Genomic DNA, 57,671 nt, shown 5'->3' on the forward strand with positions numbered 1-57,671 from the left:
GGCCGGTGGCGCTGGGGGCACGCCCGGCCGCTGCGCTCCCGCGGTGGGTGGAACCGGGGTGCCGGCCACGGGAGGACCGCCGCCGGGCGGTGGCGCAGCCGCCACGCCGACCACGGGCCGGGCCGCGCCGGACCCGCCCGGCGCACCAGGCGCGGAGGGGGTGACGGGCCGTGCCGCCGGTGCCGGGTGGCCGTCGGGCTGCGGTCCCGGCAGCGCCCGTACGGCAGCCCGGGGCCGCCAGACCGGCTCCGCACCGATCAGGCTGCGGAAGTCGAACTGGCACTTCGGGCAGGTGCGCAGCGCGGTCTCGGCACGGCGGTCGCCGCACTTCTGGCAGTAGGTCACCACCGTCTCGTCGGCGTCCATCCCCTGGCAGCGGGGGCAGGCGAACGCGGGGCCCTTGTTGTTGAGCTGCACCAGCCGGCCGGCGAGCACGTAGGGCGTGACGAGGCCACTGATGCTGCTGGCCAGGTCCCGGGTGCGCCGGGTGCGCTCCTGCATGCGTTCCATCTCCGGGTTGGCGACCTTCTCCAACCGGCAGGTGGTGCAGGTACGCAGGGTCCGCACCGGCAGCAGGCCACGCAGCCGCGCCTGCTGGTGCAGGAAGGTCACCGCCGGCACGTCCGCCGGCTCGACGGTGATCCGGTCCGCGCCGCCCGCCGCGAGACGTTCCTCGACCCGGAACACCAGCGACTGCACCTGCCCGACCAGCTTCGGCGGCATGCCGCCCGGCCGGCTGACGATCAGCGTGCCGACCATCAACATGCCGTCGGCCAACTCGGCGGGGACCTCGGCGACGGTGTCGGCCGTCTCGAAGGTGAAGGTCGCACCGCCGGTACGGGTGACCACCGCCTGCCGTTGCGCCGGCACGTCGCCGTCGAGCAGCCGTCCCGCGTGCCGGGAGAAGGCCGCCTGCGCCCGGTTGGCCAGGCCGGCGGCGTGCTGCATCATCGCCACGTCACCCGGGCCCGTCTGCCGCCACCACGGGGTGAACGAGGCCGCGGCGGTCGGGTCGAGCCGGCCGAGCACGGCATCGAACGTGCTCAGCACCGACTCGAAGAGACCGACGTACACCGAGGTCACGCCCCAGTTCCGCCCCAGCCTGCCCGGCCAGCGGTCGACCAGCAGCACGCCCACCCGGACCCCGGGGCCGTCGGCCTCCAGGGTGACCCGCAGCAGCACCGGCACCTGCGTCGGCGAGAGGGTGACCCCACCGAGGCGGGAGCCGCGTACCGCCTCCAGGAGGCTGAGCTGCTCGATCTTCAGCTCGAAGGCGAGGTCGCGGACGCTGCGCAGCAGGTGCTGGCGGGCCACGCTCGGCGGTGCGCCGAGCCGACGGTGGGCCCCCGCCGCCAGCCGGCCGGGCTCCAGCCCGGCCGCGACGGCCGGCGGCACGGCACCGGGTGCACCGGCGTCAGCCCAGCTCATTCCGCCACGTCGTAGGAGGTGCTGGTGTCGAAGCTGGACACACTGGTGTCGTAACCTCCGGCGTCGTACGAGGTGTCGTAGGACGTGCTGGCGTCGTAGGACGTGCTGGCGTCGTAGGAGGTCGTGTCGTAGGAGGTGCTGGTGTCGGCGCCGCTGGCGGCCCAGTCGACCTCGGCGGCGGCGGTCTCCACGTGGTCGGTGACGGCATCGGAGTACTCGTCGGAGACCGTGTAGTTGTTCTCGGCGATGCTCGCGTGGTCGGCCGCCCGCGCCATGGCGCTCTCGGCGACCTCCATGTTGCCGGCCGCCGCGTTCTCCACGGCGTAGTCGGCCCAGTCCTGCGCGGAGTCGGCCCAGTCGTCACCGCTGTCCGCGTGCCAGTTCGACCAGTCCTGGTCGGCGACCGCGCCGCTGATCTCGCTCTCCACGATGGACGCCGACGGTTCCGGCAGCGCCGCCACCGCCTCGGTCAGGGTGGTGTCCGCGGTCGGCGTATCGGTGGTCAGGAAGTCGCTCCAGTCCGAGTCGGCACTCATGCTCTGATTCCCCAGATTCTGCTGGACGTCGCGGTAGGTGTCGGCGGCGGGTGACCCGGCCGGACGACCAGAACTGTCCCACGCCCACGCCAGTCGCCGCGCGGTCGCGGCGGCGGGCCCGCAGGACGTCGGCCGAGGTCAGGGCGGGTGCCGGCCGACGGGGGTGACGGTGGTGTCAACATGCCGACAGACCCGGCCGACGCCGTGCCAGCTCACGGCCGGTGGTCCTCCGGCCCCCGAGTCCGGCTTCAGCCGGCCTCGAGTTCGCTTCGAGCGCCCACCCCTAACCTGTGATCGGCTCATTACCGAGCGTCCCGATTCGAGGAGGGTTCTGCCATGGACACCAAGGACGTCAAGCCCGCTCGGCCGATGAAGAAGATCACCGTTCGCAAGGCCGGGTCGGTCCGGCTGACCGCCAACGCGAACTCCCTGTACGCCCCCTTCTCCTGCTGGCCGTTCTGATCGTGGCGCGTCGCCCGACCGGCGGTCCGGTCGGGCGACGCCCCGCCCGGACCGCCACCACCCACAGGAGGACGCCATGAGCGGCCACACCGGCACCGACCAGGTCACCGTTGCCGCCGGGGAACCGGGGTTCGACCCGGACCGGCAGGTGCAGGTGCCACACCTGTCGTTCCTGCCCGAGGGGGACGGTGTCGTGGTGGGCAACGCCGCCACCGACTCGTACGTGGTGCTGCCCGCCGACGGTGCGGAGCTGCTCCGACGGCTCGCCGAGGGGATGACGCCCCGGGCTGCCGCCGCCTGGTACGCCGACACCTACGGTGAGGAGGTCGACCTGGCCGAGCTCCTCACCGACCTGGCCGAACTGGGCCTGGTCACCCCGCCCGACGCCGCCGGGCCGGCCGACCCGCGGGTCCCCGCCCCGGTACGGTGGCAGCGGCTGGGCCGGGCCCTCTTCTCCCCGGTCGCGCTGCTCGCCTACGCGGCGCTGGTCGTGGCCGCCGTCGTCGTCGCGGTGGCGCAGCCCGACCTGCGCCCGCACTACCGGGCCATCTTCTTCACCGACTACCTGACCGTCGTCACGGTCGTGCTGGCGGTCGGCCAGTGGCCACTGATCGCCCTGCACGAGGCCGCACACGCGCTCGCGGGGCGACGGTTGGGGCTGCGCAGCCGGCTGACCGTCGGATACCGGTTGCAGTACCTGGTCTTCGAGACGGTGATGGACGGTCTGGTCACCGTCCCCCGTCGGCAGCGCTGGGTGCCGATGCTCGCCGGTATCGGCACGGACCTGGTCGTGATGGCGCTGCTGACCCTCGCCGCCGCGACCCTGCGTGCGCCGGACGGCTCGTTGCCGCTGCTGGCCCGGCTCTGCCTCGCGTTGAGCTTCGGCGCGCTGCTCCGGGTCGCCTGGCAGTTCTTCCTCTACCTGCGCACCGACCTGTACTACCTGCTCACGCTGGTGCTCGGCACCGTCGACCTGCACGGCAGCGCCAGCGTCCTGCTGCGGCACAGGTGGCGTCGGCTGACCGGCCGGCCGGGTCTGGAGCGGCAGTGGGCGCAGCTGCACCCCACGGACCGGCGGACCGCACGCTGGTACTCGTGGCTGATGGTCGGCGGGTACGCCGCAACCCTGGCCACCCTGGTCTTCGCCATCGTGCCGGCGGGCATCCACTTCTTCGCCGAGGCGGTGGCCGAACTCGACGGCCGCCACGGCACCGGCAACCTCGTCGACTCCGCCGTGGTGCTCGTCCTCAGCGGCGCCGAGCTGATCTTCGTCGGCGTGCTGGCGCTGCGCACCCGACGCCGGGCCCGGACCGCGCCGGCCTGAGCACCCTGCCACCCCCGGGTACCGACCGCACCCCGGCCCCCAACCCTCCGAGAGGTGAACCGTGCACCAGACCCCCCACCGCTGGATCAGAGCCGCCCGACACCGTGACCGGCAACGGCTGCTGACCGCCGGGGTCGACGTGCCGGTGCTCGCCGAACTCGACGCCCACCGCTTCCTGCGTGGGCCGTACACCGCCGCCGGCACGCTGCTACGCGCCCTGGTGCCGGCGATGCTGGCGGAACGTCCGGATCTCGTCACCCGGCACCAGATCGAGATCCTCTCGGTCGCGCCGGAGTTGCGGGAGTCCGTCCCGGCCACCCGGGAGACGCTCACCTCGCTCGCCGTGCCGGCCGAACGCACCCGGTTCTACTCGCGGATGCGCACCCTGCGGCACGCGCACGGGCTGGTCGACCTGCTCGCCGCCTGGCTGCGGCACCTCGACGACGGGCCCCGCTGCCTGCTCGTGGAGAACCTGCACGAGGCGGACCCGACCGACCGGGAGTTCGTCGGGACGCTGCTGCGCCGGATCGACCCCGGGCTGCTGCACCTGCGGGTGGCGACGGCCACCGACACGGTCGAGGAGCCGCCGGGGGCGGTCGCCGTCCCGATCCGCACCGCCCTGCAGCGGTACGCGGTGCCCGTGGACGGCGATCCGTCGCCGTCGGCGACCGAGCCGCCGGCCGACCCGACGTCGTACGCCCGGGCCTACGTCGACGGGGACTGCGTCGACGACGACCCGGCGGTGCTCGCCGCCTACCGGGAACTGCCGGGGCCGGTGCGGGCCGCCCTGCACGACGACCGGGCCGCCGAACTGCTCGCCACCGGAGAATGGTCGTGCCGCCTCGGTGCCGTCGCCCTGCACCGGGAACGGGGCGGCGCGCCCGGCTCGACCGGGGCCAACGCGCTGCGCGAGGCGCTCGAATACTGCGTCAACCTGGGCTTCTACCACGCCACCCTGGACTTCGGGGCGCGCGGCCGGGCGGTCATCGACTGGTCCGCGCAGGTGGAGCACTGGTGGGCGTTCACCACCAAGATGACCACCTCGTTGATGGCGTTGGAACGGCCGTTGGAGGCGTTGGCCCTCTATGACGAGGCGCGGGCGCAGACCGACAGCGGCATGGTGCACATGCAGGCGGCGTACGCCACCGCCATGATCTACACCCGGCACCTGGAGGCCGGGAAGCGGGACCACCGCAAGGCACGGGCCTGGTGCAACGCGGCGATCGCGTTCGCTCGGCTGGCACCCAACCCGCAGGACAGCGCGGCGAACCTGGTCTTCAACCGCAACGGGCTGGCCCTGGTGGCGATGCACGAGGGCAAACTCAGCGAGGCCCTGGAACTGATCACCACGGGCATCGCCAGCATGGAGGCGGCGCTGGGCGACGACAAGCACCTGCTCCACCGCTCGGTGCTACGCCACAACCGCTCGCAACTGCTTTCCGCGCTGGGCCGGCCGCAGGAGGCGCTGGCCGATCTGGACACGGTCATCGCGATCGACCCCAACTACGCCGAGTACCACCTCGACCGGGGCACGTTGCTGCGCCGGCTGGGCCGTCTCGACGAGGCGTTGGAGAGCTACGAGCAGGCCGCCCGACTCTCCCCGCCCTTCCCCGAGGTGTACTACAACCGGGCCGACGTGCTGCTGGAGCTCGGCGCCCCGGACGAGGCCCTGGCCGGCTTCGACCGGGTGCTCGACCTCGACCCGGAGCACCTGGACGCCCGGATCAACCGGGCCGGGCTGCGTCAGGCGCTCGGCGACACCGAGGGAGCGTGGGACGACGTCCGGACCGGCCTGGCGCGCGACCCGGACAACGGCCACCTGCTCTGCGTACGCGGGCAACTGGAGCTGGAGACGGACCCGGAGCAGGCCCGGCGGACCCTGACCGACGCGGTGGCGGCCGATCCGACGCTCGCCGCCGGTTGGGCCGCCCGGGGGGTGGCCAACTACGAGCTGGGTGACCTGCCGGCGGCCATCGCCGACCTCGGCCACGCGCTGGAACTCGACGATGATCCGGCGGTCCGGTTCAACCGGGCGCTCGCCCTGGCCGACGCCGGCCGGCAGGCCGAGGCGGACGCCGACTTCCAGGCGTGCGTGGCCGCGGACCCGACGCTCGCCGCGGAGGTGGCCGAACACCGCGAGCGGCTGCTGCCCGCCTGAGCACGGCCCGAAGACGCCCGGTCCGCCGGCGGCTCCCGGGGGTGTCCGGCGGTGGTGGCGGTCAGCCCTTGACCGCTCCGGCGGTGAGCCCCTCGGTGAGGAACCGCTGCCCGAAGGCGTACATGATCACCACGGGGATGCTGACCAGCAGGGACGCGGCGGCGAGTTGCCCCTGCGGCACGACGTCTCCGGTGATCATCGACTGCATGCCGACGGGGAGGGTCTTGTACTCGTCCTTGGTGATGAACACGAAGGCGAAGAGGAACTCGTTCCAGGCGTTGGTCAGGGTGAACAGGGCGACCGCCAGCAGTCCCGGCTTGGCCAGCGGCAGCACCACCCGACCGAACGCCTGGAGCCGGGTGCAGCCGTCGACCAGTGCGGCCTCCTCCAACTCGATCGGGATCGACGCGAAGTATCCCGCCAGCAGCCAGGTGGCGAACGGCAGCGTGAAGGTCGGGTACGTCACGACCAGCGACCACAGCGAGTCGGTGAGCCGGGCACCGATGAGCAGTTGGTACAGCGGGATGAACAGCAGCGCGCCGGGCATCACGTAGGTGACCAGGACCGTGACGGTGAACCCCTGTGCCCCGCGGAACCGCAGCCGGGCCAGCGCGTAGCCGGCCAGGGCGGCGCAGACCAGCGCCACCACGGTGGACGCCGTGGACACCAGCACCGTGTTGAGGTACCAGCGGCCGAACGGTTTGGTGGTGAACAGGTCGGTGAACTGTTGCAGGGTCCACGGTGTCGGCCACAGGTCGTGCTCGTGCACGACGATCTGGCCGTCGGACTTGAAGGCCGTGACGACGATCCAGTACAGCGGGGCGAGGACGAAGACGAGCAGGGCGGCCAGGGCGATGCCGGAGGCCAGGCCCGACATCAGGGCGGACGTCCTGCGCCGTCCCCACGACTGCAACGCCGAGAGGACCCGGCCGACGGCCACCGCGACCAGCCCGACCACCCCGAGGACCAGCGCCGCCTTCCAGAGGATGTGCGGTGACGCCCAGGCCAACGCGCCGGTGACCAGCACGGCGGCGGCCCACGGCAGGGCCCGGCGCACCGGCCCGGCGGGTCGGGCCGGTGCGCTGTCGGCGTCCCGCCGCAGCAGCCGGACCAGCACGTACACCAGCACGCCGATGACCGGCAGCATGACGAGCGTGACCGCCGCTCCCGCGCCGTACTGGAGTTGGAGGATCGCCTTGGAGTACGCGACCAGCACGTACGGTGCGGTCGCGTCGCCGGGGCCACCCTGGGTCAGCAACCAGATGAGGTCGAAGTTGTTGAACGTCCAGATCGACGACAGGGTGACGGTCACGGTGATGACGTGGCGCAGTCCGGGCAGCGTCACGTGGGCGAACCGCCGCCACGCCGACGCCCCGTCGACGGTCGCCGCCTCGTACAGGTCGGTGGGGATGGCTTTCAGCCCGGCGAGGAAGGCGACGGTGAAGAACGGCACCCCCTTCCACACGTTGACCATGATCACCGACGGCATGGCCAGGGACGCCTCGGAAAGCCAGCCCGCCGGCCAACTGTCGACCAGGTGCGCGTCGACCAGCAGCGGCCCGATGCCCGACTCGGTGAGCAGCAGGTTGACGCTGCCGAAGATCGGGTCGAGCAGCGAGCGCCAACTGAACGCGGTGACGACCGTCGGCACCACCCACGGCAGCAGGAGCAGGCCGGCCAGCACGGCCCGCCCCCGGCGTCGATGGTGCAGCAGCAGGGCCGCGGCCAGGCCCAGCACCACCTTGAACACCTCGGCGTACGCGGTGAAGACGAACGAGTTCACCACGCCGGTGTGGAACTGCTCGTCGTCGGTCAGGGCGAGGTAGTTGGCCAGACCGACGAACACGCTGTGCTGGCCGTGCCGTTCGGTGGTGCTGGTGACCACCGCCCAACCGATCGGGACGAGCACGAGGACGCCGACGAGCACGGCCGTGGGGGCCAGGAACAGCGCCGCCAGCCGCCAGTCGCGTCCCAGCCGTCGCCGGGTCGCGGGTCGCGCGCCGGGCTTGCGCCGCGGGGATCCTCCTGACGCCGGGGCCGGCGCCGGGCGGACCGACGTCACTGCGGCAGACCCTGCTGGGTGAAGATCTGCACCATCTTGGCGTGCGCGGCCTGCACGGCCCGCGCGGGCGGGGTGCCCTGGATGACCTGCTGCATCATGTCGGTCAGGACGTAGGCGCCGACGGCGGCCTGTTGCCCGGCGCTGGCCTTCTGCGGGAAGTCCAGGCCGTTCTTCGTCGACAGCGGCAGTTTCTGTTGAGTGATCTTGCGCATGATGGGGAACGCCGGGTCGCCGCTGGTGAAGAACGGGTCGGCGTCCCAGACCCGGTCCCAGGCCGGCAGGGCCAGCCCCGGGGCCTCCTTCGCCACGCCGACGAGGGCGGGCGCGCTGACCAGGTACTGCGTCAGGAGCTTGGCGAGTTCGGCGTTCTTGGCGCCCTTGAAGATGACGAAGCCCTGGGACTGGCCCAGCAGCAGGGAGGTGTCGGTGGCCGGGCCGGTGCAGTCGGGGAAGACGTGGGTGCGTTCGTAGACCGGGTTCTTCTTGGTCTTGGAGTCCGCGTAGACGCTGAACTGGTTGCGGGTGTAGCCGAGGATCCCGGCGAGCCAGTTCTCGTTGTTGCTGGAGTCGGTCCAGGCGGCGACCCCCGGCGGCAGCATCGGCTTGTACTTCGGGTTGGTGTAGATGTCGCCGAGGAAGGTCACCGCCTGGACGGTCTCGGGGGAGTCGAAGGTGACCTTCCGGCCGTCGTTGGAGGCGATCGCCCCGCCGTAGGAGTTGATCAGGGCTTCGATCATGCCGTTGGCGTCACCGGACCGGTTCACGGTCATGCCCCAGCCGAACCGCCGTTTGCCGGGGTCGGAGATCGCCAGGCACAGGTCCCGCAGCTCCTCCCAGGTGTAGCTGTCCTTCGGGGTGATGCCCCTGTCCTGCATCCAGTCCTTGCGCAGGAACGACCCGATCCCGATGAAGTGGTACGGGATGGCGAACCACCTGCCGTCGAAGACGCAGAAGTTCTTGGACTCGGCGGTGGGTTCGCCGTACTTCGCCGTCAACGCCTGGACGACGTCCGTCACGTCCTCCAGGTCGCCGAGCGCCTGGAACTGGGCGACGAACCGCGAGTCGGTCATGAACGCGAGGTCGCGCGCGACGCCGCCCTTGACCTCGGCGTCGATCTTGGCGACGACGTCCCCGGCGTCGGCCTGGACCAGGCTGTTTCCGATCTTCGTGCCGGTGGTGTCGGCGAACTTCCTGATCGAGCTGTCGAGGGCCGCGTTCGCCGCCTCCGAGTACAGCTTCTGCGACAGCATCCCCATCGAGGAGCCCTTCAACGCCACCGCGGCGTCGACGAGTTCCTGCGGGACCTCGGCCTGCACCCTGGGCGTCGACGGCCCACTTCCTCCGCAGGCGGCGAGGCCGGCCGCACCGAGCAGCCCCACCCCCATTCCCAGGAAGCCGCGCCGGGTCCGTAACGAGCCGTCCTCCGTGGACATCCGTCTCCTCCGTTCCGCCTCACCGCAACTCACCGAGGCCGGGAAGGGTGGTCCTCCCTTGTGGACGTCGGTACTGTTCGCCATCGAGGACGATCATTCGTCCTGGTGGAATGACCGCAGCATGTCGATCAGGGCGGCGCTGCGCTCACTCTACACATTTCGGAAAGTCGCGACCAGACCCTCCTTCCCACCGGAAGACACTTTCGGCAATTCACTGTGATCAATAGGGATGACGGCTGCCGCGCGGTCGGGCACCCACCCGGCGGCCACCTGCCGGTCGGGACCGGCGGGGTCACCCCCGACGAGGGCACCGCTGCGACACGGCGGTCCGCCGCACGACGGGCACCGGTCGCGGTCGGGCGGCCGCCGTCGACGCGACCACGGACCCGCGCCCGTCCACCCGACGACACGAGCCGCACACGCCCGAGGCACACATGCCCCACGCGCACGGATCCGGCGTCCAGGTCGGCGTGGCACGACACGGCCCGCCAGCCCACCCGGTCACCATCTCGACCCGACACCATCTCGACCCGACACCACCCGGCCGCTCCCGCAGCAGCCCCGCTCCCGCCCCCCGGACAGCCTTCCCGTTGCCGATCGATGTACGTGCATCTATTCTTTGGCAGCCCATCGACTGCCGGAACAGGCAGTCGAAATACTGTCGAAACGCTTCGACAACCGTCGTGCGACGGTTGACTCGAAGACGGGAGATGCTGATGAAATCCACACTGAGGAGGGTTCAGTTCGCCGTGCTTTCCGGCGTACTGGCGCTGGCCGGGTCGACGGTGGTGATGACGAGTTCCGCGTCGGCCGACAGCATGACCCAACTGAACGCCACCCAACTCGTCGCCAACATGGGGGCGGGCTGGAACCTGGGTAACGCCCTGGAAGCCAACGCCAACGGAATCCCCAGCGAGACGGCCTGGGGCAACCCGGTCGTGACGCAGGCATTCATCGACCGGGTACGGGCGGCGGGATTCAAGACGATCCGCATTCCGGTCTCCTATCTGGGAAACATCGGGGCCGCCCCGAACTACACGATCAGCTCCGCCTGGCTGAACCGCATCCAGGAAATCGTCGACTACGCCTACGGTCGCGGACTGTACGTGCTGATCAACATGCACGGTGACGGCTACAAGACCATCAACGGTTCGTGGCTTATCTGCGACTCGTCGAACCAGACGACGATCAAAGACAAGTACCAGAAGGTCTGGCAGCAGATAGCGACCAGGTTCCAGAGTTACGGCGAACGCCTCGTCCTCGAATCCATGAACGAGGAGTCCGACGGGCAGTACGGCAACCCCACCCAGCCGTGCTACTCGAACATCAACGCCTACAACCAGATCTTCGTGGACACGGTCCGGCGGACCGGCGGGAACAACAGCTCGCGCTGGCTGCTCATCCCCGGCTGGAACACCAACATCGACTACACCGTCGGCAACTACGGCTTCGTGCTGCCGACCGACCAGTACCGGTCGTCGTCCGTGCCGGCCAACGAGCAGCGGCTCATGATCTCCGTGCACTACTACGACCCCTGGGACTTCGCCGGTGAGGAGAACGGCACCATCACCCAGTGGGGGCCGGCCGCCACCAACCCGGCACGGAAGTCGACCTGGGGACAGCAGGACTTCATGGACGGGCAACTGAAGAAGGTGCGGGACACTTTCGTCGCGCGCGGATACCCGGTGTTCGTCGGTGAGTACGGCTCGGTCGACAAGACCTCGGCCGACTCGACGAACAACCGGTACCGGGCGGACTACGCGCGCACCCTGGTCGCCACCGCCAAGAAGTACGGGGCGGCCACCGCCTACTGGGACAACGGCTACAACGGCGCGTACGGGTTCGGGCTGTTCAACCGCAGCAGCGGCGCGGTCACCCAGCAGGGCATCATCGACGCCATCATGAGCGCCGTCGGCGGCACCACCCCGACCACGCCGCCGACCACCACGCCGCCGCCGACCACCGCTCCCCCGACCACCACGCCGCCCCCGACCACCGCACCGCCGACGACCCCGCCGCCGGGCGGGCGCTCCTGCTCGGCGTCGTACACGGTGACCGGTCAGTGGCAGGGCGGTTTCCAGGCCGAGGTGCGGGTCACCGCCGGCAACTCGGCGATCAGCGGTTGGACGGTGACCTGGACGTTCGGCAACGGGCAGCAGGTGTCGCAGGCGTGGAGCGCGACGCTGACCACCAGCGGCGCGACGGTGACCGCCCGCAACGTCAGCTACAACGGCGCGCTCGCTGCCGGCGGCAGCACGACCTTCGGTTTCCTGGGCTCGTCGGGCGGCACCAACGCCGTGCCGGCGGTGTCCTGCACGGCGAGCTGAGCGCACGGTGACCGACGCGGGCCGGGGATCACGGAGCCCCGGCCCGCGCGGCTCCCGGCCGACCGGAGCCGGGCCGGCCCAGCGCGCCCAGCAGCAGGTCGTAGGTGTCCTGCACCGACCCCGCCGCGCTGGGCACCAGCACCGCCCCGGGGCGTAGGCGGACCACCCGCATCAGGTCGTCGTACATGGTGCCGAGCACGGCCGATCCGCCGGCGCGCGCGATGAGCCGACGGTGGTGGTGGACCCACTCGTCGTCGGTGTCGCGGCCACGGCGGTGGAACCGCTCGATCGCGGCCTCCCGCCCGTCGACTAGGACGACCTCGTGGAAACTCGCCCCCTGCTCGCGCGCGAGCGCCGCGAGACCGTCGATCTCGTCGACCGTCGCGAGGTACTGCGGCAGGACGACGTCACCTCCGCCGGCCAACCGGACCGTCACCATCGCCCGCACCAGGGACCACACGACCGGCCAGGTGTCGAACTCCTCGTCGCGCCATCCGCCGACGAGGCGGTGCAGCGCGTCGACGTCGAGATTCAGGGTGCCGGGGTGGCGGTCGGCATAGCGCGCCGAGAGGGTGGACTTCCCGATGCCCGGCGGGCCGTTCAGATGGATCAGTCGCGCCACCGCGCACCCCCGGTGTGGCGGTCACCCGCGCCGTCCAGGCCGTCGACCAGCAGCTCCGCCTCGTCCACCGAAATGGCCATCGTGGCACCGAGCAGCTCGACGGCCTGCTCGCGCTGGCCGGCTTCCACGAGCGCCGCGATCCGGAGCCAGGCGAACGCGTCGGCCATCGCGTCGCCGTTCCCGCCCGGCGTCGACGGCCAGCCGGACGGCGGGGAGGTGGGGTCCTGGACCGGCCGGTCCCCCGCCGCACCGTCCGGGGTTGCCGGGCCGGTGGACGTGGCGTCCGCAGCAGGCGTGCCGGCGCTCGACGGGTCGGAAGTGCCGGGGGTGCGGTCGGTGGAGGCGGCTTCGTCGTCGCGGGCGGCGGCGATCCGGGTGGCCGCGTCCCACGCGCGGGTGTCCGCGTCCGGGGACACGGCGGCGGCGACCCGCGCCTCCAGCTCGCGGACCTGGGTGCCCGGCAGGTCCCGGCGGTCACCTCGGCGGCGCAGGACCACCGTGATCGCCGCGATGAGCGAGACCGCGACGACGAGGCCCACCGCCAGTGCCAGCAGGCTCGCGTCGGCGCCGCCGGGGCTCACCGGGTCGGACGGCCCAGGCCGGGCCGGTGCCGGTCGGCGACGGCGCGGAGGGGTACCCGGGCCAGGCGGGATGCGGTCGGTACCCGGCAAGCGGCGGCCGGCGACACCGTCGCCACGCTCGTCGCGGTCCCCCACCCCATGCCTGGCATCGTACCGGCGGGAGGGTCGCCCGCCGGGCTGCGCCCGGTCCGTATGCGGTCCCTTTGTCCCCCGGGGTCCGATACCGTGAGACGGCATGACACGTCCCGATCCCGTCCGCCTCGCCGCACCCCTGCTGCTCGTCCTCACCCTGATCGCCGGACTGCTCACCGCGCCGGCCGGCCCGGCGCACGCCGCACCGGCCAAGACCCCGCCGCTGACCACCCCCTGGACCGCGCAGGCGCTCGACGGCACGCCACTGCCGGAGTACCCGCGACCCCAGATGACCCGACCGGACTGGCTCACCCTCAACGGCGAGTGGCAGTTGCGCCAGTCCGCCACCGACGACGCCCCGGCGTTCGGCACCGACCTGCCCGAGCGGATCAACGTGCCGTTCCCGGTGGAGAGCGCCCTGTCCGGGGTGCAGCGCGCCGCCGGCGACACCCGCAACTACCTGTTCTACCGGCGGGTCGTGACGGTGCCGGGGAGCTGGGGCGGACGCCGGGTGCTGCTGCACTTCGGCGCCGTCGACTGGCAGAGCACCGTCTGGGTCAACGGCGTGGCGGTCGGTGGGCACACCGGCGGCTACGACGCCTTCAGCTTCGACGTCACCGCCCAGTTGCGGGGCGGCGCGAACGAGATCGTGGTGAAGGTGTGGGACCCGACGGACAGCCGGCAGAACGGCAGCCTGCCGCCGATCGGCAAGCAGACCAAGCAGCCCGGCGGGATCTTCTACACCCCCAGCTCGGGCATCTGGCAGACGGTGTGGCTGGAACCGGTGCCGGCCGCCTCGATCAGCAGGGCCGACCTCTCGCCGCGCCTGGCCGACGACACCCTGCGCGTGCGGGTTCTCACCCGGGGCGACGTCAGCGGGCACAGCGTCCTGGCCGAAGCGCTCGACGGCACCACCGTGGTCGGCTCCGCCACCGGCGGTTTCACCGAGTTCACGGTGCCCGTGCCCAACGCCCGCCGCTGGTCGCCCGACACCCCGTTCCTCTACCAGCTGCGTATCACCCTGCGTAATGCCGCAGGCGTCCAGGTGGACCGGACCACCCACTACTTCGGGATGCGCGAGATCAGCACCGGCGTCGTCAACGGCGTTTTGCGGCCCAAGCTCAACGGCCAGTTCGTCTTCCAGGTCGGCACGCTCGACCAGGGGTTCTGGCCGGACGGGCTCTACACCGCGCCCACTGACGCCGCGCTCGCGTTCGACCTGCAGAAGCACAAGGACCTGGGCTTCAACATGGTGCGCAAGCACATCAAGGTCGAACCGCAGCGCTGGTTCTACCACGCCGACCGGCTCGGGCTGCTGGTGTGGCAGGACGTCCCGTCGCTGACCGCGCAGGACGTCGACGCCACCGACGCGCAGCAGGCGCAGTTCGAAGCCGAGGCCCGCGAGATCGTCGACGAGCACCGCAGCTCGCCGGCCGTCGTCACCTGGACCGTCTACAACGAGGGGTGGGGGGAACGGGCGCTGGCCGACACCCGCCGGGTCGCCCAGGCCGTCAAGGCCCAGGACCCGACCCGGCTGGTCAATGCGCACAGCGGCCACAACTGCTGCCAGTCGTCGGGCGACCCCGGCGTCGGCGACATCGACGACTGGCACGTCTACCTGGGACCGGACTCGCCGGTGCCGTCGAGCAGCCGGATCGCCGTGCTCGGCGAGTTCGGCGGCCTCGGCCTGCGCGTACCCGGGCACGAGTGGAGCCCGAACGGCAGCTTCTTCGCCTACGAGTGGCAACCGAACTCCACCGCGCTGACCGACCGCTATATCGGACTCGTACAGGGCACGCAGAACCTCATGCTCGGCAAGGGGCTGAGCGCGTCGGTCTACACCGAGATCACCGACCAGGAGGGTGAGCTGAACGGGTTCCTCACCTACGACCGGCAGGTGGTCAAGATGGACCAGGCCCGGGTGCGGTCCGCCAACCTGGCCCTGATCACCGCGTCGCGGTCGGTCGGCAGCTCGGCGCCGGTGGCGTTGCCGCTGAACAGCCGCCGGTCGCTGCAGGTGACGACCCCCGGGTACACCGACCGGTTCCTGCGGCACCGGGACGGCCTCGCCTACACCGAGGTGGTGAACGCGGACAGCTCGGCGCTGCTCAGGAACGACGCGACGTACACGGTCCGGGCCGGGCTGGCCGATCCGGCGTGCTACTCGTTCGAGTCGGTCAACTTCCCCGGGCAGTTCCTCCGCCACCAGGAGTCGCGGGTACGCAACTCGCCGGACGACGGTTCGGCGCTGCTGCGCGCGGACGCCACCTGGTGTGCCCGGGTCGGGGTGAGCGGGAGCGGGGTGTCGTTGGAGTCGTACAACTTCCGCGGCAGGTACCTGCGGCACTACGCCTCCCAGGTGTGGCTGAGCAACGGCACGGGTGGCGAGGCGTGGAACTCACCCACCCTGTGGGCCGCGGACAGCACCTGGAACGTCACGACCCCCTGGGCGCCCTGAGCGGGCCGGCGATCCCGCCGGGGCAGCGTGGCTGCCCCGGCGGTGGGGGTCAGCCGATGCGGAACTGGTCGCCGTAGACGGCGAACACCAGTGGCGTGTTCAGGTCGAAGTTGCCGTTGTCGAGAAACACCCGCTGGGCGGTGTCGACGCGGGAGGTGTCCGAGTGGGCCTCCTCCTTCCTCATCTCGACGACCCGCTCGTCGAGGAACGCGTTGAGCCAGGTCCGCTCGTTGCCGCCCTGCGCCGGGGGCTTCGCCCGGAGCAGGGCCCGGCTGCGGATCTGGCGCATGCCCTCGTACCCGTGCATGACCGCCGCGTCGTAGTAGGCGAACTGGCCGAGTGCCCGGACCCCGTCGTTCTTCCCGTCCCGCACTGAGGGGGTGAAGTAGACCCGGTCCCGTTCGGACTCCTGCGCGGCCCGGAACACCTGGTCGTTGGCGGCGGTGCGCCAGTCACGGGGGTAGTTGGGGTCGAGGCCGGCGTGCGAGGCGGTGCCGTTGACGGCGCGCAGCGCGGGCAGGTATCCGGCCAGCACGTTGCCGGGCTTGGTGTTCGTGTACGCCTGGACCAGTTCGAGCATGTCGCCGGTGCCGGAGCAGAAACCGATGATGCCTGCGGTGTAGCCCCGGCCGTCGCCGATGTCCTCGATGTAGGAGAACTGGGCGCGCCAGTCGAGCGAGGAGTTCTCGGCCGCCGAGACGAGCTGCATGGCGACGTCCTTCTTCGCCGGGTCGTCGAGGTTGGTGCCGGCCGGGGCGGTGGCGGTCAGGGTGGGCGTGGGGGTGCCGCCGCCGGGCAGGGTCCACTGCTGGTTGGTGGTGCCGCCGCAGGTCCAGATCTGGAGCCGGGCGCCGTTGGCGGTGCTCCGGTCGGTCACGTCGAGGCACTTGCCCGAGGCGGGGTTGACCAGGGCGCCGCCGCCTGCGGTGGTCCACTTCTGGGCGCCGGTGCCGTTGCAGTCGTAAAGTTGGATCTTGGCGCCGTTGGCGGTCGACGCGGCGGTGACGTCGAGGCACTTGCCGAGCGCGCGGATCGAGTTGTCGCTGTTGCCCACCGTCCAGGTCTGGGCGGTGGTGCCGTTGCAGTCGTAGAGCTGCACGGCGGTGCCGTTGGCCGGGTTGGCGCCGGCCACGTCGACGCACTTGCCGGCCAGGCCGGTGATCGGGCCGGCGGTCGCGGCGCTGGCCGACGGCAGGCCGTAGCCGACCGCCGCGATGCCGGCCAGCAGGGTGCCCACGGCGTAGGCGACTGTTCTTCTGCGCAGCATGGCGTTCCTCGGGGACGGGGCGGCGGGCCGCCGGCCGGTCGGTGCCCGGAGGCGACGGGTGGGCACCGCAGTAATCAGTAAGGTCTATTTACTGATAGCAGTACGTCGATCAACTGTCAATCGCGCACCCGGCGATCATGGCAGGTCAGGGCCGAGCCGGCCGCACCGGCCGCGCCGTAACCGGGTACGGCGCGGCCGCGATGCCGGCCGGGCCGGCTCACCCCATGGTCAGGGACAGCGCTCCGGGCGCAGGAAATCCGCCAGCAGGTGCCGGAACTCGCGGGGATGTTCGATCGCCGGCACGTGCCCGCACCTGCCGAACACGTGCAGCCGGACGTCGGCCAGATGGTCGAGCAGGGGCCGGGTGGCCGGGTCGAGCGGGGTGACCCGGTCGTCGGCACCGTGCACGAGCAGCACGGGCGCACGGATCGCGGCCAGCGTCCGCGCCGGGAGGGTGAGGTCGTCGACCCATCGTTGCCGGGGCGGCGGGAACAAGGACGCGTACGCGGCGGCCCCGGCCAGCATCGCGTCCGCGCGGGCGGCGACCGCCGCGTCGGTCACGAGCGCCTGGTCGAGGAAGAGCCGGCTCAGCATGTCCCGGGCCCCGACCGTTCCGGCGGGGGCGGCCCAGAGGGCGTCGAGGTCGGCCGACAGCGGCGCCCCGGGGGCACCCATCGTCGAGACCGCCACGACCCGGGTGACCCGCCGGGGGTGCTCGGCCGCCAGGGCCAGCGCCACGGCCCCGCCCATGGAGTGGCCCACCACGGCGTAGTCCCCGACGCCGAGCGCGTCCATCAGGCCGGCGGCCTGCCGGGTCCACAGGCGCAGGCCGCCCCGGGAGCCCGCCGGGACGGGGGTACGGCCGAACCCGGCGTGGTCGGGGGCCAGCACCCGCCAGGCCGGGCCCAGCGCCTGCGCCGTCGCCGCCCAGGCTCCGGACCCGGTGGTGCCGGGTCCGGAGCCGTGCAGCATCAGCACCGCCGGCCCGGTGCCGCTGTCGAGGACGTGGACGGGAGAGCCGTCGACGGTGACCGTCCGCGGGGTCGTCATCGGCGCGGGCCGGGCGCGCTCAGGCCGAGGGGGTGTCGACGGACTTCGCGAAGAGTTCCATCATGGCCCGGCCGAACTGCGGCATGTCGGGCCAGCCCCGGCAGGAGACGAGGTTGCCGTCGACGACGTCGGGCGCGTCGATGACCGTCGCGCCGGCGTTCTCCATGTCGCCGGTGATGGGCGGGAAACACGCCGTCTTGCGGCCCTTGAGCAGGCCGTACACCGCCGGCACCTGCGCGCCGTGGCAGACCAGGGCGACGGGGAGGTTGCGCGCGAAGAAGTGCTCGGTGATGCGCCTGACGTCGGCGTCGACCCGGATCCACTCGGGGGCGCGTCCCCCGGGGATGATCAGGGCGTCGTAGCGTTCGACGTCGACCTCGGCCCAGGGCACGTCGACAGGCAGTTTGCGGCCGTTCTTCTCCACGTAGGCGTCGGAGTTCGGGTCGAACTCGTGGATGACCAGTTGCACGTCACGCAGCGTGCGGGACGCGACGTCGACCTCCCAGCCGCCCTCCTGGACGCGGTAGTAGGGGTACATCGTGTCGAGTTCCTCGGCGGCGTCGCCGGTCAGGAGCAGCGCTCGGGGCATCTGCTTCTCCTCGCAAATGGTGGTGGCGGTGAGGTGGACGCGATCCAATCCGATCCGATTGAGCTAGCATTCCTCCGCCCCGCTCGCCCGTCAAGACCGCACGGGCATCGGGTGGCCGTCGCTGATCTCGTCGAACAGCCGACGGAAGCGCTCGCCGGAGCGCAGGATGTGCCGACGCATCGCATAGGCGGCGGCGTCGGGGTCCCGGGCGGCGATCGCGGCCACCACGTCCTCGTGCTCGGCCATCGCCAGGTGCGTGACCTGGGTGTCGTGGTGCAGCCGGAACAGGTGCACGTGACTGTGCAGGCGGGCGAGTGTCTCCCGGATGACCTGGTTCTCCGCGCTGTGGGCGACCAGGTCGTGGAAGGCGGCGTCGCGCAGCCCGAAGGCGCCGTAGGCGGTGGGCCCGACGCCCCCCTCCAGCTCCGCCATCTCCTCCAGCATCCGGCGCAGGCCGGCCACCTGCGCCAGGGAGGCCCGTTCGGCTGACCTGCGCGCCGCCGCCGGTTCCAGGAGCAGACGGACCTCCAGCATGTCCTCGAACCGCTGGCGGGTGATCTGGGGTGGGATGCGGTAGCCGGCGTGCGGCACCCGCACGACCAGACCCTCGGCCTCCATCCGGTTGAGCGCGTCCCGGATCGGCGTCTGGGAGACCCCCAGCTCGCGCGCCAGCACGTCGATCGTGACGCGGGAACCGGGTTCGATCCGCAGCGACATCAACTGTCCGAGCAGCGTGTCGTACACCTCGTCGGCGAGCCGGCCGCCGGAGCGCGCGGGCGACGTCCCGCCCGGCGCGGCCCTGCGGCCCCGCGCGCCCATCGCTTCGTCGTCCATCGTGACGTGAGGTCCTTTCTTGCACCTTCGGGAACCTGTTGACATCAGTTACGACGCTGCGACATGCTGACGCCCCCCACCCGATCGTATAGGAAACGTGACGGGCGACCGTCATTCTGCACCGTCGCCGTAACGCCTGCCATCGCTCCACTCGATCAACTGGAGCTCCCATGAGCATGCTCGACGTCCCGCCCGGCCCGTCACCGGGTCACCGACGGGCCGGCGTGCCCGCCGACGGCACGACGACGAACCGGTACGACGACGAACCGGCAGGTCACGGCGCGTCCGTGACACCGGTACACGGGGCGGCCCCCGCGCCGGCCCGGCACCACGCCTGAAACGACCAAGCACCTGCTCGGCGAGGCACATAGCGAGGCTCTCGAAGTCCCCACCACCCCAGAAAGCAGGTACCACGATGCGGCATCCGAAGCGAACCGGTCGAACATCGGTCTCCCGGCGGACGGTACGACTGGCGACGGCCGCCATGCTGCTGGTCGCCACGACCCTGGCGGCGTGCGGCGACGGCGGGGACGACGGCACGAAGGCCGGCGCCCCGAAGGCACCGGCGACGGTCCCCGAGCTCACCAAGGACCCGCTGACCCTCAGCTTCATCTGGTTCGACTGGCCCCCGGCCAAGGCGCTGGAGGACTTCGCGAACGCGGAGTACCGGAAGGAACGGCCGAACGCGACCATCAAGGTCAACACCGTGCCCAACGCGAACTGGCACGACGCGATGTTCACCCAGTTCGCCGCGCGCAAGACCGACTTCGACATCGCGATCCTGGACTCGCAGCACATCGGCGAGGCCGTGACGAATGGCAACATCCTCGACCTGACCGACTTCGTGAAGAAGAACATCGAGGTCGACGCCTACAACCCGTACCTGCTGGCGGCGTACGGCCAGTTCCCGCAGGCCGAGACCGGCAAGCGCGACGAGAACGCCAGCCTGTACGGGCTGCCGCTGCTCGGCGACACCTGGACGATGATCTACCGCAAGGACCTGATCGGCGACAAGCCTCCGCAGACCTGGGACGAGATGATCTCGGTCGCCGCGAAGTGCCAGGCGGACAACCCGGGCGTCAGCGGGCTCGCCTTCCACCAGGCCAACGGCTCCGACGCGGCGGCCGTCACCTACAACACGGTCAACGGCGTCTACGGCGGCAACCTCTGGGACGCCAAGAGCCGCAAGATCGACGGCGTCCTCAACGACACCGCCGGTCACGAGGCGATGGACGTCCTGGTCAACAAGATGAAGCCGCTGACCGCCAAGGGCTCCGGCAACTGGTTCATCGACGAGGTGAACGCCGCGGTCGCCCAGGGCAAGGCGTGCATCGCGTTCAACTGGATCGCCGCGAGCGGCGGCCTGCTCGACCCGAAGCAGTCCACGCTCGGCACCAGCCGGGAGCAGATCCTCGGCAAGCTGGGGTTCGCCACCCTGCCGACCCAGAAGACGAACCTGGTCCCGCTCGGCGGGATGGGGATGCACGTGTCGGCCTACTCCCCCTCGGCGCAGCAGGCCGAGGCGCTGAACTTCATGCGGTGGTTCGAGCAGGCCGACGTGCAGAAGAAGTGGGCCGCGGCCGGTGGTGTGCCGGCACGCACCGACGCCCTCCAGTCGCCCGAGTTCCTCAACGCCGGACCGTTCAACCAGGTGTACGCCGACTCGGTGCCACGGATGCGGGACATGTGGAACGTGCCGGAGTACGCGCGTCTCGTCGACATCGAGAACACGAACGTCAACGCGGCGCTCAACGGCGCCAAGAGCCCGAAGGCCGCGCTCGACGACATCGCCCGGGAGCAGCAGGGCGTACTCGACTCCAGCAACCGCAAGGGCGGCGGCGGGCTGTGAGTGAGCTGACGACCGACCGTCCCGGGCAGGTGGCGTCCGCGACGCCACCTGCACCGGGGCGGCCCCGCCGCCGGCTGGGCGACCGCGGCCTCGCCGTGGCCTTCATCTCCCCCGCGCTGCTGCTGTTGCTCGGCATGTCGGTGTTCCCGCTGCTGTGGGCGTTGTACCTGTCGTTCACCGACTACTCGGCCACCCGAGGGGGGCCCGCCCGGTTCGTCGGGTTCGGCAACTACACCGCCATCCTGACCTCGGCGCAGGTCCACCAGCGGGCGCTGACCACGCTGATCTACGTGGTCGGCGCGGTCACCCTGCAGACGGTGCTCGGCTTCGCCATCGCCTACCTGATCTCCCGGCGCACCCACGGGCGGGGCGTGCTGACCACCCTGTTCCTGGTGCCGATGATGCTGTCGCCGGTCGTGGTGGGGCTGTTCTGGCGGTTCATGCTCGACGCGCAGTTCGGCGTGGTCAACAGCATGCTCGGCTCGCTCGGCCTGGGGCAGGTGGAGTGGCTCACCCGGCAGCGGACCGCGCTGGTCTCCCTGATCGTCGTCGACACCTGGCAGTGGACGCCGTTCATCATGCTCATCGCGCTCGCCGGCCTCACCGCGGTCCCGAAGTACCTGTACGAGGCCGCCTCGATCGACCGGGCGTCCGAGTGGTTCCGGTTCCGCACCATCACCCTGCCGCTGGTGTGGCCGCTGCTGCTCATCGCCGTGCTGTTCCGGGCCATCGAGGCGTTCCGGCTGTTCGACCTCGTCTACATCCTCACCAGCGGAGGTCCCGGGGTCTCCACCGAGACGTTGTCGTTCCACGTCTACAAGGTGGCGTTCCTGGGCTTCAACACCGGCACCGCCTCGGCGTACGGGATCCTCATGGTCCTCGTCGTCATCGTCCTCACGCAGCTCTACCTGCGCTACCTGAACAAACTCAAGGAGGGCTGATGGCCGTCTCCGTCGACGAGGCCGTGTCCGCAGGCCCGGCCCCGGACCACCCGTCCCCCGCGCGCCGCGTGCGCCGTCGGGGCCGCGGCCGGTCGGTGCTGGAGGTCGTGCTGCTGACCGCGCTGGCCGTCGTGATGCTCTTCCCGGTGCTGTGGATGATCGAGACGTCCATCAAGGAGAACCGGGACGTCTACGCCGTGCCGGCCGAGTTCTTCGGCTTCACGGTCACCCTCGACCACTTCCGGGACGTCTTCGTCGGCGCCGACGGCGGCCGCTCGGCCCTGTCCGTGGCGTTCCTCAACTCCGTGGTCGTCGCCGGCGTGTCCACGGTGCTGGCCACCGTGCTGGGGGTGCCGGCGGCGTGGGCGTACTCGCGCTTCACCCTGAAGGCCAAGAAGGACCAGCTCTTCTTCGTCCTGTCCACCCGGTTCATGCCGCCCGTGGTGGTCGTGGTGCCGATCTTCCTCATGTACCGCCAGGCCGGACTCATCGACACCAAGCTCGGCCTGATCCTCATCTACGCCGCGTTCAACGTCCCGTTCACGATCTGGATGATGAAGGGGTTCGTCGACGAGGTGCCCGCCGAGTACGAGGACGCCGCCATGCTCGACGGCTACAGCCGCCTGCAGGCGTTCTGGAAGTTCACCCTCCCCCTGCTCGTGCCCGGCATCGCCGCGACGGCCGTGTTCGCGCTCATCTTCTCGTGGAACGAGTTCGTGTTCGCCATCTTCCTCACCTCCAGCGACGAGGTGCGCACGGCCCCACCGGCCATCGCCGGCCTGATCGGTGGCACCACCGTGGACTGGGGTCTGGTGGCCGCCGCCTCGGTGGTGTTCGCCCTGCCGGTGCTCGTCTTCGCCTACCTGGTACGCCGGCACCTCGTCGCCGGTGTGACGCTCGGGGCGGTGCGACGCTGATGGCGGGCATCGAGGTGAGCGCCCTGCACAAGCGCTACCCGGACGGCACGGTCGCCGTCGAGCACGTCGACCTGTCCATCGGCGACGGCGAACTGTTCGTGATGCTCGGCCCGTCGGGGTGCGGCAAGACGACCACGCTGCGCGCGATCGCCGGCCTGGAGCGGCAGACCAGCGGCGACATCCGCATCGGCGACACGCTGGTCAACGACCTGCCGCCCGCCGAACGCGACATCGCCATGGTGTTCCAGTTCTACGCGCTGTACCCGCACCTGAAGACCCGCGACAACCTGGCGTTCCCGCTGCGGGCCGAGGGACTGCCCAAGCACGAGGTGCGGCAGCGGGTCGAGGAGGCGGCCCGGCTGATGCGGCTCGGTCCGCTGCTGGACCGGCGGCCCCGCCAACTCTCCGGCGGGGAGCAGCAGCGGGTCGCGCTCGCCCGCGCCCTGGTGCGCCGGCCACGTGCCTTCCTGATGGACGAACCCCTCACCAACCTGGACGCGGAGTTGCGGGCGGACATGCGTACCGAGATCAAGCACCTGCAGGGGGAACTGGGGGCGACGATGGTGTACGTCACCCACGACCAGGTCGAGGCGATGTCGCTCGGTCACCGCATCGCCATCCTCAACAAGGGCCGCGTCGAGCAGGTCGGCACCCCGCTTGAGGTGTACGACCGGCCGGCGAGTCTGTTCTGCGCGGCGTTCATCGGCTCCCCGCCGATGAACCTCATCGAGGTCGAGGTGGCCGACGGGGAGCTGCGCGGTCAGGGCGGACTGGTCCTCACGCCACCGCCGGGCCTGCCCCGCGACCGTCCCCTGGTGGCCGGCGTACGGCCGGAGGCGCTGGAGGTCACCGCGCCGGGCGCGGACCGGTCGGTGCCGGCCCGCGTGGTGTCGGCGGAGTGGCTCGGCGACGAGATCATCTACGTGGTCGACCACAGCGGCGGACGCGACGTGCGGGTCCGGATGCCACCGACCGTACGGTTCGCCGCCGACGCGAAGGTCGGGCTGCGGCACACCGGCGGGACCCCGGCGGTCTACGACGTACGCACGGAAGAGCTGGTGGCCTGATGGGAACCGTTGCGGTACAGGGGCTGTGCAAGTCCTTCGGCAAGGTCCGCGCCCTGGACGGGGTGACGCTGGACGTGCCGGACGGCGCGTTCTTCGTCGTGCTCGGGCCGTCCGGTGCGGGCAAGACGACGACCCTGCGGGCGATCGCCGGCCTGGACAAGCTCGACGCCGGGTCGGTGCACCTGGACGGCAGGGACGCGACCGCCGACGCCCCGGCCGTCCGTGACCTGGCCATGGTGTTCCAGAACTACGCCCTCTACCCCCGGCACACCGCGTACGAGAACATCGCCTCGCCGCTGCGGGCGCGCCGCCGCCCGGCGGGCGAGATCGCCGCCGCCGTCGAGCGGATGTCGGGCCTGCTGCACATCGAACGGCTGCTGCACCGTCGTCCCGCACAGTTGTCGGGCGGTGAGATGCAGCGGGTCGCGCTGGCCCGGGCGCTGGTCCGCAGTCCCCGCGCGTTCCTCATGGACGAGCCGTTGACGAACCTCGACCTCAAGCTCCGCGTCGAGATGCGCACCGAGCTGACCCGCATCCACCGCAGCCTCGGGGCGACCTTCGTCTACGTGACCAACGACCAGGTCGAGGCGCTGTCCATGGCCGACCAGGTCGCGGTCCTCAGGGAGGGGACGGTGCAGCAGGTCGGCACCCCGACCGAGGTGTACGAGCGGCCGGCCAACCAGTGGGTCGCCGGGTTCGTCGGGAGCCCACCGATCAGCCTGCTCGCCTGCCACGCCGAGGGGGACCGGCTGGTCGGCGAGGCGGGCTGGACGCTGCCCCGGCCCCGGTGGGCCACCGCAGCCGACGGTCAGGCGCTGCGGCTGGGCCTGCGCGCGGAGGACCTGTCCGTCGAGCAGCGCGGGGACGCGTCGCTGCCCGGTGAGCTGTACGGCCTCGAACCGCTCGGTGACCGGACCGTGGTCGACGTGCGGGTGGGCACGGAGATCCTGAAGGTCAAGGCGCGCCCCACCGTCACCGGTACACCGGGCGAGCGGCTGCGGGTGACGGTCGACCTGGACCGCGCGCACCTGTTCGACGCGGGCACCGGGCTGTCGCTGTCGGCGGCCGGGCGGTAGCCGTACCGGTGCCTGCCTGCCGGCCGGCACCGGTACGGGCAGGTGACCCGTGTGCCGCCGCTCCCCGGACATCACCACCTACCTCACAGGAGGCGACGCAATGAGTGACCCGATGGACGTCCTGGCCCCCGAGCACCGGCGGCTACGGATCGGCGACTCCTGGCGGGACGCCGCGAGCGGCGCCACCTTCGCCGTCGAGGACCCCGCCACCGGCACGACCGTCGCCGAGGTGGCGGACGCCGGAGTCGCCGACGGGCTGGCCGCATTGGACGCGGCGAGCAGGGCGGCGGCGCAGTGGGCGGCGACCCCGCCACGGAAACGGTCGGAGCTGTTGACCGCGACGTACCGGGCCCTGACCGACCGGTCCGAGGAGGTCGCCCGGCTGATCACCCTCGAAATGGGCAAGCCGCTGGCCGAGGCGCGGGCGGAGGTGGCCTACGGCGCCGAGTTCTTCAGGTGGTTCGCCGAGGAGGCGGTACGCGTCGAGGGGCGCTACAGCACCGCGCCCGCCGGGGGGTACCGCATCCTCACCGTGCCGAAGCCGGTCGGACCGTGCGTGTTCGTGACGCCCTGGAACTTTCCGTTGGCGATGGGCGCGCGCAAGATCGCCCCGGCGTTGGCGGCGGGCTGCACGACGGTCACCAAACCGGCGGCCCAGACGCCGCTGACCATGCTGCTGCTGGCCCGCATCATGGAGGAGGTCGGCGTCCCCGCGGGTGTGGTCAACGTGGTGACCACCAGACGTGCCGGTGAGGTGGTCTCGGCGCTGCTGGCCGACACCCGGACGCGGAAGGTGTCGTTCACCGGGTCGACCGAGGTAGGGCGGGTGCTGCTGCGCCAGGCGGCGGACAACGTGCTGCGTACCTCGATGGAGTTGGGCGGCAACGCGGCCCTGATCGTGTGCGCCGACGCCGACCTGGACGTCGCCCTGCGCGGTGCGCTGGTGGCCAAGATGCGCAACATCGGGGAGTCCTGCATCGCGGCCAACCGGATCTACGTCGAGGAGCCGGTGCGCGAGGAGTTCACGAAGCGGTTCACCGAGCGGATGGGCGCGCTGGTGGTGGGCCGCGGCTTCGACGACGGCGTGGACGTCGGGGCGTTGATCGACGGGCCCTCGGTCGCCAAGCTCGACGACCTCGTCGCCGACGCGGTCGGTCGGGGTGCCCGGGTCCTGGTCGGCGGGGTACGCCCGGACGGGCCGGGTCACTTCTACCCACCGACGGTCCTGGTCGACGTGCCCGACGACGCGCGGATGCTGCGGGAGGAGATCTTCGGCCCGGTGGCGCCGATCATCGGGTTCACGTCCGACGACGAGGTGATGGCGAAGGCCAACGACACCGAGCACGGGCTGGTCGGCTACGTCTTCACCCGTGACCTGCAGCGGGCGCTGCGGTTCGCCGAGGGGCTGCAGACCGGGATGATCGGCGTCAACCGGGGCCTGATCTCGGACCCGTCGGCCCCGTTCGGGGGCGTGAAGCAGTCCGGCATCGGCAAGGAGGGGTCACACGAGGGCATCCTCGAGTACCTCGACGTCACCTACGCGGCGATCGACCTGCCGTGAGCGTCCAGCACACCGTCGCCGCCGTTCCGGAGAGGCACCGCCATGCTTGAGACCGTCCGTGGACCACGCCAGCTGATCGTCGGCGAAGGGGTCGCGCAGAACATCCCCCGGGTGGTGGCCGAGAACGGCTCCCGGGTCCTCGTCGTGACCGACCGGACCCTGCTGGGGCAGCCGGGCGTAGCCGGGATCGTGGCCGCGGTGCGGGAGCAGGTCGGGGTCGTCGAGGTGTTCTCCGACGCGACTCCCGACGTGCCCCTCGCCGACGTCGACCGGGCCGTCGCGGCCGCCGCCGCGGTGGACGCCGACGTGATCCTCGCCGTCGGGGGCGGCACGGTGATCGACCTCGCCAAGATCGTCGGCGTCATCCGGTGTCACGGGGGGACGCCGCGCGACTTCTACGGCGAGTCGCGGGTGCCGGGGCCGACGATTCCGCTCGTCGCGGTCCCGACGACGTCGGGCACCGGCTCCGAACTGACCCCCGTCTCGGTGCTGACCGACCCGGACCGGGAGCTGAAGGTGGGGGTGTCCAGCGTCCACATCGTGCCCGACTTCGCCATCGTCGACCCCGAACTCACCTACTCCTGCCCGGCCACCGTCACCGCCCACTCCGGCATCGACGCGTTCTGTCACGCGGTGGAGAGCTACACCGCGCGCCCCCGGCCGCACGGGCCGCGTGACCCGGTGGAGCAGGTGTTCCTCGGCCGCAACCAGGTCACCGACCACTACGCGCTGCTGGCGGCGGAGCGGATCGCCCGTAGCCTGCGTCGGGCCGTGCGGGACGGCGGTGACACCGACGCGCGGGCGGACATGTCCTACGGTTCGGTGCTCGCCGGGCTCGCCTTCTCCCACGCGGGCAACGCGGCCCCGCACGCCCTGCAGTACCCCATCGGCGCGGCCACGCACACGCCGCACGGCCTGGGCGTCGGGCTGCTGCTGCCGTACGCGCTGCGCGCGGCCCGCGACGCCGTCGGTGACCGGTTGGCGACCCTCGCCGGGGTGTGCGGGCTCGACGTGGCCGACGCCTCGCCGGCCGAGGCCGTCGAGGTGTTCCTCGACTGGCTCGACGGGCTCCTCGCCGACATCGGTATCCCGCCCACCCTGGCGGACATCGGGGTGGCCCGCGCCGACCTTCCCCGCTTCGCGGAGCTGGCCGCCGGTGTCACCCGCCTGATCCAGAACCATCCGGGGCCGACCGACACCACCAGCCTGACCGCGATCCTCGAAGCGGCCTGGGCCGGGGACCGGACCTGACGGGCCCGGCCGCCGTGCGCCGGGTTCGGGGTCGGCGCACGGTGGCCGGGTCCGTCGGCTCCTAGTCCTCCGGCTCCCAGGCGATCAGCTGCTCGAAGACGCGCCGGTCGCCGTCGACCCGCAGCGAGTCCATGGTCACGCGGCCATAGCAGAACATGACCAGTTCGTGGGCGGTGCCCCAGGCGGCGGCGTAGGCCAGCTCCGGGTCCTCGACGGCCGCCTGGGCGGGCAGGCGGGCGGCTCGGGCGCCGGCGGCGGAGAACCGGATGCGCCAGGAGCGGCCCTCGGTGGCGTGGTAGTGGATGACCGCGGGGGCGTGCGGCCACGCGGCAGTCGTCGCGACGCAGGTGGTCAGGAACTCGTCGACACCGTCGAGGGCTACCTCGCCCGGCAGCGGCTGTGGGGCGCCCACCGCGACCTGGGCGTCGTAGGTGTGCACGGCGACCTGCTGGAGCTGGTGCCGGGCGACGGCGCCCGTCGTCTGTGGTGCCTGCGACGAGCCCCACCACGTCCAGCAGCCCCGGTCCGGGCCGGCCTGCCGCAGCGCGTCGCGCAACTCCCCCGTCGACGCGGTGAACCACGCCAGCAGGGCCTCGCGGTCGCGGGGCACCTCCGGGGTGGGCGTCGCCGGCGGAGCGTCGACGGGCCCCGCGGCCACGATGGCCGCCCACCTGCGACGTCCCTCGCCCAGATGCTGCACCAGGTCGAACAGTGTCCACTCGGGGCAGGTCGGCACCGGCACGTCGAGGTCGGGCGCGGCGGCGACCGCCGCCCGGAAGGCGTCCGACCGGTCGTCCATCAGTCGCAACAGGTCGGCGAACTCCAGAGTCTCTTCCACCGCCGCTTTGTACTACCCCCGTCCGACGAGCGACAGCGGATTTCCGCGCCCCGGCGGTGGGCGGACGTGAAAACCCGTTGCCGCCGCCGGACGGGGTGACCATGCTGGCGCGCATGGGTCAGTGACCAGTGGCGTACGTGCGCGACGACGACGGGTTGGAGTCACCTCCCCGTCCCGTACCGCCATGCCACCCGAAGCCCGCGCCGGTCACCGGTGCGGGCTTCCTTCACGCGACGTGATCTGCGACGTCGCGCCAGCCGGCCGGCTCCCCGCCGGGACGCCGGCTGCCCGTCACCGGACCCGGGACGCCCCGGCGCGCCGTCGCGCTGCCGGTCGCCTCCCGCCGAGACCCTGGAATCGCCGAAGCCATGAACAGTCCCCGTCATGTCCCCGTGCCGACCGACGGCCGTCCGAACGACATCGACCGTAAAGCGCTCTGGGTGGTCAGCGAGCGCGCCCTGCCCACCATCGTCAGGTCCTGTGTGTCGTGCCGGTCCACCCGGCACCGTCCCACCGGCAGGATCCGGGTCAACGCCAACCACAAGCTGCTCGACGTGTGGCTGCTGATCTGCTGCGAGCTGTGCGGCCGCACCTCGAAGATCCCCGTCCACGAGCGCATCGCCGTGCGGGCGCTGGACAGGGAGCGGCTCGTGATGTTCGAGAACAACGATCCGGCCGTGGTGCGGCAGTTGACCATGGACGCGACGCTCGCCCACCGGGCCGGCCACCAGCTCGACTGGGCCGGCACCTGGCGGCTGGACACCGACCTGCCGTTCTACGACCTCCAGCGCGCGGACGCCCCGCCGCTCGAGGTCATCGTCCGGTTCGAGCTGCCGGCACCCGTCCGGGTCGAGAGGTTGCTGACCGCCGGGTTCGGTCTGGGCCGGCCCGCTCTGCGGGGCATGGTCGATTCCGGCCGCATCCGCCTGCCCCTGCCCGTCACCGCCAGGGCCAGCAGGGACTTCCGCTTCCTGGTCGTCGCTGCACCGCTGCCGGCCGAGCGGGCCTGAGGTGCCGCCCCACGGCACGGGTCAGGTGCCGTGGGGCGGTCCGGGCGGTACTGTCCGCCAGCGGTCGCGGCCGGTGGGGCGTCTGCGCGGGCGGATGACCGGGCACTCCCTAAAGCGTCCTAGGAGACATCGTGCCCCCTCGGCGCCGGGCTGCGGGCCGCCGACCGGCTGCGGTTCCACGGGTGGCGGTTACGGTAGATAATGGAACGATGACCCGTCGTAGCAGGAAGGTCGCCGGGTGGACGGCCGGTGTGGTCTGCTCGCTGGGCCTGGTCGGCCTCGGCGTGGCGTTCGCCCACGTGGGCGTGACGGAGGCCGACAAGTGGGCCAGCACGCTCGGGATCTTCGCCACCGTGCTGGGGCTGGCGCTGACCGCCTACACTGCGGCAGCGACCCGCAGGTCCGCGTCGCACGCCGGTCCGGTCGATCGGGTCGACAACACGATCGAGGGCGGCGAGTTCGCCCAGTCGGTCGTCCAGGCCCGTGACCTGACGGCCGGCGGCCCGCCCTCCCCCGCGTCCCCGCCGGCCGTCGCCGGTCGGGTGACCAACACGATCACGACCGGCAGGTTCCACGGTCCGGTCGTCCAGGCCCGTGACATCGTCCGGCAGCCGCACGACCCGCCGGTCCACGACGACGGGGCCGACCCGTCCCCGGGGCGATGACGTGAAGGGCGACGGGTTCGGACGACGACTCTTCGGCCGGCGGACGGAGGGGACGACCTCGAACACGATCACGGGCGGGGTGTTCCTCAACGCGGTGGTCCAGGGGCACGCCGTCACCGTGACCCTGCCTCCGCAGGTCACCCCCGCCGGGTTACCCCGGGCCACGACGTCCTTCACCGGTCGGGAAACCGAGGTCGAGCTGCTGCTCAAGGAGCTGGCACCCGGCGCGGGCAGCGGAGCGGGACCGGTCTCGGCGGTGGCCGGACTGGCCGGTGTCGGCAAGACCGAACTGGTCGTGCAGGCCGCCACCCGGGCCCAGCGCCGGCCGGGGTGGTTCCCCGGCGGAGTGCTGTTCGTGGACATGTTCGGCTACGACCCGCAACGACGCCTGTCGCCCGGCGCGGCACTGCTCGGCCTGTTGCAGGTACTGGGTCTGCCCGGTGAGTACATCCCGGCGGGCGAGCAGGACCGTGCCGCGCTGTTCCGCAGCGTGCTGGCCGCCTACGCCGCACAGGACCGGCGGCTGCTCCTGGTGATCGACAACGCAGCGACCGTCGCCCAGGTGACGCCGCTGCTGCCGAGCGACGACAGCACCGCCACGCTGATCACCTCCCGACACACCCTGGCGGTCGGGGCCCGGCTGCACGACCTGGACGTGCTGGACGTCGAGACGTCCGTGCGGCTCCTGGCCGACCAGTTGCAACAGCTACGCGGCCCGGCCGACACGAGGGGACACGACGAGCCGCAGGCCGCCGCCGAGATCGCCGAGCTGTGCGCGGGCCTGCCGCTGGCGCTGCACATCGCCGCCGGCCTGCTGGCCGACACCGGCACCCGTACGCTGGCCTCCCTCGCGGAGGCGTTGCGCGCCGCGCACACCCGGCTGGACCGGCTGAGCCGGGAGGACCGTGCGGTGCGTGCCGCGTTCGACCTGTCCTACCGGCAACTCAGCCCCGTCCAGGCCCGTCTGTTCCGGCTGCTGTCGGTCAATCCCGGGCCGGACGCCGGGACGGATGCCGCCGCGTGCCTGGTCGACACCGACGCGCACCGGGCCGAAACGCTGCTGGCGGACCTGGCCCGGGCCCATCTTGTCGAGCCCGGCCCCGGTTGGGGGCGATGGCGGATGCACGATCTGGTCCGCCTGTACGCCGAGGAGCAGTCGGACGCGACGACCGAAGCCGATGCCCGGGATGCCGCCCGTGCCCGGCTGTTCACCTACTATGTCGCGGCCACCGCCGCTGCCAGTGCCCATCTGCAGCCGCCGTCGGTCGCCGCCGCGCTGACCGGGCGCTCCGTTCCGGCGGAGGAGTTGGCCCGGATCGAGACCACCTACGGGGCGGCCGGGCAGATGCAACCGCCCCCGGTCGTTGCCACCTTTTCCACCCGGGAGCAGGCGCTGGCCTGGTTGGAGACCGAACGACCCAATCTGGTCGCCGTCTGTACGACCGCGGGCGTCCACGGGCACCGCACGGCCAGCATCGGGTTGGCATCCCTCCTGCACATATTCCTGTCGTTCCGTCGGCACCTGTCCGAGCTGATCACCGTCACCGACAGCTTCCGGGCTATCTGCCGGCAGGCCGGGGACCGGCACGGCGAAGGAATGGCGCTGAGCAACCTGGGCGTGGCCCTCAACGAGGCAGGCCGGTCAGACGAGGCGGTCACCGCCCACACCCAGGCGGTCGAACTCATCGGGGAGACCGGTGACCGGCACGACGTGGGCATGGCGCTGAACAATCTCGGCCTGGCCCTGCGGGCGGTGGGGCGGTTCGACGAGGCGATCACCGCCCACACCCGGGCGTTGGACATCTACCGTGAGATCGACGCCCGGCACAGCGAAGGCCTGGCGCTGAACAACCTCGGCCAGGTGCTGCGGGCGCTGGGACGGTTCGACGAGGCGATCACCGCCCACACCCGGGCCGCCGAGATCTGCCGCGAGACCGGGGACCGGCAGGGGGATGGTCTCGCCCTGGACAACCTCGGCGCGGACCTACAGGAGGTGCGGCAGCACGAGCAGGCCGTCGCGGTGCACGCCCGAGCCGCGGACATCTTCCGCGAGCTCGACGACCGGCGTCACGAAGCCGAGGCACGGCACCATCTGGGCTCGGCGCTGCGGGAGGTGGGGCGGTTCGACGAGGCCGCAGCCGCACACACCCGGGCCGTCGAGCTCTTCGGGGACGGCGGTGACCGCAGCGACGAGGGCATGGCGTTGACCGGCCTCGGCCTGGCCCTGCGGAGAAACGGGCGGTATGCCGAAGCGGCGGTCGCCCACACCAGGGCGGCTGAGGTGTACCGCGAGATCGGCGACCGGCGCAATGAGGGCATCGCGCTGAGCAACCTCGGTGTGGCGCTGCAGGAGGCAGAGCGGTTCGACGAGGCAACCGAAGCCTACGAACAGGCGATGCAGGCGTACCGCGAGGCCGGTGACCGGCAGGGTGAGGGCGTCGCCGCGAACAACCTCGGCAACAACCTGCGGGCGGCGCAGCGGTCGGCGGACGCGGCCGTCGCCCATCGCCGGGCCGCCGACATCTTCCGGGCGGTCGGCGACCGGTACCGCGAAGGCAAGGCGCTGATCGGCCTCTGCCTGGCCCTGCTCGACACGGGGCAGGACCACGAGGTGCGACGCCACTATGAACGCGCGGTCGGGGCGTTCGCCGGCGTCGACGAACACGAGAGCGCGGCGTTGGTGCAGCGGTGGCTCGTCAGCCTTCACCCGGGGGCGATCCCGCCCGGGATCTTTCCGCCGGAGTTCCACCAGGCGGCGTTCGTCGTCCTGCTGGGGCTCGCGCTCGCCGAGGCCAGGTCGGGTAGGCCGTCGTCGTGGGGCGGTCGCCGAGTTCTCCGGGACCGGTCGGACGGCAGTTCGACGCCGTAGCTCCGCCGGCACCGGTTCCTGCCCGCTGCGGCCGTCGCTGCTGGTCGCATGCCTTACTGGGGCCGAGGGATCTCGCTGCCGCCCGATCCGCGCTGCCCGGCTGCCGGAAAGGGCTTGTCGTTCACTGTCCGAGGGGGCGGTAGCGCAGGTGTACGACGCCGTTTCCGAATCGGCGCTCCTCGAGGAGTTCGAGCTCGGCGCGTAGGCCGGTGGGCAGCCCTGGTTTACCCCCACCGACGACGACGGGCAGGATGAACAGTTGGCACTCGTCGAGCAGTCCGGCGTCGAATGCCTGTGCCGCGAGGTTGGCGCCTCCGATCATCAGGTCGCTGCTGGCTGTGGCCTTCAACCTGCGGACGGCCGAGGGGTCGAAACGGCGTTCGATCCGGGTGTCAGCAGTGGAGACGTCGGTCAGGGTGGTGGAGTAGACGATCTTGCTCGCCCTCTGCCAGGCGCTGGCGAAGTCGGCCATGAGGTCCGACTTCGCGGCCAGAGCGGGGTCGGTCTCCCAGACGGCCATCGCCTCGTACAGGCGTCGCCCGTAGAGGAACGTGCCCACAGGCCGCAGGCGTTCGGTGTGGAACGCGAACACCTCGTCGTCGATGGGGAGCCAGGCGAAGGTGCCGTGTTCGTCCTCCATGTAGCCGTCGAGCGAGACGTTGTTCATGTAGATCAGCTTTGCCATGCCCCTACCTCTCGGTGATCAGCCGGACATTCGCCAGGTTGGCGTCGAGCTTGGTGAACGCTTGACGCCAGCCCTCCCCGCTCGGCCGCGCCAGGTGTTCGGGGAGCCACTGGCGGATCTCCAGTCGCGTCCGACCGTCCGCGTCGTCGTGGAACTCGATGCGCAGTCTCGTCGCGAACGGCTCGATGCCCTGGTGCAGCCGCCCGCTGACGCGCATGACACCGTCGATCAACTCGCCGTCGACGACGTCGGTGAGGTCGATGTGGACGTGCACGCGAAGGCCGGGGTCGGCGGCGTTGACCTCGGTCCACCGTTGGAACCCGCCCGGGCGTACGTCGAACTCGATCTCGTCGTGCGGCAGTGAGTTCCCGATCGGGCCCCACCACGCCGCCAGGTGTTCGGGATCGGTGAAAGCGCGGTAGACGAGCTTGCGCGGCGCGTCGAACAGACGCGAGATCGTCAGCTGCGGAGTCGTCGGTCTCATTCCCTCTCCTGATCGTCGTCCGACGCCGGGTCCGTCGCCCGCTCAGCGGCCTGCATCGCGGCGAGATGGACGTCGAGGCGGGTGAGGGACGAGTCCCACAAACGCCGGTACTCCTCGATCCAGTCGGCCGCCTCGCGCAGCGGGGCAGCCTCGAGGTGGCTCGCGCGCCACTTGCCCGACCGCGACCGCGAGATGAGCGCGGCGCGCTCCAGCACCTTCAGGTGCCGGGACACCGCCGGCATCGAGATCGACAGCGGGGCGGTGAGCTCGGTGACGGTGGCGTCGCGTGTGGCCAACGTGGCGATGATCGCCCGTCGGGTGGGATCGGCGAGCGCCGCGAACACCGCGCTGAGCTGATCGGTGGCTACCATCGAGAGCCCTCTCACTTAACCAACATGTTAAACGTATAGCGTCGCGATCGGCACTGTCAACGAAGGGGACGACCCTCATCTACGCCCGGCTGCCCGACGTCGCCTGGACAGGCCGACGGCAGCAAGCTCAGCCTGCGTCCACTCCCCCGACCGTGCTCGCCAGCCGAGCCACCACGGCCGACACGATGGCCGCCCCACGTAAGGCCGGCTGTGCGCCCCGTCAGCAGGACGCCGACGGCCGCGACGTCATCGAGAGGAGGGATCGGGTTCGGTTGTTGCTGCCTATGAAGCGGTTCCCTATCGGTGGGGGCAGGGTTTCCTGCTCCTCGTCACGACTGGGGGCGCAGAGGACCGGACGTCGAGGAGAGCGCGGGGGCTGAATACCAGATCCTCCGCCTGCGCGGAGGTCCCGAATCGAACGGAACAGCAGGAAGCACCCGCATGGCCTCGACTGTCGCAGCTTACTGAGGGATCAACTCGTTGAGTCGACCCAGGGTGAACGCCTCCGATCCGTCCGGCAGGTTCTCCGGGGCCTCGATGCCGACGAAGGTGACCGGCCCGTCCGGCGGCCGGCCGTTCCACGTCGTCACCTCGGCCCGCGCGCGCCACCGGTCGACAAGGTAGGACACGGTGAGGTACCGCCGCTCCACCAGTGCCCGCACCCGGTCGGCAGTGGTGAACGTGTTCTCCTCCACCCGGTTGAACGACGGCCGTCCCCCCAGGTACAGGTGCAGCCACACCGCCTGCCAACCATGCCCGTTCCTGGTGAACACCATCGGCAGCGCGACCCGGCCCTGGCCGCGCAGGTGCGACCGCGCCCGCACGGTCCGCGCGTCGAACGGCGCGCCGCCCTGGTCCCGCGCCCGGGTCTGGTACCCGAACATCGACTCGGCGACCTCGTCGAACGACTCCCCCGCGTAGATGTTGACCTGCGGAACCACGTACCGTCCGCCGACGGTCAGCGGCACGTCGATGAACTCGGTCGCACCGTTGCGCGCGTCGGTGACGTCGCCGGAGTGCACCACGCCGTCGTGCCGGTAGTTCGTCCACGACACCTGACCGGCACTGTGGAAGTCCTCGTCGAGCAGCAGCAGCGACAGGTCGTAGTCGGTGCGGCGGCTGGTCTGACGCCAGTAGGTGAAGAAGCGCAGCAGTTCGCCGGAGACCGAGGCCCGCGAGCCCCTGGGCATGATCGCGAAACCGCCCTCGGCCGCCTTGCCGGACAACGGCAGGGCGACGTCGAGCACCTCCGGATCCACCAGCAGCGGCCGGTGCCACTGCGGCAACCGGGCGCTGATCTCGGCGTCGAGCAGCGACGACAACTCGGCCACCAACCCGGCCGGCAGCGGTGGCCGCTCGTCGGGACCGACCCACGCCATGCGGGAGCGGCTCGCGTACATCCGGGCGGAGGCGGGGGTGAGCCGGTTGTCGACGTGCTCCCGCAGCGACAGGAGCACCCGGCCTGATGCCGAGCCGAGCGCGCCGGTGACCGCGTCGACGACCGTGGTCCGCTCCGACGGTGACGCCAGCCGCAGCAGCCGGTCGGCGGATCGCAGGAGCAGTCCCGGCGCGGCCGACAGCACCGAGGCGGCCGGACCGACGGCACCGGCGCGGATGGCCGCCTCGGCGCGACCGGCGAGGTTGTGCACCCGCCGCTGACCACGCGCGACCGTGAACACCTCCTGCGCGTGCGGCCACTGGTCGTACTCGTGGGGGTGCAGCCGTTCCCCGAGCCGCTTCCAGCGCTCCGCGTAGCGCGCGACGTCACCGAGCTTGTCCGGGTTCGCGGCGACGACCTCGTTCAGCGCGGCCAACAGCATCCGCCGCTCCGGGCGTCGGAAGGCACGAAACCGCGTGGGTGCCGCCAGCGAGACGTCCCCGCCGGAAACCTGGCAGGCGAGGCGCAGCACGTCGGTCGTGGTGTCCACGCCGACCAGCGGCCGGCCGAGGACGAGCCGGATCCCGTTGAGGACGGCACGGTTCTCCCGTACCGGAATCTCGGTCGGCTGCGCGCCGTCCGCGCAGGCGACCGCCAGCTCGCCGAGGATCGCGAGGTCGGCCTCGCCGTGCGGCGTCGGGCTGCCGGCCAGGGCGAGGTAGAGCCGTTCCGCCTCCACCTCGGGGGCGGCACCGAGATGCAGCAGGGTCACCCGGTCACCGGCTGCGGCGACCAGCGTGTCGTGCGCGGCCAGCAGCTCCGCGTAGGTGTGCTGGTAGGTGCCGTAGGCCGGCAGGTCGAGCAGGTTCACCCCGCCCGAGACGGCGGCGTGGCGCAGCTGCGCGTCAGTCGCCGTGCCTCCGCCGGCGAGCACTGCCGCCCGCAGCCGGTCGACCCAGAACTCGATGGTGTCCGGCACGTCGTGCGGGAAACCGATGAAGTAGGCGTTGTGCCGGACATGGTCGCCGACCAGCTCGCGTACCGCTGAGACGACCGTGGCGGCGAGATCCATCGCCGGCGCGGGGGCCAGGGCGCCGACGTGCTCCAGCAGGGCCCGCGAGGCCGAGAACCCGACATCGAGCAGCGCCGCGTCCAACTGCCGGGCCACCGTCGTGCCGTCACCGGCCGCGGCCGTGCTCGCCGGTACGCGCAGGGTCTTCTGGATGATCAGCTTCTCGATCACGTGCTCCTCCGTTCCGGTCGGTTGTGGCAGGTGGCGGCGCGCAGCAGTGGCACGGTGGGTCGCCGGGGACTCGAACCCCGAACCTTCCGATCCAACAGGGAGAAGGAAGCGCATCCATCGCCGCACAGCGGAGGGCGGACGCGCTACTCAGTCGGATGCTCTAGCCAGTTGAGCTAACGACCCGGATGTCGATCATCCATCAGCCGGGGCGACATGGCTAGCGGGATTCGACGTCACCGCCGGGCCGGGGAGGGCCGCCCCGGGGCGGTGATCGCAGTGGCCGGCCGGCGGGCCTCCCGGTGAGGGCGGCAGTCATCAGCGGACTCGCCGGCGCGGAGGCGTTCCTGAGCGCCGGCGGACCGTGGTGGTTCGGGTTCCACCAGGCACCGGCCGGTCTCGCGAACGCGCAGGGGAACCGTTCCTGGGCCGGGCACGGCCGGCTGACCATGCCGGTGACAGCCGTCGACGCCTCGACGGTGGGGGACGCCCCGGCGCGGCAGCTCACGCTGATCGCGGACCACCTCGACGAGCACCTGCTCCCGCACAGCGGACACCTCGTTCCCGTCGACGCTCCCGCCGACCTGGCCGCGATCGTGGCGGCGACCGCGGCCCGGGCGACATCGGCTCGCGCCTGACCGCGAACGGGTACCCGGGAGGCGCCGATCATGGCGACGAGCTGCGGAAAGCGTAGATAGGGCCGGTGCGGCTGGAGTGCTAGTCGGCCAACTCCACGAGCGGGAAGGCCCGGTGCCGCCGGGGCGGAATCAGGAAGTTCTGTCGGCGGGTGCAGGTCAGGAAGCGTTCCAGGCCGTTGTCCTGCTCGGCCACCCGGTGCTTGCGCACCAGGTCCACCGATGCCTGGCTGCGTCGCATCCGGGTGAAGAAGTCCGCCGTCGGCACGAAGACGCTGAAGTGCAGTTTCGGTTGGCTGCTGCCGTCCGGGGTGTCCATCGGGTCGAAGCCCGGGCCGTCCACCCGCAGGTGCATGGGGGTGCCGTCGGGTGCCCGGGAGCTGCGCTGGAGGGTGGACAGGTGCCCCATCCGTCGCTCGCCCGCGGGCAGGCCGACCCCCCGGGCGGTGCGCTCGGCGTAGTCCGGGCCACGGTTGTCGGCGGGGAGGAAGGACGGCCCGCCGCCGTCGGTGAGCTGGTCGGGGTTGCCCGGGTGTACCGGCGGGGCGTGGAACATGTACTGCACCCGCTTGGTGAAGTTGCCGTTGTCGCTGGGCGGGGTGTCCGGTGCGGCCATGTCGTAGAACTGGAGCATGTCGAGGATGACGTGCGACAGGTGCTGGATGCTGCCGTTGTCGAGGTAGTCGCCGGGGCGGGCGGTGCTCAGCCGGGCCGAGGGGTGGCCGGCGAAGGTGCAGATCTCCGGGGGCCCGGAGGCGTTGACCTGCTGGTCGGAGAAGCCCATCCACATCGGCGAGTCGGGTTGGATGAACCGGGCGTACGGCAGTTGGTTCTGTTCGGCCACCGAGCGGGGTAGGCCGACCTGGGTGAACATGTGCCGGCTGGAGGTGATCGTGAGCAGTCCGGCGAAGGCTGGTGGGGGTGTCGGCCGGCCGGCGAGCGTGCCGTTGCCGTCGAACCAGGCCAGCACGTCCTGGATCACCGCCGCCCGGTCGCTGCGGAAGGTGAACAGCAGGTCGTTCGCCTCGATCCGGACCGGCACGGTGAACCGTTTCTTGGTCACCCCCGGGTTGTCCGGGTGGACGTCGGTCGGCGCGGGCACCGCCTCCTCCAGCACCGAGCGGGCCGGGTCGGCGAGCAGGCGGGGCAGGTGCGCGCCGACCAGGTCGCCGGTGAGACCGCCGGGTAGGCGGCGGAAGTAGGGCAGGCCGTAGGAGACGAAGGTCATCAGGTCCGCCGCGCCGAACGGGTAGCGCGACTCCAGGGCGGCGAGCACCCGGGTCAACTCCCGTTGGTCGTCGCCGCCGGGGGTCCGCGACAGTGCGGCGGTCAGGTAGACGGTGTGTACGGGTGGCATGACGAACGGGCCGCCGGTGGGCGAGGACTGCTCGGGTGCGCTGAACCGGGCCACGTCGAACTGGATGTCGGGCAGCCCTGCCGCCGGGTCGGGGGCGGCCGGGCGGGCCGGGGTGCGCGCGTCGGCCGAGCAGGCGGCGAGGGCTGAGGCCGCCATGGCCAGCGCGCCGCCGGCCAGCATGGTGCGGCGGCTGAGTCGGGGCTGGTCGTTCATGCCTCAGCTCGACCGGTCGAGCGCGGCGCGTACCGCCTCGCCGAGTTCCTCGTCACCGGGGGTGGTGAGCCGCACCGTGTGTTCGGTGAGCTCGACGAAGCCCTCCCGGGCCCCGCCGTTGCGGGTGGGGCTGACCAGCACCACGTCGGCGTCCCGCTCGACGTCGACGTGCCGGGTGCCCTTGGCGTAGGTGGCGTAGGTGCGTAGGCCGAGGGCGTCGAGGACGGGTGCGAAGGGGGACGGCCCGTTCCGCAGGTCGGGGGTGGGCACCCCGGTGCGCGAGGCGTCGAGCATGCGGGACACCGCCGCACCCAGCTCCCGGTCGTCGGTCGGCTCGTCGAGAAGCAGGAAGGTGCCGTTGGCGATCCACATGCCGTCGACGGTCAGCGAGGAGGAGTGCGCGACGTACCGACCTCTGCGCAGGTCGAGTCCGGCGAGTCTGGTCATCGGTGTCCTCGGTGGAGAGGGGGACGCCCCAGGCTGCCCGTGGGACGTCCCCGGTGGTCTATCTGATCGGGATGATCCGCACGGTCACCCCCTTCTGGGCACCGTACTGGACGATCTGGTTGAGCGCGTTCTGCTGGGCGCTGGTGGCCGCGCCGCGTTGGACGGCGATCTCCAACTCCCGGGCGGCGACCTGACCGGGTCTGATGGTGACGCCGTCCCAGGTGACGGGGTTGCTCTTGGCGAAGCCGGCGGCCTTGTCGACGTAGCCCTGGAGGCGGCTGGTGAGCTGGCTGGCGCTCTGGTAGCTCTTCGCGGTGAGGTCGACGCTCTTGATGCTGGTGGCGGTGCCGTTGGCGAACCGGTCGATGGTCGGGAAGCTGCGGGGCAGGTTGCCGCCGAGTTTGGCCTCGATGGCCAGGCCGCGTTCGAACTGGTTGAGCTTCCACACCGAACTGCCGGCCTTGAGGTACGCGCCGAGGCCGCCGGTGAGTGCCCCCAGTGCGCCGCCGATGGCGAAGTCCTTCAGGGCGTCGCCCATGCTGTACTTGCGGCCGGTCAGCGCGGCCAGGCCCGCGCCGATGCCGACCGAGGAGGCACCGCCGATCAGCGCCCCGATCAGGATCGGCACGCAGATCGGGCAGTCGCCGTTGGGGTCGGAGAGGTTGACCGGGTCGTTGAGGGCGTAGGTGTAGAGGTTGGTGCTGCCGCCGCCGAACCCGGCCGGGTCCTGGCTGAGGAACCGGCCCGTCTCCGGGCTGTACCAGCGGGCCCGGTGGTAGGTCAGTCCGGTGTCGGCGTCGCGTTCCCGGCCGGTGAACCCCTGGGTGTTGCCGCTGGTCGCGCCGCTGGTGGTGACCGCGCCGAACGGGTCGTAGGTGTAGCGGGTGGTCAGCGTGCCGGCGGAGTCGGCCAGGCCGAGCACGCTGCCCAGCGGGTCGGTGGCCGGCACCCGGGTGCCGGCGGCGTCGGTGCGGGTCAGGGTCTGGTCCAGTCCGGCGGTGAGCCGGTCGGCGACCGCCGTGCCGGTCTGTTCCCGGACCAGGTTCGGGCCGTCGTAGCCGAAGGTGGTGGTGGCTCCGGCGGCGGTCCGGTTGGCCAGCCGGCCGGCGGCGTCGTAGCCGTAGGCGGTGGTCAGGCCCGGCCCGGTCACCCCGGTCAGCTCACCCCGGGCGTTCCAGGTGTAGCCGCGTACGCCGTCGCCGGTCAGGTTGCCCTCGTCGTCGTAGCTGAACGTCTGCGCGCCGCGGCCGGTCAGCCGGTTCGCCGCGTCGTAGCTGGCGGTCGGTCCGGTGGCGGGGACGGTGACCTGGGCGAGGCTGCCGGTCAGGTCCGCCACCCGACCGGTGCCGTCGTAGCCGTAGCGCAGATCGCCGATCGGAACTCCACCGGTGGTCTCGTAGGACAGCCGGGTGAGTTGGGAGGCGGCGTCGTAGGCGTAGCGGGCGGTGACGCCGGCCTGGTCGACGCGGGTGGTGCGGCCGGCGGCGTCGCGGTGCCAGGTGGCGGTGGTGCCGCCCTGGGTGATCTGCTCGATCAGTCCGGTCGGGTCGTAGCTGTAGGAGACGGCGGGTTGGCCGGGCACGGTCATGGCGGAGCGTCGGCCGGCCGCGTCGTAGCTGTAGCCGACGGTGCCGGTCGGGCCGGTGACGCTGACGACCTGGTCGAGGTCGTTCCAGCCGAGGGTGAGCGGGCCACCGGTGGAGTCGGTGATGGTGGTGAGCCGGTCGAGGGTGTCGTAGCTGAACTGTCTGGTGCTCTCGTAGGTCGGGCCGGCGGTGGCGCCGTATCCGATGAAGGTGGTGCGGCCGAGGACGTCGTAACCGGTGACGGTGGTCTTGCCGCGTCGGTCGGTGGCCGAGACGACCCGGCCGAGCACGTCGTAGGTCTGGTGGGCCTGCTTGCCGCGGGGGTCGGTGACGGTGACGGGGCGGTCGGAGCTGTCGTAGGCGATGCTTGTGCTGTTGCCGCGGGCGTCGGTGACCGTGGTCAGGTTGCCGTTGCCGTCGTAGCTGAAGGTGGTGGCCCGGCCGAGGCCGTCGGTGCTGGTGACGACCTGGTTGTCCGGGTCGTAGCGGACCTGCTCCAGGACGCCGTTGGCGTCGGTGACCGCGACCGGGCGGCCGACGGCGTCGACGAAGCTGCGGGTGGTCCGGCCCAGCGGGTCGGTCACCGCGACGAGGTCGCCGTGTTCGTAGGTGTAGCGGGTGGTGTTGCCGAGGGGGTCGGTGAACGCGGTGACCTGGCCGGCGGTGTTGTAGGTGTAGTGCCGGGTGCGGCCGGCGGCGTCGGTGGCGGCGGTGAGGTCGCCCCGGTCGTCGTACTGCATCCGGGTGGTCCGGCCCTGGTCGTCGGTGACCGAGGTGAGCTGCCGGTACGGCCCGCCGGCGGTGAGGGTGGCGGACTGCGCGGCGGCGGTGCCGGCGAGCGTGGTGAGTCCGGTGAGTTGCCCGTTCGATCCGTATCCGAGGGTGGTGCGGCGGCCGTACGGGTCGACCAACGCGGTCGGCAGGTGGGTTGCGGGGTCGCGGGTGGTGGTCGAGGTGCGGGCGTGGGCGGTGCCGGCGGCGGTGGTCTCGGTGGTCACCCGGCCGGCGGTGTCGAAGCGGGTCTCGCGGATGCTGCCGTCGGGTTCGGTGACCGCCGTCTTCACCACCTTGCCGGCGGAGTCGGTGGTGTAGGTGAAGCCGTAGGTGACGCCGCCGGGCATGGTCTGGCTGGCGACGCGGCCGGCGGAGTCGTAGCTGTTGGTGAGGTAGGTGATGCCCCGGGCGTCGGTGACCGTGGTCATCCGGTGCGCGGTGTCGTAGGTGTAGGTGGTGGTCCGGCCGCCGGGTGAGGTGACGGTGGTGAGCCGGCCGGCGGAGTCGTAGCCGTACTGCACGGCCCGGCCGGCGTTGTCCTGGGCCCGGGTGACCCGGCCGGCGGTGTAGCTGAGTTTGATCCAGCGGCCGTTGGGTGAGGTGATCTGGGTGATGTCGCCGGCCTGTCCGCCGCTTGCGCGGGTGAGGGTGATCTGGTTGCCGTGGCGGTCCCGGATGGACTGTAGTGGCGTGTTCTCCCCGAAGACGTAGACCATGCCGTCGGTGCGGACGAGGTCCCAGCCGTCGCCGTTCCAGCTCATCACCGCGTCGCGGAACGGTCCGGTGGTGTCGACGGCGGTGAACACCGCGTCGACCCAGCCGGTGCCGGGGCTGGTCCGCACGAGGTGGACCTTGCCGCTGTCCGGGAGGATCAGGTCGGCCTCGACGTACTCCTGCTTGGAGTTGATGAAGATGCCGTAGGTGAAGTTCGCGCCGATGCCGAACTCGCGGTTCTGGGTGTCGTTCTGCCGGTAGGTGCGGGTGATCGAGATGGGCAGCACGTCATTGACGGTCAGGTCGGTGTGTTCGTCGACGAACAGGCCGCTGGCCAGGTCGACCGGGTCGCCGCCGTCGTCGCCGTCCTCGCAGGGGCCGGTGCCGGCGGGGCGTTTGCCGCTGCCGTTGAACATCGCCCCGGTGAACTCCCAGACCCGCACGTCGGGGTCGGGCATGATCTGCCGGCCGTCGGGTGTGACGGTGCCGTGGCCGTAGATGTACCAGCCGGCCTGCGCGCCGGTGACCGCGCAGACGGCGGGGGTCTTCGCCGTGCCGGTGGGCTTCTTCGGGTACGACTTCACCGGCGTCTTGACGCAGGGCCGGCGGCCCGGGTCGTAGTCCCAGAAGTCGAGCCGGCTGCCGGGGGCGAGGCCCTGGGTGTTCGGGTAGATGATCTGGGCGCCCTCGGGCAGGATGACCGCGCCGCCCGGCTGCACGGTGAAGTAGACGGGGGTGCGTACCCCGGCCGGGAGTGGGAACGGCGGCTGGTCGACGGGCAGGGCGGTGATGGACAGTTCGGTGACCCGCTTGCCGGCCCGGTCGCGGATCACCGAGCCCTGGGGCAGCCGCACCTCGAAACCGGGGATGGCCGGGGTGGTGATGACGGTCTGCTTGCGGGTGGGTGAGGGGAAGCGGACGCTGTTGGCGGTGTCGAGGCGGGTCATCCAGATCGGGTAACCCAGCTCGGTGGTCTCCCCCGCCCGCAGGTCCACCCCGGTTTCGAAGCGGCCGAACGCCCGGCCGGGGCGGCTCGCCGTCTTCCCGTCGATGACCAGGACGTGGTGGCCGGCGGTGAGTCCGGTGAGCAGGAACCGGCCGGTGGCGTCGGTGCGGGTGCTGCGCCGGCCCACCGTGAGGGTGACGTCGGCGAGCGGCTGGCCGTTGAGCAGCAGGGCCTGCCCGGCGAGGGCGGTGACGCCCCGGTCGGCCCGCAGTGCCGGCTGGAGATGCCCGTAGGCGCCGGTGCGGTGGCTCGACCAGTCCTCGCCGGCGAGGTTGAACCGGTCCGGGGTCCATGCCTCGGTGGGGTCGCCGGCGGGCCGGGCCGGCGTCTGCGTCTTTCTCGCGGGTGCGACTGCGGTCGGCAGCCGCACCTCGCCGGTGATGGTGCCGACGGTGCCCGCCGACGGGTCGACCAGGACGGTGTACGTGCCGGCCACCGGCAGGGTGACGGCGCTGAGGGTGCAGGTGTCGCCGCAGTACACGCTACTGCCGAGGTTCGTGCCGTCCGGTTTGCGGATGACGGCCGTGGCGTTGTAGCGGCTGTAGGTGCCGGCGGTCATCGCCACGGTGACCACCTGGCCGGCGCTGCCGGGGAAGGTGAGGGTGGCGTTCTGGCCGGGCACGGTGGTGGTCAGGGTGGCTGCCGCACCGCCGGGGGTGACGGCTGCGGTGGCGTCGGCCGGGACGTCGTAGACCTGGAGGATGACCGCGCCGGTGTACATGGCGTCGGGGTTGAGCAGGATGCTGTACGTGCCGGCCACCGGCAGGGTGGTGACGTCGAAGAAGCACGTCGCCCCGCAGTACGCGCTGCTGCCGAGGGTCGTGCCGTCCGGTTTGCGGATGACCGCCGTGGCGTTGTAGGTGCCGTAGCTGCCGGCGCTGCCCTGTACCGCGATGCGCTGCCCGGCGGTGCCGGGGAACGACAGCACCGCGTTCTGGCCGGGGCCTGCGGTGGTGAGGGTGACCGCGCTGCCGCCCGGGGTCGTGCCGGCGGCCGCGTCGGCGGGGACGTCGTAGATCCGCAGGGAGACCGTGCCGGTGTACATGGTGTCGGGGTTGAGCAGGATGCTGTACGTGCCGGCCACCGGCAGGGTGGTGACGTCGAAGAAGCACGTCGCCCCGCAGTACGCGCTGCCGGTCAGGTTCGACCCGTCCGGCTTGCGCACGATCGCCGTCGCGTTGTAGGTGCCGTACGTACCGCCGCTGCCCTGCACCACGATCCGCTGACCCGCCGCGCCGGTGAAGGACAGCACCGCGTTCTGCCCCGGCGCGCTGGTGGTCACCGCCACGGCCGGGCCGCCGACGGTGGCACCGACCGTCGTGTCCGTCGGTACGTCGTGGACCCGGAGGGTCACCGCGCCGGTGTACAGGGCGTCCGGGTTGAGCAGGATGCTGTACGTGCCGGCCACCGGCAGGGTGGTGGTGTCGAAGAAGCACGACGCCCCGCAGTACGTGCTGCCGGTCAGGTTCGACCCGTCCGGCTTACGGATGATCGCCGTCGCGTTGTAGGTGCCGTACGTACCGCCGCTGCCCTGCACCACGATCCGCTGACCCGCCGCGCCGGTGAAGGACAGCACCGCGTTCTGGCCGGGGGCGGTGGTGGTGAGGGTGACGCCGGCTCCGCCGGGGGCCGTGTCGGCGGTGACGTCGGCCGGCACGTCGTGGACCCGTACGGTGAGCGCGCCGGTGTAGGTGGATGCCGGGTCGATCAGGATGCTGTACGTGCCGGTGACCGGGAGCACCGTCGTGTCGAACAGGCACGTCGCCCCGCAGTACGTGCTGCCGGTCAGGTTCGACCCGTCCGGCTTGCGGATGATCGCCGTCGCGTTGTAGGTGCCGTACGTACCGCCGGTGCCCTGCACCAGGATCCGCTGTCCGGCGGTGCCGGGGAACGTCACCACGGCGTTCTGGCCGGGGCTGACGGTGGTGACGGTGACCGGGTCGCCCCCGGGGGTGGTGCTGACGGTGGCGTCGACGGGCACGTCGAACACCTGCGTGGTGAGGCCGCCGACGGCCGCCGCCGCCGGGTCGACCAGCACCGTCCAGGTGCCGGTGGTGGTCAGCGGCACCGAGCTGAACGAGCAGCTCGTGGTGCAGGAGGAGGAGTTGACGGTGCTGCCGTTGGGTGCGCGCAGCGTCGCGGTGACGCTGCCGCCGCCGAACGCGCCGGCGGTGAGGCTGACGGTGACGACCTGCCCGGCGGTGCCGGGGAACGACACGACGGCGTTCTGGCCCGGCACGGTGGTGGTCACCGACACCGCCGCCCCACCGGGGGTGGTGCTCGCGGTGGTGTCGGCGGGCACGGCGTACACCCGGGCGGTGAGCGTCCCGACGGCGGTCGTCCTCGGGTCGACCAGCAGGGTGTAGGTGCCGTCGACCGGCAGGGTGGTGGTGTCCAGGAAGCACGACGTGCCGCAGGAGGTGTTCGACACGACGGTGCCGCCGTCGGGACGCCGCAGCGTCACCGCCGCCTCGGACGAGCCGAACGTCCCACCGGACAACTGCACCGCCACCCGCTGCCCCGCGCCCGCCGGGAACGACACGACCGCGTTCTGCCCCGGCACGGTGGTGGTCACCGACACCGCCGCCCCACCGGGGGTGGTGCTCGCGGTGGTGTCGGCGGGCACGGCGTGCACCTTGACGGTGATGGCGCCGACGACCGTGCCCTTCGGGTCGACCAGCACGGTGTACGTGCCGGCCACCGGCAGCGCGGCGGTGTCGAGGAAGCACGACGTGCCGCAGGAGGTGTTCGACACGACGGTGCTGCCGTCAGGGCGACGCAGCGTCACCGCCGCCTCGGACGAGCCGAACGTCCCACCGGACAACTGCACCGCCACCCGCTGCCCCGCGCCCGCCGGGAACGACACGACCGCGTTCTGCCCCGGCACGGTGGTGGTCACCGACACCGCCGCCCCACCGGGGGTGGTGTTGGCGACCGCGTCGTTGGGCAGGTCGTAGACGCGGGCGGTGATCGCGCCGAGGGTGGTGCCGGTCGGGTTGACCAGCACGGTGTAGGTGCCGCTGGTCGGGAGGGTGACCGCGTTGAACGAGCAGCTGGTGCCGCAGTAGTTCTCGCTGACCACGGTGGAGCCGTCCGGCGCGCGCAGGGTCACGCCGGCGTCGTAGGTGCCGAAGGTGCCGCCGCTGAGGGTGACCGAGACGACCTGCCCGGCCGTGCCGGGGAAGGCGATTGCCGCGTTCTGGCCCGGGACGGTGGTGGTCACCGACACGGCCGCCCCACCGGGGCTGGTGGTCGCCGAGGCGTCGGCCGGCACGTTGTGCACCTGGACGGTGGCCTGGCCGAGGTAGGTGGTGTCCGGGTTGAGCAGGATGGTGTAGGTGCCGTCGACCGGGAGGGTCACCGTGTCGAAGAAACACGACCCGCCGCAGTACGCGCTGCCGGTCAACGTCGACCCGTCCGGCTTACGCACCACCGCCGACGCGTTGTACGTGCCGTACGTGCCACCGGTGAACTGCACCGACACCCGCTGCCCGGCGGTGCCGGCGAACGCGACCACGGCGTTCTGCCCCGGGACGGTGGTGGTGACGGTGACCGGGGCGCCGCCCGGGCTGGCGGTCGCCGTGGCGTCCGCCGGCACCGGGTGGATCTGCACCGCGGCTTGGCCGACGGTGACCCCGTCGGGGTTGAGCAGGATGGTGTAGGTGCCGTCGACCGGGAGGGTCACCGTGTCGAAGAAACACGACCCGCCGCAGTACGCGCTGCCGGTCAACGTCGACCCGTCCGGCTTACGCACCACCGCCGACGCGTTGTACGTGCCGTACGTGCCACCGGTGAACTGCACCGACACCCGCTGCCCGGCGGTGCCGGCGAACGCGACCACGGCGTTCTGCCCGACGGTGGTGCTCACGGTGACCGCGCCGGCCCCGGGGGTGGCGGTCGCCGTCGTGTCGGCCGGGACGTCGTGGACCTGCACGGTGACCGCGCCGACGTAGCTGGTGTCGGGGTTGACCAGGATGGTGTAGGTGCCGTCGACGGGTAGCACCGTGGTCTCGAAGAGGCACGACTGGCCGCAGTATCCGCTGCCGGTCAGGTTGGTGCCGTCCGGTTTGCGCACCACCGCCGATGCGTTGTAGGTGCCGTACGTTCCGCCGGTGAGTTGGACGAGGACCCGCTGGCCGGCGGTGCCGGGGAACGAGATGACGCTGTTCTGGCCGGGCACCGTCGTGGTCGCCGTGACCTGCGGGCCGCCGGGTGTGGTGGCCGCCGTGGCGTCGGCCGGCACGTCGTACACCTGGACGGTGATCGCCCCGGTGGTGGCGGCCTGCGGGTCGACGACGAGGGTGTACGTGCCCTGGGTCGGCAGCACTGTGGTGTCGAGGAAACAGGCGGTGCCGCAGGAGCCGTTGGAGACGACCGTGCCGCCGCCCGGCTTGCGCAGCGTCACGGCGGCGTTGTAGGTGCCGTAGGTGCCACCGCCGAGTTTGACCGAGACCCGCTGTCCGGTGCTGCCGGCGAAGGTCACGGCGGCGTTCTGCCCGGGCACGGTGGTGGTGACGGTGACCGCGTCGCCGCCGGCCGTGGTGTCGGCCGTGGCGTCGGCCGGCACGTCCCGTACGGTCGCGGAGATCGAGCCGGTGGCCGTGCTCGCCGCCGCGAGCAGCAGCGTGTACGTGCCCGCCGTATGAGCCGTGACCGTGTCGATGAAGCCGGTGGCCCCGACGCACCCGGCCGACGTCGCGGTACGCCCGAACGGGTCGAGGAGTTTGGCGGTGGAGATGCCGCAGGAGCCGAAGGTGCCGTCGGCGAGTTGCACGCTCGCCCGTTGTCCTTCGGTCAGGTCGAACACGACCAGCGCGATGTCGCCCGCGCTGGGGATCGGCACGGAGGCGGTGACGCCGAGCGCGACCCGGGCGGTGTGCGCCACGTCGGCCACGGTGTAGGGGGCGGGCACGACGAACACGTCGGCGGCGCTCTGCCCGCTGCCGTGGGCGGTGCGGACGCCGACGCGGCCGGAGGCGACGCCGGTGGGGACCTCGACGGTCAGGTTGCCTGCGGCGACGGTCGAGGTGAAGGCGCGGGTGCGGTTGAGGGTGACGGCGTTGTCGGCGGTCTGGGCGGCGAAGCCGGTGCCGGCGACGGTGACGGTGCTGCCGGGTGTCACGACGGAGGGCGTCACGGCGGTGACGGTGGGCGCGGACTCGTCGGGTCCGGTGACCACGAAGGACTGTGGGCTGGTCGCGGTGACCCCGCCGACGGTGACGGTGACCAGGCCGGTGGTCGCTGCGGCGGGGACCCGTGCGACCAGACGCCGGCCGGTGGCTGTGGTGACGGTGGCGGGGACGCCGTTGAACGCGACGGTGTTCTCGGTCGCCACGGTGGAGAAGCAGCCGCCCTCCAGGGTCACCTCGGTGCCGACGGCGGCGCGGGCCGGCACCACCGACAGCAGGGCCAGGGCGGGGGTGCCGTCGTTGCTGACCGAGGTGGTGTTGCCGGTGGGGTCGTACCGGTAGCGGGCGGTCCGGCCGCCCTGGTCCTGCACCCCGGCCAGTTGTCCGGCGGCGTCGTAGGCGTAGCCGATGGAGTCGCAGGAGACCGAGGCCGGGACCATGTCCGGCAGGTCCGCCCCGACGGCGAAGGCCAGCAGCAGGACGAGGGTGGCGAGCGTCGCGGTGGAACGCAGCCGGGCACCTGCCCAGACCCTCGATCGGATGGTGCGGCGGTCGAGCGGTCCCGACATGCTGCCTCCTCGGACGCAACTTCTGGTCGCAAGATAGGCGAGATCCATCAACCGAAGTAGATGGCGGGGTGAACAGCGCACCCCCCGGCTGGATCACCCACGGTGATCGGGCCTTCTACCGGCAGAAACGGTTTGTGGCCCCACCGGGGGTGTCAGCTATAGGACAGTTGATTGTGTAGTCCGATCACGGGCAAAAGTGGGCAGGTCAGGGCCCCTGTCGATTGATGAGGGATAGTCAGCACTGGCACCGTATGCGGCGCGAACGGTCGACGTGTCGGCTCGGAGGGGATATAGGGCATGCAGCGCGACACCCGTGCATCCTCGACCGGCCGCGGCCGACGTCCGGGCAGCACCACCGCGCGGCACCGGACAGCAGGCGGCCGGTCGACAGTGGTGTGACGTCGCCGCCTCGTCCGCATATCCCAGTGTCGATAATTGCGTCGACACCTGGGAGCAGCGAAGCCGGGCAGCGCTGAATCCGGTTTCCGACAGCACGATCTGAGCCGACCGCTCCCGGCTGGCAGGGCATTCACCAGCACCAAAGCGTAATGTGATGAATGACTCGTTGCGTACGTGTGACCGGCCTGGATCGAAGGAGTCCGCACCATGCCCGAGCAGTATTCGCGGCGCTCCTTCCTCAGCGGGGTGCTGACCTGTGGCGCAGTGAGCGCCGCGGCGGTCTACCTGCTGCCGGGCGGACATCGCCCGCCACCGGTCGAGCTTCGGCTCGCCACCGGCGCCGACCCCACCGGGGCACGGAAGCTGCTGCTGGACATGTGGAACCAGGCCAACCCCGACACCCCCGCCCGGTTCACCGACGAGGTCGAGGGCGGTTCCGGCGACGAGCGCACGAGGCTGTTGACGGCGGCCCGGAACGGCAGTGCCGACATCCTCAACCTCGACGTCGTCGACATCCCCGAGTTCGCCGCGCAGAAGCTGATAACCCCGATCAGGTTGACCGACCCGAACTTCCTGGCGTCGGTACGGAATCTCCACCAGGTCGACGACACCCCGAACAGCTACTGGGCCGCGCCGCTCAACACCGACGTCGGCATGCTGTTCTGGCGCAACCCCGGGGCCGACCAGCCCGACGAGGTGAACTTGTCGGTCGTGCTCGACACCGTCGCCGGCAAGGACTCGTTCGTCGGGCAACTGCGCCCCAACTCGTCGAACTACAACGAGGGTTTCCTGGTCAACATCCTGGAGCACGCCCTGTCGGTGAACCCTGACCTGCTCAGCTCGACAGGTGAGCTCCTGTTCGAGCTGAAACCCTGGCAGCGGGCGCTGCAACCGTTGCGGGCGGCCATCGGGGCCGGGAAGGTCCGGCTCTCCAGCGACGAGAACGCGAGCCTGGAGACGTTCGTCGCGGACAAGCCGACGTTCATGCGCAACTGGCCGGTCAAGTACCGCGAACTCCAACAGCGTAAGGACCCTGACCTGTTGACCGGAAGAATCAAGGTGTACCCGCTGAAGTCCGGGGTGCTCGGCGGCCAGAGCCTCGCCCTGGCGCGCACGTGCCCCCACCCCGAGCAGGCTCGGCGGTTCATCGACTTCATGACCGGCACGGCGGCCCAGAAGGTCCTCGCCGGGCACGGCTTCGCCCCGACCCTGGCCGAGGCGTACAACGACAGGAACCTCCAGGCGGTCATCCCGCATCTGGAGGCACTACGCGGTGCGGTGGAGAATGCCCGGCCCCGGCCGATGCACCCGGGATACCGCACGTTCGCCGAGGTGTTCGTCGACCACACCGCCCGGATGCTGCGCGGTGAGTCCGACCTGACCTCGGAGTTCATCGCCGCCATGAAGGCGGCGCTCGCGTGACCGCAGACCGGGTGGAGGAGGGTCCGTGAAGGTCGAGCCGTGGCAGGTGCCGATCCTGGTGATGGCCGGCATCATCCTGGCGGAGCTGGTGATCAGGGTGATCCCGCGCCGTTGGACGGCGCACCTGGCCAAGCAGCAGGTCCGCACGGTGGCGCTCGGCGGGTTGGCGGTCCTGGTCATCGTCGTCGGGGTATTGGCGCTCGGCCCGGACCTGGCCGACCAGATCGCCAGTGTGGCGGCGGCCGTGGCCGGGTTGGTCGCGCTCTGGCTGACCTACCGGTCGTACCAGTTGCAGACCGCCACGAGCCCGGACGCCGCGGCCACGGTCGGGCCGGCGCGGGACGCCGCCGGGCCGGAGGCCGCGGGCACCACGGGTCAGCCGCCCGGTCGGTGAGCGGTCGTCGCGTCGGCGGACCGGTGCTCCCCGGGCGGCGTCGGCGGGCACCGGCCAGATCGCTCGGGTCAGTTCCGGGGTAGGTCGACACCGCTGCCAGCAGGTCGTGTCGTGCTCCGGCAGGTGCCCGTACGCCAGCCCCGTCAGGCAGGTGTCGGTCGCCCGCGGATCAGGAGGAGCAGGTGTTGAGCATGCTCTGTAGGGCGGACTTCTCCGATGACTGCAGTCGTAGGCCCCAGGTGTGCTTCACGGTGATCCACATCTTGCCGTAGGTGCACCGGTACGACGACAGCGGCGGCTGCCACGTCGACGGGTCCTGGTCGCTCTTGGACTGGTTGACGTTGTCGGTCACCGCGATCAACTGCGGGCCGGACAGGTCGTTGGCGAAGCTCTGCCGGCGGCTGGTCGTCCAGGAACTCGCCCCGGAGCGCCATGCCTCGGCCAGGGGGACCACGTGGTCGATGTCGAGATCCGACGCGGCGGTCCAGGTCGCCCCGTCGTACGGGCTGTACCAGCGCCCCGACGTGGCCTGGCAGGAGGAGTTGACCACGACCGACGTGCCGTCGCGTTTGAGGACCTGCTCACGGGTGTCGCAGCTACCGCTGACGGTGATCCAGTGGGGGAACAGGTCCCGGGAGTAGCCGCTGGTGGAGCCCTCGGCGGCGACGGTGAGGGCGTTGAGCTGCGACTGCGCCGTCGCCTTCGAGGGGATCCCCGGCGGCGTCGCCGAGGCCGCCGGCGCACCGGTGGTCGAGAGGGCCGCGCCGACGAGCGTGGCGAGTGCCAGCGTCACGGCACGTACCCGGGGTCGCGCGGTTCCGGGCGTCTTCGTGGTCGGTCGTGCCATGCCGTGCCTCCAGGTCACCATCGACAGCAACTGCAATCATTATCGTCGATGTAGATGACGGCGGGATGGCGTCCTCGTGAAGAGCCGCGAAGATCGGGAGTAACCACCCGTGGACTCCGCCCGGGTACGTGCACGGCCACGAAATGGTTTACGCCACGCCTTGAGCACGACAACGAATTCTCTATAGAATTGCCTTCGTGGCTGATCAGATCGGGGTCGACCCGAAGCTTCTGGCCTATGTCCGGGAATTCTCGCTCAGGGAGGACGACGTCCTCCGGGCGCTACGCACGCACACCGGTGAATTACCCGGCGGGCGGTCCCTGCAGGTGATGGCCGAGGAGGGGCAACTGCTCGCGCTGCTGGTGTCCCTGGTCGGGGCCACGAGGGTGCTGGAGGTGGGCACCTTCACCGGTTACAGCACCCTGTGCATGGCCCGCGCCCTGCCGCCGCACGGCCGGCTGGTGACCTGCGACATCAGCGCACGGTGGCCGGAGATCGGCGCCGGGTACTGGCACCGGGCGGGAGTCGCCGACCGTATCGAGGTACGCATCGGGCCGGCGATCGAAACCCTGGATAAATTGCTCGACGAAGGCACCGGCAGCAGTTTCGACCTCGTTTTCGTCGACGCCGACAAAGCAAATTACCCGCAGTACTACGAATTGGCTGTGCAACTCGTACGCCCCGGCGGGCTGGTGGTGGTGGACAACACGCTGTTCTTCGGTCGGGTGGTCGACCCGGACGCCGGTGATCCGGACACCGCCGGGGTGCGGCGGGTCAACGCCATGATCCGGGACGACCGACGGGTGGACGTGTGTCTGCTTCCCATGGCCGACGGCATCACGTTGGCCCGCAGGCGGTCCGACTGACTCCCCCACCGCCGTCGCACCGGTGCGGGCCGGATGTGGGCGGTCAACCCGCGCCGACGTACCCGGGGCCGGTCAGGTCGGGGGCGGTCAGGTCGGGGGCGGTCAGGTGGAACGTCGACGGCGCGGGTTGCCGACGGGCCACCAGGTGCAGTCGCTGGACGGCGCGGTCGGCGTCGACGGCGATGTGGTCCCGGCACGCGCAGGGTTCCTCGTCGAAGCCGGCGAACCGGTAGGCGATCTCCATCATCCGGTTGCGGTCGTTGGGCCGGAAGTCGGCGATCAGGTGCGCGCCGGCGCGGGCGGCCTGGTCCACCAGCCAGGTCAGCAGGACGGTGCCGGTGCCGAAGGACACCACCCGGCAGGAGGTGGCCAGCAGCCGCAGGTGCCACACTCCCGGGTGTTTCTCCAGGACCAGCACACCGACCGCGCCGTGCGGCCCGAACCGGTCGGTCAGGGTCGTGACCAGGACCTCGTACCGGGGGTCGGCCATCAGGGTCCGCAGCACCCGGTCCGGGTAGTGCACGCCGGTCGCGTTCATCTGGCTGGTCCGCAGGGTCAACTCCTCGACGCGCGCCAGGGTCGCGGCGTCGGCCCGCCGGATGTGCATCACCAGTTCCAGTGAGCGGAGGAAGTCCTCGGCCGGGCCGGTGAACCGGGCCTGCTCGTCGGCCCGCCGCTGACCGGCCTGGTACATCTGCCGGCGTCGCCGGGCGTCCGCGGTGACCGACGTCGGGGTGAACTCGGGGCGGTCCAACAGGGTGGTGGCCACGCGGGCGTCGTAGCAGCGTACCTGCGGCAGGTGGAAGGCGACCTCGGCCCGTTCGGCCGGTTGGTCGTCGATGAAGGCGATGGTGCCGAGCGCGAAGCCGAGCCGGTCGGCGATCCGGCGGACGGCGTCGGACTTGCGTCCCCACCCGATCTGCGGTGCGACGAAGTACTCGGCGACGCCGAGCGCGCGCAGTCGGGCCCAGGCCGGCTCGTGGTCGTTGCGGCTGCACACCGACTGGAGGATGCCCCGGGCGTCGAGGCCGGTGATCACCGCCCGGATCGGGTCGGGGAGCACGACCTGCTCGGCTTCGAGCAGGACACCTCGCCAGAGGGTGTCGTCCAGATCCCAGACCAGGCACTTCACGGTCGCGGGTGGCACCGTGGGGACCTCGTGGGTCACGTCGGCTCCTTCGGGCTGGCGTTCGTCAGCGGTGTGGGGCGTTCGGCGCGGCGGCGGGGTCACCGGCGGTTGACCACGTGGTCGGCCAGCATCAGCTGGCACATCTCGGTGCTGCCCTCGATGATCTCCATGAGCTTGGCGTCGCGGTACGCCCGGGCGACGGGGTGCCCGTCGACGGCACCGGCCGACGCCAGGACCTGGACCGCGTCGGCGGCGGCCCGGGCGGCGTGCCTGGCGCTCACGTACTTGGCCAGGACGGTGGCGGTGACCATGTCGGGCGAGCCGGTGTCCCAGCAGCGGCTGGCGTGCTCACAGACGCGGGTGGCCACCTGCTCGGCGGACCACAGGTCGGCCAGGTGCCGCGCGACGAGCTGGTGGTGGGCCAGCGGACGGCCGAACTGGTGGCGGGAGCCGGCGTGTTCGACGGCCGCCGTCAGGCAGGCCCGCAGGATCCCCACGCACCCCCAGGCGACCGAGATCCGGCCGTAGCTCAGCGCCGTGGTCACCAGTAGGGACATCGACTGCCCACCGGCACCGAGCAGGCTGCTGGTGGGCAGCCGCACCGCGTCGAACCACACGTCGGCGTGTCCAGCCGCCCGGCATCCCAGCGGCTCCGCCCGCCGGCGTACGCGTACCCCGGGGGTGGCCCGGGGCACCACCACCACGGCCGCCTGGTCACCCAGTCGGGCGAAGGTCAGGAGCAGGTCGGCGTGGTCGGCGGCGGTCACCCACACCTTGTGGCCGTCGAGACGCAGGGTGTCGCCGGTGACGGTGACGGTGGTGGTCATGGCCGACAGATCGCTGCCCGCCTGCGGTTCGGTGAAGGCCACGGCGGCCGTGTCCGTGGCGGCCAGGCGGGGCAGCAGCGACCTGGCCTGGGCCCGGTCGGCCAACCGTTCGACGGCCCACGCCGCCATCCCCTGGGAGGTCATGACGCTGCGCAGGGAGCTGCACAGGCTGCCGACCCGGGCGGTGAACTCGCCGCTGTCCAGGCTGCTCCAGCCCGGTCCGCCGTACCCGGTGGGGATCTGGGGGGCGAGCAGGCCGGCGGCGTTGAGTTCGCGCACCACCTCCGCGGGTAGCCGGCCCGCCCGGTCCCAGTCGCCCGCCCGGTCGCCGACCAGGCGGGCGACGACCGTGGCGGCGTCGGCGGGGGTGACGGCGGGTGCGGCGGCGATGGTGTCAGGCACCGTGGTCGCCGGGCTCGCCGGTGCGGAGCCGGTCGACCAGGGCGACCATCCGGCGTACGGTCCGGAAGTTGTCCAGCCGCAGGTCGGTGCCGCGCACGGAGACCCCGTACGTCTGCTCCAGGTGCACCACCAGCTCCATCGCGAACAGGGACGACAGTCCGCCGGTGGCGAAGAGGTCCGTGTCCGGCGGCCAGGCCCGCCCGGTGCGCGCCGTCAGAAAGCGCACCAGCTCCGCCGTGACGGTGTCGACACGGTCGCCGGTGTCCGACACCTCCTGGTCGGATGGCACAGTCATCACAGGTCTCCCTCGTAGTGGTAGAAACCCCGCCCGCTCTTGCGGCCGAGGTGCCCGGCCCGGACCTTGGTCAGCAGCAGCTCGCAGGGGCGGCAACTCTCGTCGCCGGTGCGCTCGTGCAGCACCCACAGGGAGTCGACCAGGTTGTCCAGGCCGATGAGGTCGGCGGTGCGCAGCGGACCCGTCGGGTGTCCCAGACATCCCTGTAGGAGGGTGTCGACGGATTCGACGCTTGCGGTGCCGGCGGCCACCACCCGGACCGCATTGTTGATCATGGGGTGCAGGATGCGGCTGGTGACGAAGCCGGGAGCGTCCTCGACCACCACCGGCTCGCGGCCCAGGACGGCGAGCAGCCGGCGTACGGCGTCCAGGGTGTGCGGGCCGGTGCGGGGGCCCCGGATCACCTCGACGGTCCGGATCAGGTAGGGCGGGTTCATGAAGTGGCTGCCGACCAGGTCCTCGGGTCGTGCCACCGACCGGGCCAGTTCGTCGATGGGAATGGAGGAGGTGTTGGACACCACCGGGGTGCCGGGTGTCACCAGGGCGGAGACCTCAGTGAGCACCTTCGCCTTGGCGTAGGGGTCCTCGGTGACCGCCTCGACCACGGCGGTGAGGCCGGTCCGCCCCGTCGGGACGTCCGTGAGGGACGGTCCGACGTCCAGCGGGCCGGGTCGGACGTCCGGGGGCAGGGTTCCCATCAGCCGGGCGGTGCGGACCTGCCGGTCGACCCGGGCGGTGGCATCGGCCAGCCGTCCCCGGTCCACGTCGATGATCGACACGGCGATGCCGTGCCCGACCGCCAGCGCGGCGATGCCCGTTCCCATCACCCCCGCGCCGAGCACCGCCAGCCGTTGCCCCGCATCCGGTGTTGCGTTCTGCCCCGTCACCAGGGTCTCCCTTCGTTGCCCGGCCCGGTTCGCGGGCCACGCCGGCCGCGGTCACACCTCGGAGTGGTCCGCCTTCCGCCCCTCGACCGACGATCCGTTGACTGCCGACGATCCGTTGACGGACCGTGATCCGTTGGCTGCCGGTGATCCGTTGACGGCGGACGCGTCGGTGGCGGTGCCGTCGGTGGGGACGCCGGGGTCGGTGTAGAACTGCCGGGCCCACTGCCGGTACCGACCGATGGGGCCGTCTCCCCGGGCGAGCTTCGGCTGTTCGACGTGCTCCTGGTGGTGCCACATCAGCAGGTCCG

Annotated in this window: 42 protein-coding genes, 1 tRNA gene and 1 pseudogene (1 of these 44 running past the window's edge); 19 read left to right on the forward strand and 25 right to left on the reverse strand. The window is 71.6% G+C overall.

Annotated elements, in window-relative coordinates:
- Positions 1-1,428 (reverse strand): annotated as a pseudogene (locus tag B5D80_RS17495) (hypothetical protein); the annotation flags it as partial.
- Positions 1,425-1,964, reverse strand: coding sequence for a hypothetical protein (locus tag B5D80_RS17500; protein WP_088644958.1), 540 nt, complete (start codon positions 1,962-1,964; stop codon positions 1,425-1,427). The gene B5D80_RS17500 and the pseudogene B5D80_RS17495, both read right to left, overlap by 4 nt.
- 336 nt (positions 1,965-2,300) lie before the next feature.
- Between B5D80_RS17500 and B5D80_RS34820 the strand changes: the two genes are divergently transcribed.
- The 3 genes from B5D80_RS34820 to B5D80_RS17510 all read left to right on the forward strand — a co-directional run bounded on the left by B5D80_RS34820 (position 2,301) and on the right by B5D80_RS17510 (position 5,908).
- Positions 2,301-2,426, forward strand: coding sequence for a hypothetical protein (locus B5D80_RS34820; RefSeq protein WP_255470019.1), 126 nt, complete (start codon positions 2,301-2,303; stop codon positions 2,424-2,426).
- A 76-nt stretch (positions 2,427-2,502) separates the two neighbouring features.
- A complete protein-coding gene (locus B5D80_RS17505) occupies positions 2,503-3,750 on the forward strand; it encodes a hypothetical protein (RefSeq protein WP_088644959.1) in 1,248 nt (415 codons plus the stop codon).
- A gap of 61 nt (positions 3,751-3,811) precedes the next feature.
- On the forward strand, positions 3,812-5,908 hold the full coding sequence (locus tag B5D80_RS17510) for a tetratricopeptide repeat protein (protein WP_088644960.1): 2,097 nt from the start codon (positions 3,812-3,814) through the stop codon (positions 5,906-5,908).
- 61 nt (positions 5,909-5,969) lie between these two features.
- On the opposite strand, the gene B5D80_RS17515 is transcribed toward B5D80_RS17510, so the two are convergent.
- Both B5D80_RS17515 and B5D80_RS17520 read right to left on the reverse strand, forming a co-directional pair.
- Positions 5,970-7,970 (reverse strand): ABC transporter permease, encoded by a 2,001-nt coding sequence (locus B5D80_RS17515; RefSeq protein ID WP_088644961.1) that lies wholly within the window; start codon positions 7,968-7,970, stop codon positions 5,970-5,972.
- A complete protein-coding gene (locus B5D80_RS17520; RefSeq protein WP_169733073.1) occupies positions 7,967-9,403 on the reverse strand; it encodes an extracellular solute-binding protein in 1,437 nt (478 codons plus the stop codon). The genes B5D80_RS17515 and B5D80_RS17520 overlap by 4 nt, the downstream gene beginning before the upstream one ends.
- Before the next feature lie 716 nt (positions 9,404-10,119).
- On the opposite strand from B5D80_RS17520, the gene B5D80_RS17525 reads away from it, so the two are divergent.
- A complete protein-coding gene (locus tag B5D80_RS17525) occupies positions 10,120-11,730 on the forward strand; it encodes a cellulase family glycosylhydrolase (RefSeq protein ID WP_211291554.1) in 1,611 nt (536 codons plus the stop codon).
- A 28-nt stretch (positions 11,731-11,758) separates the two neighbouring features.
- Here the strand turns inward: B5D80_RS17525 and B5D80_RS17530 are convergent, their stop codons facing one another.
- Positions 11,759-12,352 (reverse strand): AAA family ATPase, encoded by a 594-nt coding sequence (locus tag B5D80_RS17530; protein WP_088644963.1) that lies wholly within the window; start codon positions 12,350-12,352, stop codon positions 11,759-11,761.
- Positions 12,340-12,933, reverse strand: a complete 594-nt coding sequence (locus B5D80_RS17535; protein WP_088644964.1) for a hypothetical protein — start codon at positions 12,931-12,933, stop codon at positions 12,340-12,342. The genes B5D80_RS17530 and B5D80_RS17535 overlap by 13 nt, the downstream gene beginning before the upstream one ends.
- Positions 12,934-13,168: 235 nt before the next feature.
- On the opposite strand from B5D80_RS17535, the gene B5D80_RS17540 reads away from it, so the two are divergent.
- Positions 13,169-15,523 carry an AbfB domain-containing protein gene (locus B5D80_RS17540; protein ID WP_088644965.1) on the forward strand — a complete coding sequence of 785 codons (2,355 nt, stop codon included), beginning with the start codon at positions 13,169-13,171 and terminating at the stop codon, positions 15,521-15,523.
- Between the two features lie 49 nt (positions 15,524-15,572).
- On the opposite strand, the gene B5D80_RS17545 is transcribed toward B5D80_RS17540, so the two are convergent.
- The 4 genes from B5D80_RS17545 to B5D80_RS17560 all read right to left on the reverse strand — a co-directional run bounded on the left by B5D80_RS17545 (position 15,573) and on the right by B5D80_RS17560 (position 19,263).
- Entirely contained in the window at positions 15,573-16,790 is a 1,218-nt protein-coding gene (locus tag B5D80_RS17545; protein ID WP_088644966.1) for a chitosanase, read from the reverse strand.
- A gap of 228 nt (positions 16,791-17,018) precedes the next feature.
- On the reverse strand, positions 17,019-17,840 hold the full coding sequence (locus B5D80_RS17550) for an alpha/beta fold hydrolase (RefSeq protein WP_088644967.1): 822 nt from the start codon (positions 17,838-17,840) through the stop codon (positions 17,019-17,021).
- Between the two features lie 19 nt (positions 17,841-17,859).
- Entirely contained in the window at positions 17,860-18,429 is a 570-nt protein-coding gene (locus B5D80_RS17555) for a DJ-1/PfpI family protein (RefSeq protein ID WP_088644968.1), read from the reverse strand.
- A 90-nt stretch (positions 18,430-18,519) separates the two neighbouring features.
- Complete coding sequence (locus B5D80_RS17560; protein WP_088644969.1) at positions 18,520-19,263, reverse strand: GntR family transcriptional regulator; 744 nt, start codon at positions 19,261-19,263, stop codon at positions 18,520-18,522.
- Between the two features lie 415 nt (positions 19,264-19,678).
- Between B5D80_RS17560 and B5D80_RS17565 the strand changes: the two genes are divergently transcribed.
- The 7 genes from B5D80_RS17565 to B5D80_RS17595 all read left to right on the forward strand — a co-directional run bounded on the left by B5D80_RS17565 (position 19,679) and on the right by B5D80_RS17595 (position 27,925).
- The gene (locus B5D80_RS17565) at positions 19,679-21,112 is read left to right on the forward strand and encodes a sugar ABC transporter substrate-binding protein (RefSeq protein ID WP_088644970.1); all 1,434 of its coding nucleotides are present in this window, start codon (positions 19,679-19,681) and stop codon (positions 21,110-21,112) included.
- Positions 21,109-22,053, forward strand: coding sequence for a carbohydrate ABC transporter permease (locus B5D80_RS17570; protein ID WP_088644971.1), 945 nt, complete (start codon positions 21,109-21,111; stop codon positions 22,051-22,053). Before B5D80_RS17565 ends, B5D80_RS17570 begins: the two co-directional genes overlap by 4 nt.
- Complete coding sequence (locus B5D80_RS17575; protein ID WP_088644972.1) at positions 22,053-22,970, forward strand: carbohydrate ABC transporter permease; 918 nt, start codon at positions 22,053-22,055, stop codon at positions 22,968-22,970. Before B5D80_RS17570 ends, B5D80_RS17575 begins: the two co-directional genes overlap by 1 nt.
- Complete coding sequence (locus B5D80_RS17580) at positions 22,970-24,037, forward strand: ABC transporter ATP-binding protein (protein ID WP_088644973.1); 1,068 nt, start codon at positions 22,970-22,972, stop codon at positions 24,035-24,037. The genes B5D80_RS17575 and B5D80_RS17580 overlap by 1 nt, the downstream gene beginning before the upstream one ends.
- A complete protein-coding gene (locus B5D80_RS17585) occupies positions 24,037-25,113 on the forward strand; it encodes an ABC transporter ATP-binding protein (RefSeq protein WP_088644974.1) in 1,077 nt (358 codons plus the stop codon). The genes B5D80_RS17580 and B5D80_RS17585 overlap by 1 nt, the downstream gene beginning before the upstream one ends.
- A 100-nt stretch (positions 25,114-25,213) precedes the next feature.
- Positions 25,214-26,674 carry an NAD-dependent succinate-semialdehyde dehydrogenase gene (locus B5D80_RS17590; RefSeq protein ID WP_088644975.1) on the forward strand — a complete coding sequence of 487 codons (1,461 nt, stop codon included), beginning with the start codon at positions 25,214-25,216 and terminating at the stop codon, positions 26,672-26,674.
- A gap of 42 nt (positions 26,675-26,716) precedes the next feature.
- The gene (locus B5D80_RS17595; RefSeq protein WP_088644976.1) at positions 26,717-27,925 is read left to right on the forward strand and encodes an iron-containing alcohol dehydrogenase; all 1,209 of its coding nucleotides are present in this window, start codon (positions 26,717-26,719) and stop codon (positions 27,923-27,925) included.
- Between the two features lie 61 nt (positions 27,926-27,986).
- Here the strand turns inward: B5D80_RS17595 and B5D80_RS17600 are convergent, their stop codons facing one another.
- A complete protein-coding gene (locus B5D80_RS17600; protein ID WP_088644977.1) occupies positions 27,987-28,763 on the reverse strand; it encodes a maleylpyruvate isomerase family mycothiol-dependent enzyme in 777 nt (258 codons plus the stop codon).
- Between the two features lie 392 nt (positions 28,764-29,155).
- Between B5D80_RS17600 and B5D80_RS17605 the strand changes: the two genes are divergently transcribed.
- The 3 genes from B5D80_RS17605 to B5D80_RS17615 all read left to right on the forward strand — a co-directional run bounded on the left by B5D80_RS17605 (position 29,156) and on the right by B5D80_RS17615 (position 33,307).
- Positions 29,156-29,773 (forward strand): DUF1062 domain-containing protein, encoded by a 618-nt coding sequence (locus B5D80_RS17605; RefSeq protein WP_211291556.1) that lies wholly within the window; start codon positions 29,156-29,158, stop codon positions 29,771-29,773.
- Positions 29,774-29,982: 209 nt separating this feature from the next.
- The gene (locus B5D80_RS17610) at positions 29,983-30,438 is read left to right on the forward strand and encodes a hypothetical protein (RefSeq protein ID WP_144081696.1); all 456 of its coding nucleotides are present in this window, start codon (positions 29,983-29,985) and stop codon (positions 30,436-30,438) included.
- 1 nt (position 30,439) lies between these two features.
- Positions 30,440-33,307, forward strand: a complete 2,868-nt coding sequence (locus B5D80_RS17615) for a tetratricopeptide repeat protein (protein ID WP_158224205.1) — start codon at positions 30,440-30,442, stop codon at positions 33,305-33,307.
- A gap of 121 nt (positions 33,308-33,428) precedes the next feature.
- Here B5D80_RS17615 and B5D80_RS17620 read toward each other — a convergent pair whose 3' ends face one another.
- The 5 genes from B5D80_RS17620 to B5D80_RS33395 all read right to left on the reverse strand — a co-directional run bounded on the left by B5D80_RS17620 (position 33,429) and on the right by B5D80_RS33395 (position 37,651).
- Complete coding sequence (locus B5D80_RS17620; protein ID WP_088644981.1) at positions 33,429-33,992, reverse strand: dihydrofolate reductase family protein; 564 nt, start codon at positions 33,990-33,992, stop codon at positions 33,429-33,431.
- A gap of 4 nt (positions 33,993-33,996) precedes the next feature.
- Positions 33,997-34,476, reverse strand: coding sequence for an SRPBCC family protein (locus B5D80_RS17625; RefSeq protein ID WP_088644982.1), 480 nt, complete (start codon positions 34,474-34,476; stop codon positions 33,997-33,999).
- The gene (locus B5D80_RS17630; protein WP_088645018.1) at positions 34,473-34,847 is read right to left on the reverse strand and encodes an ArsR/SmtB family transcription factor; all 375 of its coding nucleotides are present in this window, start codon (positions 34,845-34,847) and stop codon (positions 34,473-34,475) included. Before B5D80_RS17630 ends, B5D80_RS17625 begins: the two co-directional genes overlap by 4 nt.
- Before the next feature lie 461 nt (positions 34,848-35,308).
- Positions 35,309-37,468: a hypothetical protein gene (locus B5D80_RS17640; RefSeq protein ID WP_088644984.1), complete on the reverse strand. Its 2,160-nt coding sequence runs from the start codon at positions 37,466-37,468 to the stop codon at positions 35,309-35,311.
- Between the two features lie 55 nt (positions 37,469-37,523).
- Positions 37,524-37,651: transfer RNA gene (locus B5D80_RS33395), tRNA-OTHER, on the reverse strand.
- A gap of 116 nt (positions 37,652-37,767) precedes the next feature.
- Here B5D80_RS33395 and B5D80_RS17645 point away from each other — a divergent pair.
- Positions 37,768-38,103 carry a hypothetical protein gene (locus B5D80_RS17645; RefSeq protein ID WP_088644985.1) on the forward strand — a complete coding sequence of 112 codons (336 nt, stop codon included), beginning with the start codon at positions 37,768-37,770 and terminating at the stop codon, positions 38,101-38,103.
- 79 nt (positions 38,104-38,182) lie between these two features.
- Here B5D80_RS17645 and B5D80_RS17650 read toward each other — a convergent pair whose 3' ends face one another.
- Genes B5D80_RS17650 through B5D80_RS17660 form a run of 3 tightly spaced genes read right to left on the reverse strand, consistent with a single transcriptional unit; the run spans position 38,183 to position 49,895 of the window.
- Positions 38,183-39,670 carry a DUF7405 family protein gene (locus B5D80_RS17650; RefSeq protein WP_211291557.1) on the reverse strand — a complete coding sequence of 496 codons (1,488 nt, stop codon included), beginning with the start codon at positions 39,668-39,670 and terminating at the stop codon, positions 38,183-38,185.
- A 3-nt stretch (positions 39,671-39,673) separates the two neighbouring features.
- Positions 39,674-40,117, reverse strand: a complete 444-nt coding sequence (locus B5D80_RS17655; protein WP_088644986.1) for a contact-dependent growth inhibition system immunity protein — start codon at positions 40,115-40,117, stop codon at positions 39,674-39,676.
- A 58-nt stretch (positions 40,118-40,175) separates the two neighbouring features.
- Complete coding sequence (locus B5D80_RS17660) at positions 40,176-49,895, reverse strand: endonuclease toxin domain-containing protein (RefSeq protein ID WP_158224206.1); 9,720 nt, start codon at positions 49,893-49,895, stop codon at positions 40,176-40,178.
- 606 nt (positions 49,896-50,501) lie between these two features.
- Here B5D80_RS17660 and B5D80_RS17665 point away from each other — a divergent pair.
- Both B5D80_RS17665 and B5D80_RS17670 read left to right on the forward strand, forming a co-directional pair.
- Positions 50,502-51,716 (forward strand): extracellular solute-binding protein, encoded by a 1,215-nt coding sequence (locus B5D80_RS17665; protein WP_088644988.1) that lies wholly within the window; start codon positions 50,502-50,504, stop codon positions 51,714-51,716.
- Between the two features lie 25 nt (positions 51,717-51,741).
- Positions 51,742-52,110: a hypothetical protein gene (locus B5D80_RS17670; RefSeq protein ID WP_088644989.1), complete on the forward strand. Its 369-nt coding sequence runs from the start codon at positions 51,742-51,744 to the stop codon at positions 52,108-52,110.
- A 169-nt stretch (positions 52,111-52,279) separates the two neighbouring features.
- On the opposite strand, the gene B5D80_RS17675 is transcribed toward B5D80_RS17670, so the two are convergent.
- A complete protein-coding gene (locus B5D80_RS17675; protein ID WP_088645020.1) occupies positions 52,280-52,957 on the reverse strand; it encodes an HNH endonuclease family protein in 678 nt (225 codons plus the stop codon).
- Between the two features lie 197 nt (positions 52,958-53,154).
- Between B5D80_RS17675 and B5D80_RS17680 the strand changes: the two genes are divergently transcribed.
- Entirely contained in the window at positions 53,155-53,823 is a 669-nt protein-coding gene (locus B5D80_RS17680) for an O-methyltransferase (protein WP_088644990.1), read from the forward strand.
- Positions 53,824-53,866: 43 nt separating this feature from the next.
- Here B5D80_RS17680 and B5D80_RS17685 read toward each other — a convergent pair whose 3' ends face one another.
- The 5 genes in view from B5D80_RS17685 to B5D80_RS17705 are tightly spaced (at most 59 nt apart) and all read right to left on the reverse strand, a layout consistent with a single transcriptional unit that may run on beyond the window.
- Positions 53,867-54,991: an HAD-IIIC family phosphatase gene (locus tag B5D80_RS17685; protein ID WP_245854697.1), complete on the reverse strand. Its 1,125-nt coding sequence runs from the start codon at positions 54,989-54,991 to the stop codon at positions 53,867-53,869.
- Between the two features lie 59 nt (positions 54,992-55,050).
- A complete protein-coding gene (locus tag B5D80_RS17690) occupies positions 55,051-56,181 on the reverse strand; it encodes an acyl-CoA dehydrogenase family protein (RefSeq protein ID WP_245854698.1) in 1,131 nt (376 codons plus the stop codon).
- Complete coding sequence (locus tag B5D80_RS17695) at positions 56,174-56,476, reverse strand: acyl carrier protein (RefSeq protein ID WP_088644991.1); 303 nt, start codon at positions 56,474-56,476, stop codon at positions 56,174-56,176. Before B5D80_RS17695 ends, B5D80_RS17690 begins: the two co-directional genes overlap by 8 nt.
- Positions 56,476-57,363 carry a 3-hydroxyacyl-CoA dehydrogenase family protein gene (locus B5D80_RS17700; RefSeq protein WP_245854701.1) on the reverse strand — a complete coding sequence of 296 codons (888 nt, stop codon included), beginning with the start codon at positions 57,361-57,363 and terminating at the stop codon, positions 56,476-56,478. Before B5D80_RS17700 ends, B5D80_RS17695 begins: the two co-directional genes overlap by 1 nt.
- Positions 57,364-57,414: 51 nt before the next feature.
- Positions 57,415-57,671 carry the final stretch of a Rieske 2Fe-2S domain-containing protein gene (locus B5D80_RS17705; RefSeq protein WP_088644992.1) on the reverse strand. 925 nt of this gene lie beyond the right edge of the window, so the window shows 257 of its 1,182 coding nt (coding positions 926-1,182); the start codon falls outside the window, past its right edge — the gene reads right to left on this strand; the stop codon is at positions 57,415-57,417.

This window comes from Micromonospora wenchangensis, from assembly GCF_002210435.1.
GTDB classification, from domain to species: domain Bacteria; phylum Actinomycetota; class Actinomycetes; order Mycobacteriales; family Micromonosporaceae; genus Micromonospora; species Micromonospora wenchangensis.

Coding starts and splice junctions, on each gene's coding strand:
- B5D80_RS17675 (WP_088645020.1), bottom strand. CDS start 52,957: ATGGCACGACCGACCACGAAGACGCCCGGAACCGCGCGACCCCGGGTA.
- B5D80_RS17650 (WP_211291557.1), bottom strand. CDS start 39,670: ATGAACGACCAGCCCCGACTCAGCCGCCGCACCATGCTGGCCGGCGGC.
- B5D80_RS17540 (WP_088644965.1), top strand. CDS start 13,169: ATGACACGTCCCGATCCCGTCCGCCTCGCCGCACCCCTGCTGCTCGTC.
- B5D80_RS17590 (WP_088644975.1), top strand. CDS start 25,214: ATGAGTGACCCGATGGACGTCCTGGCCCCCGAGCACCGGCGGCTACGG.
- B5D80_RS17545 (WP_088644966.1), bottom strand. CDS start 16,790: ATGCTGCGCAGAAGAACAGTCGCCTACGCCGTGGGCACCCTGCTGGCC.
- B5D80_RS17550 (WP_088644967.1), bottom strand. CDS start 17,840: ATGACGACCCCGCGGACGGTCACCGTCGACGGCTCTCCCGTCCACGTC.
- B5D80_RS17695 (WP_088644991.1), bottom strand. CDS start 56,476: ATGACTGTGCCATCCGACCAGGAGGTGTCGGACACCGGCGACCGTGTC.
- B5D80_RS17665 (WP_088644988.1), top strand. CDS start 50,502: ATGCCCGAGCAGTATTCGCGGCGCTCCTTCCTCAGCGGGGTGCTGACC.
- B5D80_RS17620 (WP_088644981.1), bottom strand. CDS start 33,992: ATGGCAAAGCTGATCTACATGAACAACGTCTCGCTCGACGGCTACATG.
- B5D80_RS17560 (WP_088644969.1), bottom strand. CDS start 19,263: ATGGACGACGAAGCGATGGGCGCGCGGGGCCGCAGGGCCGCGCCGGGC.
- B5D80_RS17630 (WP_088645018.1), bottom strand. CDS start 34,847: ATGGTAGCCACCGATCAGCTCAGCGCGGTGTTCGCGGCGCTCGCCGAT.
- B5D80_RS17525 (WP_211291554.1), top strand. CDS start 10,120: ATGAAATCCACACTGAGGAGGGTTCAGTTCGCCGTGCTTTCCGGCGTA.
- B5D80_RS17585 (WP_088644974.1), top strand. CDS start 24,037: ATGGGAACCGTTGCGGTACAGGGGCTGTGCAAGTCCTTCGGCAAGGTC.
- B5D80_RS17505 (WP_088644959.1), top strand. CDS start 2,503: ATGAGCGGCCACACCGGCACCGACCAGGTCACCGTTGCCGCCGGGGAA.
- B5D80_RS17575 (WP_088644972.1), top strand. CDS start 22,053: ATGGCCGTCTCCGTCGACGAGGCCGTGTCCGCAGGCCCGGCCCCGGAC.
- B5D80_RS17660 (WP_158224206.1), bottom strand. CDS start 49,895: ATGTCGGGACCGCTCGACCGCCGCACCATCCGATCGAGGGTCTGGGCA.
- B5D80_RS34820 (WP_255470019.1), top strand. CDS start 2,301: ATGGACACCAAGGACGTCAAGCCCGCTCGGCCGATGAAGAAGATCACC.
- B5D80_RS17655 (WP_088644986.1), bottom strand. CDS start 40,117: ATGACCAGACTCGCCGGACTCGACCTGCGCAGAGGTCGGTACGTCGCG.
- B5D80_RS17555 (WP_088644968.1), bottom strand. CDS start 18,429: ATGCCCCGAGCGCTGCTCCTGACCGGCGACGCCGCCGAGGAACTCGAC.
- B5D80_RS17500 (WP_088644958.1), bottom strand. CDS start 1,964: ATGAGTGCCGACTCGGACTGGAGCGACTTCCTGACCACCGATACGCCG.
- B5D80_RS17520 (WP_169733073.1), bottom strand. CDS start 9,403: ATGTCCACGGAGGACGGCTCGTTACGGACCCGGCGCGGCTTCCTGGGA.
- B5D80_RS17565 (WP_088644970.1), top strand. CDS start 19,679: ATGCGGCATCCGAAGCGAACCGGTCGAACATCGGTCTCCCGGCGGACG.
- B5D80_RS17580 (WP_088644973.1), top strand. CDS start 22,970: ATGGCGGGCATCGAGGTGAGCGCCCTGCACAAGCGCTACCCGGACGGC.
- B5D80_RS17625 (WP_088644982.1), bottom strand. CDS start 34,476: ATGAGACCGACGACTCCGCAGCTGACGATCTCGCGTCTGTTCGACGCG.
- B5D80_RS17610 (WP_144081696.1), top strand. CDS start 29,983: ATGACCCGTCGTAGCAGGAAGGTCGCCGGGTGGACGGCCGGTGTGGTC.
- B5D80_RS17595 (WP_088644976.1), top strand. CDS start 26,717: ATGCTTGAGACCGTCCGTGGACCACGCCAGCTGATCGTCGGCGAAGGG.